Origin of the sequence: Neolewinella marina, from assembly GCF_002631205.1 — a bacterium.
Classification (GTDB): Bacteria; Bacteroidota; Bacteroidia; order Chitinophagales; family Saprospiraceae; genus Neolewinella; species Neolewinella marina.
This window is the reverse complement of the sequence record NZ_PDLO01000001.1, coordinates 344672-402342: the sequence shown is the minus strand read 5'-3', so window position 1 is coordinate 402342 and position 57671 is coordinate 344672. Positions and strand designations below refer to the sequence as shown.

Below are 57671 nucleotides of genomic sequence, written 5' to 3'. Positions count from 1 at the left end.
ACATCCACTCGCGCAACTACCCCTCGGGAGAACTGCGGGGCATCGTGGCACCCGCCGGCAGCGATGTGTACTACGCCAACCTGCTGGGCAGCAACGAGGTGCCCGCCGTCACCACCGCCGCCCAGGGGGCGGTGCTGCTGGTCTATGACGCAGGTGACAATACCCTCACCGTGACGGGCTCCTTCGACAACCTGACCGACACCCTGGCCACCGACCTGGCGGGCGGAGCCCACCTCCACATCGGAAAGCCGGGTCGCAACGGGCCGGTGAGTTTCCCCCTGACCGCTACCCTGGATGCAGACCGCCGCGGGGGCATCTTCCACGGCGCCCACAATACGTTCAGCCCCACCCTTGATGACCTGTTCGCCCTGCGGGAGGGCGACCTCTACGCCAACGTCCACAGTGGGGCCTACCGCTCAGGAGAAATCCGCGGACAGGTACTCCCCCGGGCCGACGTCCTGTTCAGGGCCCACCTGGCGGGGGCGAACGAATGGCCTCCGGTTACCACCGATGCTTCCGGACAGGTGCTCGGCCACCTGGCGGGAAACACCCTGCGGATGATCGGGTCCTTCGCGGGCCTGGAATCCCCGCTGGCGGTAGCCATCGCGGGCGGGGCCCACGTGCACGCCGGCTGGGCGGGGGAGAATGGCGCGGTGCTGTTCCCCCTGGATCCATTGCCCACTACTGATCTCCGCGGGGGCAGCTTCGCCCCCGGTGTCAATGCCTTCACCCTCACCGACGATGAGCGTCAGCGGTTGATCGACCGCGGCATGTACGTGAACATCCATGCTACACTGAATCCTTCCGGTGAGATCCGTGGACAGCTGCTGCCCGAAAGCCAGGCCGTATTCACCGCCTTTCTCAATGGCAACCAGGAGATTCCCGCCGTGACTACCAGCGGTCGGGGCATGGTAAAGGTGGAGTGGTCGGGCCACCGGATGATCGCCACCGGCAGTTTCCAGGGGCTGGGAAGTGACCTGAACACGGCCATCGCGGGCGGTTCCCACCTCCACGCCGGTTACCCCGGACAGAGCGGACCAGTCGTTTACCCCCTCACCGCGACCCAGGACGACGGTATGACCCGTGGGCGTTACCTGCCGGGCGATAATCATTTTGCCCTGACCGGCGGGCGGACCGATTCCCTGACCGATCGCTTCTTCTACGTCAATGTCCATTCCCTGGACTACCCCGGCGGCGAAATCCGGGGCAGTGTGCTGGCCGAAGCGGAATCCTACTTTCTCGCCCCGCTCTCCGGCGCCAGTGAACCCCAGGGCGTGCCTACTTCCGCAACGGGCATGGTGGCCCTGGAGGTGAGGGACAGCTCGGTGGTAGCCGTGGGCTCCTTTCAGAATCTGGATAGCGATTACGCCGCCAACATCGGCGGTGGCATGCACCTCCACCAGGCCCTGGCCGGCAGCAACGGTGGCATCGTCTCCGGGCTCAACACGGAGATTGCCGACGGTGACCGCGCGGGTACCATAGAGGCCGACAGCAACCGCATTCAGCTGACGGCGGCTCAGTACGCGGCCCTCCGCGACCGCCGGGTGTACGCCAACGTGCATACCGCGGACCACCCCGGCGGGGCCATCCGCGGGCAACTTCTGCCCCTGGCCCAGAATTACTTCCACACTACTTTCTCAGGCCTCAATGAAGCGGTCTACGTTGCCTCCACGGCCCAGGGCGGGCTTAAGCTGGAACTGGTAGACAGCACCCTGCGGCTCTCCGGCAGCGTAACGAACCTCGACGGCGATTTCGACGCCTCCATCGGGGGCGGGGCCCACCTCCACCTGGGGGGCGCCGGCCAGAACGGGGGAGTGGTCATCCCCATCAACGCTACGGCGGCCGATGACCTGAAGGGAGCAACCTTCACCGTAGCCGACAATACCTTCCAGCTGACGGAGGGGCAGGTGGAACAACTGCGGCACGGCCGGTGGTACGCCAACATCCACACCACCGAGGTGCCGAGTGGAGAGGCCCGGGGCCAAATCCTGGCGGAACTCAACCGTCCCCCTGCGGCTTCCAACATCATGGAACCCGCTGACGGGGCCGACGTTGAGCTCTCCGGTGCCGCCAACCAGGAGTTTCGCGTTACCTACGCCACCACCACCGATCCCGACAGGGATACCGTAGTGTATATCTGGCAGGTATCTACCAACCCGGCTTTTGACAACATCATTTTCGCGGAGAATACCGGGCGCGACACTTTTTTCACCACCGATTTCGCCACCGTGGATACCCTGTTGGCCGCCAATGGAGTAGCGGTGGGCAATTCCGTCACCATCTATCACCGGGTGCTGGCCAGCGACGGCAGCAACCACCGCGCGGGGCCGGGGGCTTCCGTTACCCTGACCCGGGGAGACCTGGTGGGGATTAGGGAGTACCTGCCGGCCGGATTTGCCGCCCGTACCTTCCCCAATCCGGTAACCGCAGGTCAGGCCCTCACGGTAGAGTTGGTTACCCGGGAAGCCTTCGCGGCGGAACTGACCATTCACAATACCCTTGGACACGTCAGCGGCCGACGGAAGCTGGAAATGGCGGCGGGCAGTCAGCGCCTGTCGCTGCCCACGGAAGCGCTTCCCGCGGGCACCTACTTCCTTACGTTACGGCACGGGAGCGGTGCACTGATCTTCGTTGAACGGCTGCTGGTACACTAGGAAATGCGGGCGGGGCCGCGGGGTGCCGTGTCCGCCCATAAAGGTCCGTTCGGTCGCCAGGTAACCTCCCCGAAGATATTGTTTCCCGTTTCGGAACACCGTGTTTTCGGGGAGGGTTATGCTACGCATGATTACTACCATGCAGGCGCCCCTGGGCGCCACCCTAACCGACCAGGCCGTGCACTTCAGTGTGTGGGCCCCTAACGCCAAATCGGTCGCGGTGACCGGTGATTTCAATAAATGGGATGAGGAAGGATTTCCCCTTTTCCCCGCCGAGGACGGATCCGGGAACTGGTCCGCCACCGTGCCCAAGGCCGGTGCCGGATCGGAATACCAGTTCGTGATCGTGGGGGCCGACGGCGAGCGCCGGCAGCGGATCGACCCCCGGGCGCGGCGGGTGACCAATTCGGTCGGTAACGCCATCGTGTACGCCGACGACTTCGACTGGGAGGACGATGATTTTACGATGCCCGCCTGGAACGAACTGGTGATCTACGAACTCCACGTAGGTACCTTCAACGTCAAGAAAAAGGGGGAACCCGGCACCTTCGACTCGGTCATCGAGCGACTCGATTACCTGGTGGACCTGGGCGTGAATTGCATCCACGTGATGCCGGTCTGCGAATTCGCGGGTGACTTCAGCTGGGGGTACAACCCGGCCCACCCCTTTGCGGTGGAGGAAGCCTACGGCGGTCCGGATGGTCTGAAGCGACTGGTGCGCGCCGCCCACCGGGAAGGCATTGCCGTGGTGCTCGACGTAGTCTACAACCACTTCGGACCGAGCGACCTGTCGCTCTGGCAATTCGACGGTTGGTACGAAAACGACAAGGGCGGAATTTACTTCTACAACGACTGGCGCAGCAGCACCCCCTGGGGAGACACCCGCCCCGACTACGGCCGCGAGGAAGTGCGGCAGTACATCCACGACAACGCCATGATGTGGTTGGAAGAATTCCGCTGCGACGGATTGCGGATGGACATGATCCCCTACATGCGCCACGTGAGCGGGGGGGAGAGCGACGACGACCGACTGGAGGAAGGCTACAGCCTGCTGCGGTGGATCAACTCTTCCATCGCCGAAAAGTACCCCCACAAGATTACCGTCGCCGAAGACCTCCACGGCAACGCCTTCGTTACAGATCCCCCGGAAATGGGGGGCTGCGGCTTCGGCACCCAGTGGGACGGAGACTTTGTCCATCCCGTCCGCGAGGCCATCATTACCCCGGAGGATTCCCACCGCAGCATCCCCTCCCTGGTGAACGCCCTGCTGCGCCGCTACTCCCTGGACGCCTTCAACCGCACGGTATATACCGAAAGCCACGATGAGGTAGCCAACGGCAGCGCCCGGGTGGTGGAGGAGATCGCCGCCGAAACCGGCGCGGTGGACAACTACTACTCCTTCAAGCGTGCGGCCCTGGGCGCGGCCATGACGATGACGTCGCCCGGCATTCCGATGCTCTTTCAGGGACAGGCCCTGCTGGAGGACAAATGGTTCAGCGACCAGGACCCCCTGGACTGGACCCGCCTCGAGCGGTTCAGCGGAGTGAGAAACCTCTTCCGGGACCTGGTCCGCAAGCGCCGTAACCTGGAGGGCAATACCCGGGGCCTGCAGGGGCAGCACACCCAGGTGATCGCCGCCAACGACAACGACAAGATCCTGGCCTACCTGCGGTGGTACGACGATCCAGCCAGCGACGGCGTGCTCGTGGTCCTGAACTTCAGCAACGACAGCTTTGACGGCTACGCCCTGGGGCTCGACTTCTCGGCCCGGTGGCAGCTGGTCTTCAACAGCGACTGGAAAGGCTACAGCGAGCACAATGTAGACGTACCCACCTACCCGCTGGTGGAAACCGAAGCCGTGGAACAGGACGGCCGTCCCCACCGGGTGCTGGTGAATACCGGGCCCTACGGCGCCCACATCTTCGCCCTGGCCCCCCAGGAGTAAACGAGTGGCCCGGGAATCTCCCGGGCCATTTTTCATTTGGGTAGACCGGCGGCGGCAGGGTTTGGCCGGAAAGCTGACAAAATGGCAACTCGCCGCCGGTGGCATCTGCCAAAGTACCCGGCACCGGCGGTCAGCGCTCCAATTGCGGCCGAAATAAAGGCAGATGACAACCTCCGGCACGGCTGGCACGGTGGTTGCATGGTAAGGGGCGACAGTTTTGTCGACGGAAAATTTACAAAAGCAATCGTATGAGCAAGATTATTGGAATTGACTTAGGTACGACCAACTCATGCGTGGCAGTAATGGAGGGCAACGAGCCCACCGTGATCTACAACGATGAGGGGCGCAACACCACCCCCTCCATCGTGGCGTTCCTGGACGCCGGTGAGCGTAAGATCGGTGAGCCCGCCAAGCGTCAGGCCATTACCAACCCCACGCGGACGGTCGCATCCATCAAGCGCTACATGGGTCAGCGCTTCGACGAGGTGAAGAATGAAGTAGACCGCAGCGCCTACAAGGTGGTGAAGGGAGACAACGGCCTGGCCCAGGTGGAGATCGACGGACGTAAGTACACGCCCCAGGAGATCAGCGCCATGGTACTCCAGAAAATGAAGAAGATCGCTGAAGACTTCCTCGGACAGGAAGTGACCGAAGCCGTAGTAACGGTACCGGCCTACTTCAACGACTCCCAGCGGCAGGCCACCAAGGAGGCCGGTGAAGTCGCCGGTCTGACCGTGCGCCGGATCATCAACGAGCCCACCGCCGCCGCCCTGGCCTACGGCCTGGACAAGCGGAGCAAGGACATGACCATCGCCGTATACGACCTCGGTGGCGGTACCTTCGATATCTCCATCCTCGACCTGGGTGAAGGCGTCTTCGAAGTGAAGTCCACCAACGGTGACACCCACCTGGGTGGTGACGACTTCGACCGCGTACTGATCGACTTCCTCGCCGACGAGTTCAAGAAGCAGGAAAACATCGACCTGAAGAAGGACCCCATGGCCCTGCAGCGCCTGAAGGAAGCCGCCGAGAAAGCAAAGATCGAGCTTTCCAGCTCCATGGAGACGGAGGTCAACCTGCCCTACATCACCGCCGTAGACGGCGTGCCCAAGCACCTGGTGGTCAAGATCAGCCGCGCCAAGTTCGAGCAACTCGCCGACGAGTTGGTTCAGCGTACCCTGAAGCCCTGTGAGCAGGCCATGAAGGACGCCGGCATCAGCAAAAGTGAGATCGACGAGGTCATCCTGGTCGGTGGTTCCACCCGGATCCCCGCCATCCAGGAAGCCGTCGAGAAGTTCTTCGGCAAGAAGGCCAACAAGAGTGTGAACCCCGACGAAGTAGTGGCCGTAGGTGCCGCCATCCAGGGTGGCGTACTCAGCGGCGACGTGCAGGATGTACTCCTCCTCGACGTAACCCCCCTCAGCCTCGGTATCGAGACCATGGGCGGCGTATTTGACACCGTGATCGAGTCGAACAGCACGATCCCCGTCAAGAAGTCGAAGGTATACTCCACCGCCAGCGACAACCAGCCCTCGGTAGAGATCCACGTCCTCCAGGGTGCCCGCCAGATGGCGAAGGACAACCGTCCCATCGGTCGCTTCGTCCTCGGTGACATCCCCCCCGCCCCCCGCGGCGTACCCCAGATCGAAGTGACCTTCGACATGGACGCCAACGGTATCCTGAGCGTAACGGCCAAGGACAAGGGCACCGGTAAGGAGCAGTCGATCAAGATCGAAGCCGGTACCGGACTGAACAAGGAGGACATCGAGCGTATGAAGGCCGAAGCCGCCGCCAACGAGGAGGCTGACAAGGCCGCCCGCGAGCGGGTAGAAAAACTCAACGGAGCCGACCAGCTGGTCTTCCAGACCGAGAAGCAGCTGAAGGAATTCGGTGAGAAGATTCCCGCCGAAAAGAAGACGGCCATCGAAAGCAGCCTCAATGACCTGCGGGAAGCCCACAAGGCCGAGGATATCGCCAAGATCGACGCCGCCACCGAAGCCCTGACGGCCGCCTGGAACGCCGCCAGCCAGGACATGTACCAGGCCCAGCAGGAGGCTGGAGCCACCGCCGACACCGGCAACGGTTCCGCCGAAGGCGCCGGCAGCGCGGGTACCGGAGGTGCCGACGACGTACAGGACGTAGAATTCGAAGAAGTGGAGGGCAAGTAAACCCTTCCCCCTCGCTTGAATACCAAGCCCGCCGGTCATTTGACCGGCGGGCTTTTCTTTTTGTGGTCAATGCCTCCACGCCGCAGTTTTCCGTGGGGCTACTTCCCCGATTCGCCAAATTTATTGCAGGTTATTGCTGTGTCTGGCCAATGGTTTGAATTGTGGCTGCTATTTTAGCCCAATAACCCAATCGATTGCATGCACATTGACCAAGACCTGAGCCTCGCGGACCTCCGGGAGCAGATGGACACCTTTTGGAAGTACTCCGGACGCAAGATCCGCTCCATCCAGGACCACTACGACGAATCACAGGGCACCCCGGTATTCACCGCCGCCGGAAAGTATACGACCCGGGGCTGGACCGAGTGGACCCAGGGGTTCCAATACGGTTCCGCCATCCTGCAGTACGAGGCCACCAACGACGAACACTTCCTGGAATACGGGCGGCGGGGCACCGTGGACCGGATGGCGAGCCACGTGGGCCACTTCGGTGTACATGACCACGGCTTCAACAACGTGAGTACCTATGGTAACCTGCTGCGGTTGCTGAAGGACGGGCGGTTGCCCCAGAACCAGTGGGAACGGGATTTTTACGAGATCGCCCTTAAACTCAGCGGGGCGGTTCAGGCCCGCCGGTGGACGCCAATCCACGACGGGGGCGGCTATTTGTACTCCTTTAACGGGCCCCATTCCCTCTTCGTGGATACCATCCGCACTGTGCGGGCCCTGGTGGTCAGCCACGAACTTGGACATTCCCTGCTGGGGGACAACGACGTGAGCGTAAGCCTGCTCGACCGCGCCATTCAACACGGTATGGCTACGGCCCGCTACGCCATCTACTACGGGGAGGGGCGCGACAGCTACGATACCTGGGGCCGCACCGCCCACGAAAGCGTCTTCAATACCAACGACGGACGCTACCGCTGTCCAAACGCCCAGCAAGGTTTCTCGGGCTTCACCACCTGGACGCGCGGGCTGGCCTGGGCCATGCTCGGGTTCGCCGAACAACTGGAATACCTGGCGCAGGTGGATGCCCAGCAACTGGAAGCCCACGGTGGCTTTGCGGAAGTTGAAGCCATCTTCCTCCAGGCCGCCCGCGCCACCTGCGATTTCTATCTGGAGCATACCGCCAGCGACGGCATCCCTTACTGGGACACCGGAGCTCCCCAATTGCACCGTCTGGGCGACTACACCACCCGACCGGCGGACCCCTACAACGATTTCGAACCCGTCGACAGTTCTGCCGCGGCCATCGGCTGCCAGGGGTTGATGCGCCTGGGCCGTTACCTGGAATCCCGCGACCCCGACTCCTCCCGCCGCTACTTCCAGGGAGGGTTGACCGTGCTTTCCACCTTGCTCGGCGAGCCCTACCTGAGCACCGACGACGGCCACCAGGGCCTGCTGCTTCACTCCATTTATCACCGTCCGAACGGTTGGGATTACGTCCCGGAAGGGAGCAAGATCCCTTACGGGGAATCGAGCATGTGGGGGGATTACCACATCCGCGAGGCGGTACTCTACGCCGGCAAGCTGCTGGCCGGCAACGACTATCACTTTTACGACTGCGTTCGCTAAGCCGCTTCCGATATGCCTACGGATCTTTCCCGGCTGTGCATCCACAGCATCACGACCAAACCCTGGCCCCTGGACGTGGCCATCGACAAATTCTCCGCCGCGGGAATCGGTGGCATCAGCGTCTGGCAGGACGCCGCCGAGGCTATTGGCTTCCAGCGCGCCCGACAACTGCTTGAGGCTTCCCCCCTGGAAGTGGTCAGCTACGTCCGGGGGGGATTCTTTCCCCACCACAGCCGCGAAGCCCGGCAGCGGGCCCTGGACGACAACCGCCGGTTGCTGGACGAGGCCGCTTCCCTGGGCGCACCCCTCCTCGTACTGGTCTGTGGCGCCGAGCCCCGGCAGTCCCTGACCGAAAGCCGCCACCAGATCCAGGCCGGCATTGAATCACTCATCGACCACGCCGCCGGTTGCGGGGTGAAGATGGCCATTGAGCCCTTACACCCGATGTACGCCGATACCCGCTCGGCCATCAATACCCTGGGGCAGGCCAACCGCGTGGCCGAAGCCATCGGTCACGAACAGGTCGGCATCGCCGTGGACGTCTACCACCTCTGGTGGGACGACCAGCTGGAGGAGGAAATCCGCCGCTGCGGCGCGAACGACAACCTGTATGCCTTCCACATCTGCGACTGGAAAGTGCCTACCTCGGACATGCTCCTCGATCGCGGGCTGATGGGCGAGGGGTGCATTGACGTGCCCCGGATTCGCGGCTGGGTGGAGGACACCGGCTTCACCGGCCTCCACGAAGTGGAAATATTCTCCAACGCGTACTGGGCTTCGGACCAGGATGAATTCCTCCAACGCATTCTGGCGGCCTATCGCCAGCACAGTTAATCGACACATTACCCAAAATCTACCCTTGTGAACCAATCTTCACCCGTAATCTCCGCCCCGGCGCAACCGGACAACCGCCGCACCGTCGGCATCATCATGAACGGCGTCACCGGCCGCATGGGCACCAACCAGCACCTGCTCCGCTCCATCGTCGCCATCCGGGAGCAGGGGGGCGTCCCCCTGGCCGACGGCGGCTACATCTATCCGGAACCCATCCTGGTAGGACGCAACCCCGAGAAGCTGCGCGCCCTGTGCGAGCGCACGGGCATCGAGCGGATGACCACCTCCCTGGATGAGGTGCTGCAGGATGACTTCTACGAAATTTACTTCGACGCCCAGATTACCGGGCGCCGCTACGCCGCCGTGAAGCGGGCCATTGCCGCCGGGAAGCACGTCTACTGCGAGAAGCCCACGGGCACGACCACCGAGGAAGCCCTCGAGCTATACCGTCTGGCCCGGGAGGCGGGCGTGAAGCACGGAGTAGTGCAGGACAAACTGTGGCTGCCCGGCATGCGCAAGCTGAAGCGGCTCATGGAATCCGGCTTTTTCGGGGAGATCCTGAGCGTCCGGGGAGACTTCGGTTACTGGGTATTCGAAGGAACCTCCATCCCCGCCCAGCGCCCGAGCTGGAATTACCGCAAGGAGGACGACGGCGGCATCATGGTAGATATGCTCTGCCACTGGCGTTACGTGCTGGATAACCTCTTCGGCAAGGTAGAAAGCGTCTTCTGCCTGGGCGCGACCCACATCCCCGAGCGCATCGACGAAATGGGGAAACCCTACGCGGCGACCGCCGACGATGCCGCCTACGCCATCTTCGAACTCGAGGGTGGGGTGGTGGCCCAGTTCAACTCCAGCTGGGTCACCCGCGTGCGCCGCGACGACCTGCTGACCATCCAGGTTGATGGTTCCCGGGGCTCCGCGGTGGCCGGACTGCGCGAATGCCACATCCAGCATTACGGCAATACCCCCAAGCCGGTCTGGAACCCCGACGTGCCCCAACCCATCGACTTCTACGACGACTGGTCCCAGGTGCCGGCCCAGGAAGAGTACCAGAACGCCTTCAAGGTGCAGTGGGAACTGTTCCTGCGCCACGTGGTGGAAGACCTGCCCTTCCCCAATGACCTGCTGGAGGGGGCCAAGGGGGTGCAGCTGGCCGAACTGGGACTGAAAAGCTGGGAAGAGCGGTGCATGCTCAAGGTGGAAAAGCTGTCGGTATGAGCGTTGAGACAACGGTAAAAACCGCCTTCGTCACCGGTGGCAGCCGGGGCATTGGCCTTGGCATCGCCCGCCAACTCGCCACCGAGGGCTACGCCGTCGCCATCAACGGGGTACGGCCTGAGTCGGAAGTGGGGGAGGTGCTCGCCGAACTCCGCGCCCTGACGCCGCAGGAAGTTTGCTACCTGCCGGGCAACATCGGTGACGCCGGCCACCGGCAGCGCATCGTGGACGAACTTTACCGCAGGTTTGGCCACCTCAACGTCCTCGTCAACAACGCCGGCGTGGCCCCACGCCAGCGCAGCGACCTGCTGGAGATGACGGAGGAGAGCTACGACCGGGTGATGGACATCAACCTGAAAGGGCCGTTCTTTCTCAGCCAGGCCATTGCGGCCCGCATGGTGGACCGGCGGCAGGATGACCCGGATTATGCGGCCTGCATCATCAACGTTGGCTCGGTATCGGCTACCCTGGTCAGTGAACAGCGCGGCGAATACTGCATCTCAAAGTCCGGCATGGGAATGATGACCCAGTTGTTTGCCACCCGCCTGGCGCGGGAGGGCATCGTGGTCTACGAGCTACGCCCGGGCATAATCCAGACCGATATGACGAGTGCCGTAAGCGAAAAGTATGACCGCCTGATTGCCGGCGGGCTCACCCTACAGCCCCGGTGGGGAACCGCCGAGGATGTGGGCCGGGCCGTCGCGGCGCTGGTGCGGGGCGACTTTCCCTATTCCCCGGGACAGGTGATCATGATCGACGGGGGGCTCACCGTCCCCAGACTTTAACCCTCACAAAAATTTCATCTCATGCATTCCCGAAAACGCAGACTGTACTGGCGCCTGTGCTGTAGCCTGGCCACCATCCTGATGATTCTGGCCTTCACACCGGTCTTCTTGCCGACCGCCACCCTCGGTCCGTCGCTTTTCGGTCTTCCCTACACCCTTTGGGCGGGCATTCTGCTCTGCCTGGTGATGGTCATCCTGACCTACCTGGCCACCCTGGTCCACCCCGGACGGGAAGGAGAATGGAAGGACAATCACCCCCAAGTCGATTAACCCATGCTGCAGGCCCTGATCATTGTAGGAACCATATACGTCATCCTTCTGGTAGGCGTGTCATTGTGGCAGCGCCGCGGGCCGACGGACAGCAAATCCTACCTGCTGGCGGGCGGAAGTCTCGGGAGTATCCTGGGATTGTTCACCTTCGCCGCCACCCTCTTCAGCACCTTCACCCTGCTGGGTATGCCGGACTTCTTCCGGGTGCACGGGGTAGGGGCGTGGACCTTTCTGGCCGTCAGTGACATGGCCCTCATTTTCGGGGTGATCTGGATCGGTTACCACTTCCGCAGGGTAGCCCTGCGGGAGGGATACTGGGGCATGGCCGGGTTCCTGAACCGCCGCTACGGGAACCGTCTGGCGGGGGGCGTGGCCTTTTTCGGTGTCTTCGTTTTTCTGATCCCCTACGTGGCGATACAGATTAAAGGTGTATCGGACTTTGTTGCCCAGGCGTTTCCCGACCTCATGCCGATCTGGGGGTGGTCGGTGATGCTGGTGGCCATCATGCTGCTGTACAGTGAGTTGGGCGGACTTAAGGCGATCGTGTACAATGACGCCATGCAGGGTTTGGTCCTCCTCGTCGTCATCTGGATTGTGGGACTGAGCTGCCTGAGTGAGGTAGGCGGGCTGGAGGCCGGTTACGCCCAGCTGCAAGAACAGGATTCGGCCCTGCTGACGGTGCCGGGGCCCCGGGGGCTGTTCACCCCCCAGTTCCTGATCGGGTCGGCGGTGGCCATCCTGATGATTCCGTTCACCCAGCCGCAGGTGAGCATTCGCCTGGCCATCATGAAGGACGACCGGTCGATGTACCGCATGGCGGTTGGGGTAGGCACCTTTGCCATACTGGTAATCTTGCCTACGGCCTTCATCGGCCTGTACGGGTCGTTGCGCTACCCCGAACTGAGTGCCTTTGAATTTCTCGGGCAGGCCCTGATCCGCGACCAGCCGGCTACGCTGGCCGCCTTCGTGATTATCGGCTTGCTGGCGGCGGCGATTTCCACGGCCGACTCCCAGATATTTGCCCTGGGCACCGAATTGCGGTCCATCCTGACGATTGAGGACGACGAGCGATTGCTGCGGATCACCAAGATCGGCATCGGCGCCTTCGCCCTGTTGGCCCTGGGTTTCAGCATCGTGAGCAGCGACCAGCTGGCGTTGCTGGCCCGCACCAGCTTCGCCGGAACTTCCTTGCTGGCGCCCCTCATCTTCACGGCCATTTTCGCGTCACCGGGAACCGGCGGCCGCGCCCTGCCCCTGATCACCCTGGCGGGTATCCTGCTGTTCATCGCTTCCTTGCTGGGGTGGGTGCCGGAAACCGTTGGCCCATTGCGGCTGGACCTCCTGTTGCTCCTTTCCCTCGGAATTGCCGCAATCATCATCGTGCTGCTGGGCCGAACGGGTGGGGAGCGGGAACCCGCACACAGCTGATTAAAAGAACCGTCGAACGTCCACCTCAGCGGGCAGGGGGGCACCGTGGTCAAGGTGATCGGCGAGCCAGGCGCTGACCAGGGGAGCAAGGGAGGCACCCTTGGTGCCCAGTCCGTTGAAGAGGTAGAAGGAAGGAATGGCAGGGTGAGCCCCGATCATGGGCCGCCGGTCGCGAACCGTGGGGCGCACCGCCGCGCGGTGATCTACGACCTCGAAGGGAACGGTCATTACTTCCCGCAGCCGGTCCTCGAGGTAGGTCCGGTTCGCGGGGGTCGGCCGGTCATCGGGAAAGGAGTTGCTGCTGGTAGCGCCTACCCAGTAAGTGCCGTCGCCGAGGGGTACCAGGAACACCCGGTGCTTGAACAGTCGGTCCAGGGGAGGGGAGTCCAGTCTTACGATGAGTACCTCACCCTTCGTGCCGCCGTGGGGCAGTTGGCCGAACCATGGGTTGAACCGGGCGCGCCAGCCCTCGCAAAAAATGACCCGGTCGAAACTACGGGCTACGGATCCTCCGGGCAGGGTTACCCGCGGGGGGGTATCCGGTTCCGGGCTAATGGCGGAATAGTCCAGGGGGGCGGCGATCAGTTGTCTGGTCGCCAGTCGTTGGCGGCGGAAGGCACCTACCATTCCAGCCAGGTTGACCCTCGCGCTGTGTCCGACCCCGGCGTAGGCGTAGGCCGGTCGGGTAATTTGGGGGATACTACCAAGGTCGGGCTGATCGATCAGGTAATCGGCGTACGCCGGATCCCCCCCGCGGGCGAGCCAGTCGTTCTCGTCGCCACGGTTGAAGAGGGTACGGACCAGGGGAATCTCCTGCCAGATCGGTGTATCCAGTTGCCGTTCGAGATCGCGATACAGTTGGCGGGCGGCGGGCAGCAACTCATCGATGCGCCAGCTTTTCACGAAGCGGCGGCCGGTGATCGGATTGACGATGCCGGCGGCCACGCTGCTGGCGGCCGTTTGCTCCGGGGCGTCGACGTAGGTGACCCGGTGGCCGGATTGCTCGAGGCGGTAACCGATGAGGGTGCCGGCCAGTCCCTGACCGACGATGAGGTAGTCGATGGCGATGTGATTGTATAAACGAAGCAGCCCCCGCCGGAAGAACCGGCGGGGGCTGCGTAAAGGTATTCCAACGGGTGGACTAGAAGATCAGCTTGATCGTAAAGTCGGCCGTGGTGGTGCTGTTTCCGGTTACGGCAATGCCCGCGAGGTCGAGGTTGGTCAGGGTGGAGAGCTCGAAGGTGCCCCGCATTTCTACCTCGCCGTCGTTGTCGGTGTCCTTGTAGGAAGCGGCTACCAGCTCGTACTGTCCTTCTTCGAGGAAGGCCAGGGTGTACTCCATGTTGCCGTTGACGGTGGTGCTGCTTACGGCGTTGAGGAAGAGCTCATCGTCGCTGCTGCCCTGGGCCTCGCTGTCGGAGTAGGTGCCTTTGGCGTAAGCGTAGACGACGATCTCACCGTTCTGGTTGCTCTCGTCGTTGATGGTACCGGTGATGGTACCGCTGCGGTCCTTGGTCACGAAGCGCAGGGAGTTTTCCAGGCGGCTTTCGGCGGCGAAGCGGTAGGGCTTGGCCTCGTTGTCGGTACGGACCAGGGCCTTGCGCAGGTCGAAGTCGACCACGGCGGCGACCGAACCGCTCTCACTCAGGGTGAAGTCGGAGTTCTGTACGGTAAGTACGCCATCGTTGGCTACTTCCAGGGCAATCTTCTCGTTGTCCTGGTTGAGGACGTAGCAGCCGGGGCCACCGTTCACGGCGTTGGCGCCGTCTTCCAGTACGATTTCCAGTTTGGAGTAGGAGTCAGCGGCGAGTTGTCCGTCGTAAAGGGTCTCGGTATTGCCGTTGGTCAGGGCAGAGATTTCCACGGTGGTGCTGTTGAAGCCCTCCACGGATTGTCCGTCGACGCGAATGTCGGAAACGGTTACGAAGACCGCTTTCACCTGGGCGTCATCGATGGGGGCATCGGTCATCTCTACGGAGAAGTCACCGTTGCCTTCGCCGGCGGGGGTAGCGGGGTCGTCTTCGGAGCAGCTGAAAGCAAAGAACATGAGGGTTAAAGCCACCAGCAAGCGGGTGGAAACAAGAGAGAATTTCATAAGGTAATGTTTTAGTCGAACGCTCCCACGCAAGGGTGAGGAACGCCGAAATGAAACGGGGTAATGGGTTAGGTCGATCTGCTATATAGGAACAGTAATTGCGTGTTGAGGGGGGCAAAGCTTCGCCAAACGGAAGGCTTTGACTGGGTTTCGGAGGGGCGACGGGTGCAACGGGCCGGCCGAAACGGGTTGGTTTGTTTCCCTACTAACGGGCCGCCCGGGCCGGTAGTATGTGAAGCTGAAATTTATGACGGCAACCGGGAAGGTCGCTTTACCCTACCTTCGCCGGCCACAATCTCCCCCTGCCATGCATACCATTACCCTTCACAAAGGGCGCGAAGGCGCCCTCCAACGTTATAGCCCCTGGGTGTTCTCCGGTGCCATCGCCCGCCAGGATGAAGGATTGGAGGAAGGCGATCTCGTTCGGGTGGCCGACCACGGTGGGGCCGTACTGGGATATGGTCACTACCAAGCCGGTAGCATTCGCGTCCGCATGCTGCAGTTCGGGGCGGAGGATTACGCCGAGGACCTAATCGACCGCAAGCTGGCCGCAGCTCTGGCCCTGAGGACCCAACTTGGTTTGGCGGGCGATAGCCTAACCAACGCCTACCGCCTGATCCACGCCGCCGGCGACGGACTGCCGGGCCTGATCGTGGACCGCTACGGGTCGGTGGCCGTGGTACAGTGCCACAGCATCGGCATGCACCGGCAGCGCGACCGGATCGCCGAGGCGCTGCTGACCGTGGAGGGCATCGATTCGGTCTACGATAAAAGTTCCGCCGTCCTGCCCGAACGCTACGGACGTGAAACAAAGGACGGAACCCTCGCCGGTGCATCCATCGACCGCCTGATCGCGCTGGAGAACGGGCGCCGCTTTGAGGTGGACATCGCCGAAGGACAAAAGACAGGGTTCTTCCTGGACCAGCGCGATAACCGGTGGTTGTTGGGCAGCTACGCCCGCGACCAACGGGTACTGAACACCTTCGCCTACACCGGCGGGTTTTCCGTTTACGCCCTGCTGGGCGGCGCGGCGCGGGTGGACAGTGTGGACCTGAGTGCCCGCGCCAATGAGCTGACCACGGCCAACGTGGCCCACAACGGCGAGTTCAGTGATCGCCACGCCGTACATACGGCCGACGTGCTGGAGTACCTGAAAACGGTTCCGGCCGGATCCTACGATATCGTGGTCGTCGATCCGCCCGCCTACGCCAAGAACAAACACCGGCGCCACAAGGCCGTGCAGGCCTACAAGCGCCTCAATGCCCGGGCCATGGCCGCCCTGCGCCCCGGAGGCCTGCTGTTCACCTTTAGCTGCAGCCGGGTGGTGGACCGCCAGCTGTTCCAGGATACCATCGTGGCCGCCGGACTGGAATCCGGTCGTACCGCAAGGGTTCTCCACCGGCTCGCCCAAGGGGCCGACCATCCCGTCAGCCTCTTTCACCCCGAAGGGGACTACCTGAAAGGGCTGGTGGTGCAGGTCGACTAGTCCGCTGACCATAGGATAATTATGGTGGGCTTTTGGAGGTAAAATGCCGGAAAAACAGCATTTTCAATTGGAACGAACACCCATTTTGACCAGCCGTTAAGCTATCAATACGACTGGATCAAGTATACCCCAATTGGCTGCAAGCATCGGTAAAAAAATAGGACGTTTCATATTCTGGCTGGTAGCATCGGTGCTCGGACTGCTGGTGCTGGTTTTTCTCCTTATTCAGCTGCCGTTTGTGCAAAGCCGCATTACGCAGGAGGTGGAAAAAATCGCCCGGTCGACCCTGGGCTCGGATGTGGGTATCGGCGACCTCTCGCTGGAATTTCCCAACCGACTGGAAGTCGAACGGGTCTACGTCAACAACCCCGAAGGGGATACTATCGCCCGGCTGGGCTACCTGGGTGTCGGGCTGGACATGTGGGCCCTGATCCGCTCCACCGTCGACATCAATGAAATCCGGATCGACGACGTCTACGCCAACATCGTTACGACCGATTCCACCTCTAACATTCAGTTCCTGCTCGATGCTTTCCTGCCCCAGGTGGATACCCTGGCCCTGGAGAACAGTCCGCAGGCCGACTCCGTCGCCGCTACCTCCGGCGGCTGGCTGATCGACCTGAACGGTGCCGACCTCAGCCTGACCAACGCCGACATCTATTACCAGGACGACCCCATGGGTATCCTGGCGGACGTGACCGCCCGGAGGCTGGAAGGGGAGATCGCCGAAGCGGACCTTAATACCATGGAGTTCGCCCTGGATTACCTGGAACTGGAAGGAGCCGACGCCGCCATTACCATGGGGGAGAGCACCACCCCCGTAGATACCACCGCTACCGAAACGGCACCCATGGCCCTGCAGGCCGGTAGAATTACGGTTTCGGAAAGTGCCTTCCGGTTCGGGATGGATAGTCTGGACCTGGCCACGGATTTACCCTACGTTAACCTGGAGGGTGCGGACCTGATGGTCGGGGACTCCATCGCATTCCGCGGGGAGTTATTCCAAATCCGCGATTTCTCCCTCACTATGGATACACCGTTACCGGAATTGGAGGGGCCGGGGATCGACTACAATCACCTGGCCCTGACCGAGGTGGAAGCGGAGGCCACCGACATCAGCTATATCGTGGATTCATTGCACCTGCGCTTGCGCCAACTGCAGGGCAGGGAAAAGAGCGGTCTGGAACTGCAGCGTACCGAAGGGACGATCGTGTATTCTCCGACCTTCCTGGGGCTGACCGACTTCCTGTTGCGCACGGCACACAGTGAGCTGCGCAGCGAGGACACCGCCATCGATTACGATTTTGCCGCTGCTGACCTCGAAGAACTGGTCGCCCGCTCCCGGGTCGAAGGACACCTGGGGCTGCGCGATATCGCCCTGCTGGCCCCGGAATTGGCGAGTGAATCGGTGATTCGAGGAAACCTTGGGCAAGACTTGACCTTCAGCCTGCAAGCCACTGGTACCGTAGCCAGTATGAACATTGGCCAGATCCAGTTGGATGGTCCCGGCATCAGGGTGCGCGCCAGCGGGCGGGCTACGAACATCCTGGACCCCCAACGTGCCGGCGGAGAACTGCTGCTGCGGGAATTCAGCCTGGTGCCGGGTCCACTGCTGCCGCTGTTGCCTCAGGGAACTTTGCCCCCGGGCATCGACTGGCCCCAGCGCATCGTGGCTGAAGGCCGGGCCAGCTACGCAAATGAGCGATTGGAACTGGACCTCTATGCCTTGGAAAACCGCGTATTCGGCAGCGGGCTGAACAGCCGCGTACGTACCAGTGGCGTGATCAACGGGGTAACCACCTACCCGCGTACCCGGCTCAACGTGCGCCTCGACACCCTGCTGGCTACCCGGGCCACCATCCTGGCCTACGTACCCCCGGGCACGATACCGGCGGACTACACCTTGCCCAACTACGTACGGGGCAGCGGGTCAGTGTCCGGCCCCCTGGAAAACCTTGACGTCAACCTGCGCCTGAACCTGCCCGGCGACAGCACCTATGCCCGCATCAACGGCAACATCCGCAACGCCACCGACCCTGACAACCTGGCCCTTAACCTGGAAGTAAGCGACCTCGGCATCAATATCGCAGACGTTCGGACCATACTTCCGGACAGCCTCCTGCCGGCCAACCTCAACCTGCCTAGCCTGCGTGTCCGCAACGCCAGCATCTCCGGTTCGCTCACGGACCTGACCTTCGACGTGCCACTGGAAACCTCGAACGGCGACTGGAACCTGCGGGGACGCTACAACCCCGAAAACCTGAACGTCCAGGCCAATCTGACCAACGTCAACATTCCGGACCTCTTCACCGGCCCGCTGAGGGATACCCTGCTTACGCTTGGGCTGGGGCCTCTGGACGTGCAGGCCGAAGTAGTCGGACAACTGGAGCCCTCCATGAACCTGGCCATCGACGCCTATGTAGCCCAGAACGGTGGAGACTCCTTGCTGGACCTGACCGCCCTGGTGACCGACAGCCGCTACTCGGCAGAGTTTGACCTCCTTCACCCCGACTTTATGGCGGGCGGCAGTGCGCGTTACATCATCAATGCCGACAGCACCGTGTTCGCGGAGGCCATCGTGGACGTGGAAAGGATTGAATTGCAGAAGTGGGACCTGACCGAGGTCCCCCTGGAAGTGTCCGGCCAACTGGTGGCCCGTACGGAAGGCATTGATCCCTATGACCTGGACGCCTTTGTCCGGCTGGATGACTTTGTCCTGCGGGGAGAAGACGGCAGCAGCTTCGTAGACAGCTTCCTGCTGACCGCGGCCATGCACGACTGGGACAACCAGATTTACGTCCGTTCCGACGTAATGGATGCGGAGGTGCTCGGCTACTTCGATCCGCTGAAGACCCCTGAGAAGATGGTGCAGTTTATCCTCGCTTACTGGGACGAAAGCCTGCGGCAACCCGATCCGGTGGAGGATGGCAACCGGGTGGACGTAGCCTTCCAACTGAAGCGTCCGCAGGTACTTACTAGCGGACTGGTGCCGGGGCTTACCCAGCTTTCTCCCGTCAAGCTTTCTCTGTTGTACCGGGACGCATCTCCCGAACTCCTGTTTAACCTCGACGTGGCGGAAATCGAGTACGCCGGTCTGGAGGCCCGCAGCCTCCACATGAAGGCCATCGGCGATACCGCTTCCATGAACTTCAACGCCGACTGGGCCGACATCAACGTGAACGGCAACCTGGAACTGGGCCGCACCGTAATCAGCGGGGAAACCGTCGACAACCGCCTGCTCGTCGAGCTGAAACTCTATACGGCGGAAGACAGCCTGCGGCACTACCTGGGCACCTATATCGATCAGTCCGGCGATACCCTCATGGTAAGCCTGGAGGAGGAACAGATCCTCAACTTCGAGACGTGGACGGTACCGTCTGATAACGAGATCGTACTCTACGATACGGTGCTGCTGGTCAACAACCTGGCCCTGCGCCACGGGAGGCAGTCCCTGAGGGCGCAAACGCAGGAGCCAAATGACGTCGTAATTACCTTCAACGACTTTAACCTGCGTACGCCGAGCCGGCTGATCTTCTCCGAAGAGGAGACCGCCGCCGGAACCCTGAACGGTACCGTGGGCCTGGACAACGCCCTGACGAATCTGGGTATACGTACCGACCTGACCATCGACAGCCTGGCCTGGACCGGCACGTTGCTGGGCGACGTGACCGCCGAAGTGACTTCCACGAACGAACAGGTCTATAACCTGGACATTGGCCTGACCGATGCAGGCAACGACCTCGAAGTAACGGGTACCTACGAACTGAACGGGCCGATGAACCTCCTGATGGACGTGAATGCCCTGCAACTGAAGAGCGCCGAGCCCTTCAGCCTGGGCTATCTCCAGGATACGGAAGGCTACCTGGAAGGACAGTTGGCGCTCACCGGCACCCTGGAGAACCCCGTCATGGACGGCCGCTTCTCCTTTGAGGAGGCGAGTTTGATCATCAGCCTCCTCGGGGAGCGCTTCCGCCTCGGGGATAACCCCATCATCTTTGAAGACCAGCGCATCACCTTCTCCAACGGGCTGAACATCTACGACAGCAACGGGAACGATGCGGAGCTCAACGGTAACATTACCGTCAATGGCTTCGACGACATCCGCCTGAATATGCTGGTCACCGCAGAGGACTTTACGGCCATCAATTCCACCAAGGATGATAATCCGGACTACTACGGCTTCATGTCGGTGGACGCCCGGGTAAAGATCGGGGGAACGGCCACCCTGCCCGTCATTGAAGTCGACGCCACTACCAATGAAGGTTCGGACATCACCTACGTCTACACCGTGGCCAGCCAGGGACTGGTCGACGTGGAAGGGATCGTAGAATTCGAGGAGGAATACCAGTGGTCGGACATCCTGCGCCGCGATACCCTCGTGCTGAACGACAGCATCGCGGTAGCCCGCACCGGCCTGGATATGACCCTCAACCTGGACGTCCAGCCCAACCTCCGCGTGACGGTGGTGGTCGACCCCGTCACCGGACAGACCTTTACCGGGCGGGCAGACGGTAACCTGACGCTGAAGATCTTCCCCGACGGCAGCCAGGAGGCCACCGGGCGGGTAGAACTCGTGCAGGGAACCTACGACTTCGTCTACCAGGTCATCAACAAGAAGTTCACCATCGTACCGGGAAGCAACGTCGTATTCAACGGGCCAATCGAGAACCCCATTCTCGACCTGACCATCCGCCATGAGGTACAGACCACCCCCCAGCCCCTGGTGGAAGCGATGAGCGGTACGACTTCGGACGTGGCCTCCTTGCGGCGCAAGCAGACCTTCTACGTGGTCATCGGGCTGACGGGGGATATGCAGTCCAGCAACCTGACCACCGACGTGGTCTACCCCGAAGATGCCTACGGCAACCTGGGGCTGAGCTCGGTGGAAGATGCTCTGTCGACCCTGCGGCAGGACGACAGCCGGCTCACCACTACTGCCTTCCAGCTGCTCGCCTTCGGCGGCTTCAACATCCCCCTGATCGACCAGGGTGGGGGAGACGGCACCAGCCTGGCCAATACTACCCTGAACAGCGCCCTGGGGGGCTACCTGAATAACCTGGCGGATCAGTATGTAGGCTTCGTCGACCTCGATTTCGGGCTCGACAGCTACCAGGATACCGATGGCACCACCAACACCAACCTGCGGGTGAGCCTGCGCAAAACCCTCTTCGACGACCGGGTGGTGATCAGCGTGGACGGTGTGGCGGGCAATGACGCCGACGAACTGGCCGGCACCTCCCAGACCTATCTCGACAACATCACCGCGGAATACCTGATCGACGCCGACGGCACCTTCCGGCTGAAGTTCTTCAACGATCGCGACCGTGACGTACTCATCGGCGGCAACGTACTGCGCTACGGTGGCCGGCTCACCTTCAGCAAGGAGTTCGACCGCTGGTTCTGGAAACCGGAAAAAAACAACCAATAAGATGGGCCGACTTGTCCTCCTACTGATCGTCATTACGGCAACGGGTTGCAACGTGACCCGCTTCCTGCCCCCCGGAGAATATCTCTACCGCGGCGCTTCCGTGGAAGTGGTGGCCCCCGACACCGTCGACGTGACCCAACTGGAAACCGAACTGGTCGCCACCCTGAACCAGAACACGAACCAGAAAATTCCCCTGATCGGTTATCGTAACATCTGGCGGTACTACAAATTCGAGGAGAAGAAGCGGAAAAAGCCTGAGAAGTACGCCGATGATCCCGATGAGATCAAGGGGGAAGAACCCATTTTCTACGACGAAAATGTCGCGGAAGAACTCACCAACCTGCTGCAGAACCGCGCGGCCAATAACGGCTACTTTGAGCACGACGCCAGTTTCACCGTCGATACGATTGCCGACAAGCGGGAGGTCGTGGTTGACTATCGCGTAACCGTGGGAGCCCCCTATACCCTGGATACGGTACAGCGTTATTGGAGCGATACCAGCGTAGCCCGGGTGCTCGACGGGATGGAGGAGGGTAGCCTGTTGACGCCAGGCGACCGCTACGACCTGGATGTGATCAAGGCGGAAAGGCAGCGGTGGCAGGAAGCGCTGAAGAAAGAGGGCTACTTCTACGCCAATGCCAATGACTTCCTTTTCCTGGCGGATACCGTACAGGGCGACCGCCAGGTGAAGATGCTGGCCAAGCTCAAAAGCGACGTGCCGGCGGAACACCTGAAGCCGCAGCGGATCGTCGACGTCAATGTTTACCCGAACATCGGCTTATCCGATTCCACCCGGCGCGACCGGCTGCCGGTGTACCAGGAAGGTGGCCTCACGATCCGCTGTGCCGACTGTCCGCTGCGGCCGAAAATCCTGGATGAGGGCTTTGCGGTGGAAGAAGGATTGCTGTACGACCCCGAGCGCCACCGCAAGACGCTGCGCCGCCTGGCCAGTTACAATACCTTCCGCTACATCAGCCTCGATTACGAGGAGGTGCCCGGCTCGGATTCTACCCTGATCCTGAACGCCTACATGGAACCCCTGCCCCGGCGGCGGATCGAGGGGGAATTCGGACTCACCTACAACAGTGCCCGCTACATCGGACCAAACGTGCGCCTGGCCTATACCAACCGCAACCTGCTCCGGGGCGCCGAGTTGCTCAAGATCGAGGGCGACTTCAGCTACGTCGTCTTCCTCGGCAATACCGAGGACATCCGCGTTCCCCGCTCCGGGATTTACGGACTGTCGGCCACGCTGAACGTGCCCCGGCTGTGGCTGCCCAAACGCCGCAAACTGCTGCCCCGCGTTATGACCAGCGGCACCATCATCTCCCTCGGCGCCAAGATGGAACGACTCCAGCTGATGCTCGGTAGATTCTCCCAGGAGATCGCGGATTTCAACCTTTTTGACCTCCAGCAACTGGTGGAGGCCGACCCCGAAGCCTCGGAGAGCGTTAGCCTCCTGCAGATTCGCGCCCAGTACGGCTATACCTGGCAGCGCCGCATCAAGAAGACCCATGTGCTATACCCCCTGTCGGTCCGTCTCCAGGACCCCGTGGTGAGCAATGAGGGAGTGCTTCGCCTGGCCAACAACCTGGGCCTCAACAGCACCGACAACAGCGGGGCTACCTCGGCCAGCCGCTTTGACCGGATGATCGTGTTCTCACCGAACTACACCTTCACCTACGATACCCGCCTTGACGGCGAGGACCGCCACAACTTCTTCTGGCGGCAGTACCTGTCCATGAACCTGAACAACATCTTCCCCCTGGGCGAAGACCTGCTGCGGGGAGACCCCATCCAGAGCCTCTATCCTCAGGTGGAGTCGGACCTGCGCTACTATCACTACCTCACGCCGAATTCACAACTGGCCATGCGGTTGCACGGGGGCGTGGCGTACCCGATCTCCGACCGGGCCATCGTACCCTACTTCGACCTCTACACCATCGGCGGGCCGAACAGCCTGAGGGGTTTCGCGCCCCGCCAGCTGGGGCCGGGCCGCACCGCCCCGAAGAACAACAACCTGCTGACCCTGGGGGGCTACGGCAACCTGCTCCTGGAAACCAGCCTGGAGTACCGCCACCGCGTCACTCCACTGATCGAATTGGCCGCCTTCGTGGATGCGGGAAACATTTGGACTTACAAAACGGAGGCTGAACCCCTGGACACCGATTTCCGTCAGGAAGCTTTCCTGAAGGAGCTGGCCATGAACTACGGCATCGGGTTCCGTTTCGACCTGACCTTCCTCATCTTCCGGCTTGACCTGGCCAAGCCCTTCCAGGTTCCTTACGAGGATACGGTGGCGGAATTCCAAATCCCCCAGGAGTTCGTGGGCGATCCCGTCGACCGCAGTCTGCGGCTGGTAGTGGCCTTCGGCTATCCTTTCTAGGCAGCAGTAGTTTTGGGGTGTGGGGTTGTAGCCAAGTATAGTTTTGCTAACAAGGCTTGCAGCCGAACCAGTGGAGGGATCGCGGTGCTTTAGTAGGAAACTTACCCAATGAGAGCATTGACCTATCACGGGCAGGGTGACGTGCGCGTTGACACCCACCCGGACCCCCGTATCGAGCAGCCCACCGACGCCATCATCCGCGTCACCTCTACCGCCATCTGCGGCTCGGACCTCCACCTCTTTGACGGCTTCATTGCCATGATGAAGGCCGGTGACATCATCGGCCACGAACCGATGGGGATCGTGGAGGAAGTCGGGTCGGCCGTCAAGAACATCAAGAAGGGAGACCGCGTGGTGGTGTCCTTTACCATCTCCTGTGGCCACTGCTGGTTCTGCGAACAGGAACTGTATTCGATGTGCGACAACTCGAATCCCAAGCCGGAGAACGCCATCAAGGCCATGGGCCATTCCCCGGCCGGGGTGTATGGCTATTCCCACCTGCTGGGGGGCATCCCCGGCGGTCAGGCCGAATACCTGAGGGTACCCTACGCCGATTTGGGCACCATCAAGATTGAAAGTGACCTGCCGGACGAAAAGGTGCTGTTCCTCTCCGACATTTTCCCCACCGGCTACATGGCCGCCGAGCACGCCCAGATCGAAAAGGGGGATACGGTAGCCATCTGGGGCTGTGGGCCCGTGGGGCTGTTCACTATGAAGAGCGCGTGGATGATGGGGGCCGGCCGCGTGATCGCCATCGACCAGGTGCCCGAGCGGCTGCAGATGGCCCGCGATCACTGCAAGGTGGAGACCATCGACTTTTCGGAAGTGGACGACGTGGTGGAACTCCTCAATGAAATGACGGGCGGACGGGGCCCCGACCGCTGCATCGATGCCGTAGGCGCGGAGTCCCACGCCAGCAACATGGTCACCGCGGCGGCCGACAGCCTCAAGCAGACGGCCCACCTGCAATCCGACCGCCCCTACGTCCTGCAGCAGGCCATCATGGCCTGTCGCAAGGGCGGTACCCTGTCCATCCCGGGCGTCTACGGATCAATGGCCACCATCCCTATGGGGCCGGCCATGAACAAGGGACTGACGTTCAAGATGGGGCAAACCCACGTACAGCGCTATATGCAACCCCTGCTCAACAAAATTCAGCGCGGAGAAATCGACCCGAGTTTCCTGATCACCCACACCGAGCCCCTGGAAAACGCGCCGGAGATGTACAAGAAATTCCGGGACAAGGAGGACGGCTGCATAAAGGTCATCCTGAAACCCTGACCTAGTTTCCGGAAAGTGAAACAGCCCCCACGGACTCCGTGGGGGCTGTTTTCTTTGGTGGCCATGGCGTGGTTACTTCACGGTGAGGGGCGTCTCCGCCGTTTCCCCGTTGGCTTCCACGACGAGGGTGTAGCTGCCCGGTCGGAGGTAGTACACGCCGTTGTCCGCGGCTTTTACCTGGGCGGGCTTCTGCTCTTCCTTGCGGTCGGCATTTAGCATGTCCTCCAGGTCGGAGGCGCGGTCAGCGTCAAAGCTGAGGTCGTAAGTCAGTCTGTTGAAGCCCCGATCCAGGGTAACGGACTTGCGGGTTAACACCAGGCCATCCTTGGCTTTAATGGTGATCGTGGCACCCGCGTCCGCGCCCGGACTGTACACCTGCAGGTTTACTTCTGGCGTGGTGTCGTCGGTGAACCAGCTGGCGGAGCCGTAGCGGGGAGAGTAGCGCTGGTCTTCCACCGCCGCCAGGGTGAGGGTGGGGGAGGCCTGACCGGCGATCTGCTGCAGCAGGGCCACGCTGCCGCGGTAGAGGCTGCGACCGTGGGTGCCGACGATGAGGTCCTTGGCCTGGGTTTGTACGACGACGTCGTGGACGGCAACCGCCGGGAGGTGGGGAGCGGCGGTGAAGGTCTGTCCGGTGTCCATACTGACGTAAAGGCCGTGGTCGGTGCCGACGTACAGCAGGGCGGGATTCAGGGGGTCTTCCTTGATGACGTTAACGGGTTCCGCGGGCAGGTCGGTGCCGATGCGGGTCCAGTTGTTGCCGTAGTCCGTGCTGCGGTACACGTAGCTGTTGAAGTTGTCGTCACGGTAGCCATTGAGGCCCAGGTAGACCACGGCTTCGTCGGCGTGGGAAGCATCCACCCTGGCGACCCAGAGGCTGTCGGCGAATCCATTCAGCCGTTCCCAGTTCTGGCCGCCGTCCATGCTGCGGTGCACCAGCCCGTCGTCGCTGCCCACGTAGAGAAGGCCGAAGCGTAAGGGCGACTCATCAATGGTGGTCAGCGTTCCGTAGACCACGTCACCGGCCCGCCCGCCGCGGGTGAGGTCGGGACCCAGGGTGGTGAAGTTGTCCCCCCGGTCAAAACTGCGGTGGAAGTGGTTGGAGCCCATGTAGAAGATATCGGGCTGGTGGGGGCTGATCAGAATGGGCGTTTGCCAGTTCCAGCGGTAGGGGCGCTGCCCCAGCTCATGCTTGGGGGTGATGTAGGTGCGGGTACCAGCCTTGGGGTTGATGCGGTAGTAGTTGCCGAACTGGAAGCCAACGTAGGCCGTCTCGTTGTCGCGGGGGTCTACCTCAACCTGCATGCCATCGCCGCCGAAGAGGGCTTCGTAGGGGTACTTGCCGTCCTGGTGCCAGTCGGTGCTCGCCTCGTAGTCGTGAGGTCCGCGCCAGGTGCCGTTGTCCTGAAGGCCACCGTAGACGCGGTAGCCGTCGGGGTGGTTGTCGACGGCCACGGCGTAGTACTGCCCCACGGGCGGTACGTTGGCCTTCAGCCAGGTTTTACCGCCGTTGTAGCTGATGTTGACGCCGCCGTCGTTGCCGTTGATGAGGTGGTCGGGCTGGCTCGGGTTGATCCAGAGCACGTGGTGGTCGGCGTGGACGTTGTCGCCGTTGGCTCCGGCCCAGGTTTTACCCCCGTCGGTGGATTTGATGATTGGTACGCCCATGGCGTAGACGGTTTGGGGATCTTCGGGGTGCACGGCCAGGGCGCCGAAGTAGTAACCGTAACTATAGTAAACGTCGTCGAGGTAGTCTTCGTGGGTCCGTTCCCAGCGTTTGCCGTCCGTGGTGGTTCGGTAGAGCTCGAATCCCTTCACCGGCGTGTCGAAAAGGGTACTGTTGGCGTCTTCCAGGTACTGCACGAGCTGGAGGGGAGACAGGTCCCCCTTTTCAACCTTTTCCCGCACGGCTTTGGCGTCCAGCTCCCGCGGGAAGCCATTGCTGCGCAGGAAATCCTCCAGCAGGTAGGTTTCCAGCCGCAGGAGATCCTCCTTCGGCATGTTGCGCAGTTGGTTCTTGGTCAGAGTGGTAGAATCCGGGGCTTCCGCTTCGCGGAGGAAGTAGTTGTCGAGGCTGGCGTAGATGTGGCGGCGGCCGTTGCGGTCGTAGCTCACGGCCAGCCCGATGCGGCCTACCCCCTGACCGGTGGGGAAGCCGGCACCGTCCGGAGTGATGGACGACCAGGTCTTGCCCCCATCCTTGCTGAAGTGGATGCCGGAGCCCGGACCGCTTTCCACGAAGTCCCAGGCCTTGCGGTCCCGTTGCCAGGATGCGGCGAAGAGGTGATTCGGTTTCCGCGGATCACGTACCAGGTCGACCACGCCGGTGCTGTCGTTCACGAAAAGGGTGTGTTCCCAACTGCGTCCGCCGTTTTGGGTCAGATAGACGCCCCGCTCGGGGTTCGGGCCGTACAGGTGACCGAGGGCGGCTACCCACAGGCGATCGGGGTTTTGCTGGTCTACGATCACGCGACCGATGTGGTGGCTCTCGTCCAGTCCCAGGTGGGTCCAGGTCTTTCCCCCGTCGCGCGAGCGGTAGACGCCATTGCCGGCGTAGGAACTGCGGCTGCTGTTGACTTCCCCCGTGCCCACGTAGAGGGTTCCGGAGGGCCAGTGAACGTCGATGTCGCCGATGGTCATCACGGCCTCCTGCTGGAAGAGGGGCTCAAAGGTGCTGCCGTTGTCGTGGGTCTCCCAGAGGCCGCCGCTGGCGTAGGCTACGTAGAAGTGGGTGGGGTCCTGGGGATCCACCGCCAGGTCAGTCACCCGCCCGCTCATGATCGAGGGGCCGATGTTGGTGAAGGGCAGGCCGCCGAGGGGCGATCCTTCCTGCAGGGTAAGGCGCTGCTCGTAGCCTTCCTGTCGTTCCGCGGCCGGGGTAGGGGTCTGGGCGCGTACGCAGGTGCCAAGGAACAGTAAAAAAAGGCAGAGTAATAGTGGTGGGCGTGGGCGCATTGGGCGGATTTTGTGAATCCCCCAAGGTAAGCGCAGTGCGGGCAATGGTCAAAAAAGCGGAACGGAACCCCCGCACCCAATTTTTCCGGGGATAAAACTTCCTGCGCGACGGAAAATGTTCACGGCGTCTCTCTCATGCCTAAAAAGTCAAAGCAGGCAGTCCCTCGAAAATAAGCGCAAAGGCCCGTTCCTTAGATCGTCCCGCCGCCGGGGCGGGTCGCGTGTATCTTGTTATAGACCAGTACTTTACTATAATGGTGTTTGACCGTGCAATTGTTTGGTCCCGGGACTGATAAAAATGAAAAAGTGGCGGCCATCCGGGGATGACCGCCACTTCTCAAAGTAGTCGGAGGGGTTACTGACGGGGGGTCAGTACTCCGTCGATTACGTGAATGAGGCCGTTGCTGGCTTCAATATCGGTATCGGTAATGGTGGCGAACTCGCCGTTGCCGTCGGTCAGAATCACGTTGCCTTCGGCGTTGACCGAAGCGATCAGGCTACCTCCGCCCATGGTCTGGATACGGAAGAACCCTTTCTTCTTCTCGATGGCCTTCTTCAGGTCGGCGGCGGTCAGCTTGGAAGCCACAACGTGGTAGGTCAGTACCTGCTGCAGATGCTGCTTGTTGCTCTCCTGCATCAACGAAGAGGAAACGCTGTCGGGCAGGGCGGAAAAGGCATCGTTGGTGGGGGCAAACACGGTGAACTCACCGTTGCTGCTGAGGATGTCCACCAGTTCGGCGGATTTCAGGGCGCTTACGAGGCTGCTGAAATTGTTGTTGCCTTTAGCTACGTCGACGATCGTACCGTCGGCCATGCTACCGGTATTGGCGGTAACGCGGGTGTTGGCGGAGGTGGTAACGCCGCTGTTGTAGTCGGGCTTGCGGTCCCGCATATCGGCGGCCATTTCGTCATTGTTGGCTTTCATGTCCTCCTTCATTTCTTTCATGTCGGCGGCCATTTCGTCCTTGTGAGCTTTCATTTCCTCTTTCATGTTGTTCATGTCAGAAGCCATGGCGTCCTTCTTGGCCTGCATGTCCTCCTTCATTTCGCCCATGTCGGAACGCATGGCGTCCTGCTGGTCCTGCACCATTCCCATGGCACTGTTACCGGCCAGGGCCATCACGTCTACGTTGGCGGGTACCAGTACGTGGTCGATAATGTGAACGACGCCGTTGCTGGCCATGATGTCAGCTTGCTGTACGGTGGCGGTGTTGCCGGTAGCGTCCTTGATGACGACAGATCCTCCTTCGGAGGTAACGGTAAGGTCACCGTTCATGGTGGTGGCGGAGAGGCTCGCGTCAGCGGAACCTTCAATACCGTCCATGATGTCGGTGGAGGCCATCTGGTTGCTGGCGACGTGGAATTTCAGGATGTTGACCAGTGCGTCCTTGTTTTCAGGGCGAAGCAGGGCTTCGAGTACACCGGCGGGCAGTTGCTCAAAAGCGGCGTTAGTGGGGGCGAAAACGGTCAAGGTTCCTTCACCACTCAGGGCGGAGGTCAGTTCGGCGGCCTCAATGGCGGCCAGCAGGGTGCTGAGGTCCTGGTTTTCGGTAACGAGGGCGGCTACGGTGTTCTCGGTCATCTCGGCCGATTCACCCATATCCGTTTGTTCGGGAGTCGTCTGGGCGCTCAGGTTGGCGGGCGTGAAGGCCAGCACCATAAGCAGCGCCAGTACGCTGGAAATTAGTGATTTCATCTTGAAGGTTTTTTGTCAAAAAATAAAAAGCGTGCTTGGGGTAATGCACTGTGTTGGTATGCATAGAACAGGGTCCGAAGTGCGATGTTCGGGATCGGTTTGGGGGCCCAGCCCGGTTCTTTCGTTTCCAGGCGCACAATTCGGGGGGCAAGCCGTATCTATGCCTGGACCAAAAATCAAGCTTCGCCATGCTCAGTACCCTCAACCCCACCGCAACCCTCAGTTGGAAAGAACTCGAGATGCACGCCCACGAAATGCAGCAGCGGCACATGAAGGACCTCTTCGCCCAGGATCCGGACCGTTTCCAGCAATTCAGCCAGCGGGTGGAGGATATTCTGGTGGACTACTCCAAGAACATCATCACCCGGGAAACCCTGGACCTGCTGCTGCGGCTGGCCGAAGAATGCGGGGTGAAGGAAGCCACCGAAAAGATGTTTACCGGGGAGGTCATCAACGGGACGGAGGAGCGGGCCGTGCTGCACGTAGCCCTGCGCAACCGCGATCAGCGGGCCATCCTGGTCGATGGGGAGGACGTCATGCCCCAGGTGAACGAGGTACTGCAGCGCATGAAGGCCTTCGCCGGCCGCATCCACCGTGGCGAGCACCTCGGCTACTCCGGCAATCCCCTGACCACCGTGGTCAACATCGGTATCGGAGGGTCGGACCTGGGGCCGGTGATGGTCACCGAAGCCCTCAAACCCTACTGGATCGAGGGGCGGGAAGTCTACTTCGTCTCTAATATCGACGGCACCCACCTCTCCGAGGTCCTCAAGCAGGTGGACCCGGAAACCACCCTCTTCCTGGTGGCCTCCAAAACCTTTACTACCCAGGAAACCATGACCAACGCCCGCAGCGCGCGGCAGTGGTTCCTCGACAATGGCGGCAAGCAGGAGGACGTAGCCAAGCATTTCGTGGCCCTGAGCACCAATGCGGAGGGGGTGCGGGAGTTCGGCATCGACGAAGCCAATATGTTCGGCTTCTGGGACTGGGTAGGGGGGAGGTACAGCCTCTCGAGCAGCATCGGCATGAGCATCGCCCTCACCGTGGGCTTCGACAACTTCGAGCGGCTGCTGGACGGCCTCCACGCGATGGACGAGCACTTCCGTCACGCCCCCCTGGAGGAAAACCTCCCGGCCAAGTTGGCCCTAATTGGGATTTGGTACACCAACTTCTGGGATGCGGAAACCGAGGCCATCCTGCCCTACGATCAGTACCTCCACCGCTTTCCGGCCTACTTCCAGCAGGGTAATATGGAGAGCAACGGTAAGAGTGTCGACCGCGACGGCAACCCCATCGAGGACTACAACACCGGGCCCATCATCTGGGGTGAGCCCGGCACCAACGGACAGCACGCCTTCTACCAGCTCATCCACCAGGGCACGCGGCTCATTCCCTGCGACTTCATTGCCCCCGCGGTATCCCACAATCCCCTGGGCGACCACCACGCCATTCTGCTGAGCAACTTCTTCGCCCAGACCGAAGCCCTGATGAACGGCAAGAGCGCCGCGGAAGTGGAAGCGGAGCTGCGGGCCGACGGAAAGTCGGACGAAGAGATCGCCCGCCTCGTGCCCTTCAAGGTCTTCGATGGCAACCAGCCCACGAACAGCATCCTGGTTAAGGAGATCAACCCCTACACCCTCGGACAATTGATCGCCCTCTACGAGCACAAGATCTTCGTCCAGGGCGTGATCTGGAACATCTACAGCTTCGACCAGTGGGGGGTGGAGCTGGGCAAGCAACTGGCCAAGGCCATCCTTCCCGAACTGAAGGAAGACGGCCCGGTAAATAGCCACGACAGCTCCACCAACGGGCTCATCAACGCCTACAAGGAATGGCGGTAAACCAGCGTTTTTGTTTCGGGCCGCAGGGTAGGATATCCCTGTAGGGCGACTACTTTTGCGACCTCATGGACCGGGGGGAGGGCACAAGCCATCCCCCCGGAACCACCAACCCTCTTCCGCATGAAGGATCGCAGTCTGGCCGGCACCCTCCTGTTTCTGTTTTTCGAACTCAGCATTCTGATCGGCGGGATTTACCTCATCCAGTTCGATGAGGACCTGCGCTGGCTGGAGGGGCGCCCCGAGTTCTGGCGGGTGCTGCTGTACTTCGTGATGACCATCGCGGTGCTGAACGTGGTGACCCGCTTCATCAAGTGGCTGTACCAGCAACAGAACTACGCCAAACGGCGCGGCGCCAAGAACTTCATTTACGGGGTGGAGAACATCCGCAAGCTGCTCATCGGCGGAGTGGTCATCTTCACGATATTCAGTTTGATCGGGATCGACTTCCGCACCCTGTTCACCTCCCTGAGTATCGTGGCGGCGGCCATCGCCATCGTCAGCAAGGACTTCGTCAACGACCTCATCGTGGGCATCTACTATAGTTTTACCGACGTCTTCGAAGTCGGCGACTACGTCAGGTTCTATACCTACCGGGGGCGGGTGGCGGATATCGGCTTGCTGAAGGTCAAACTGATGAACGACAACGACGACGTGGTTATCCTGCCCAACGGCAAGGTCTACTCCAATGAGATTATCAACTATACGCGCCGCGACGTACGGCTGCTGAGCATCGACTTCGAAATGGACATCCGGGCCATCCAGAACGTTGACGTGCTGGAAAAAGAGCTCACTGAAAGTATCGCCGAGTACGCCGAAGTGATCGAGGAGGAATCCTACCTGCTTAAAATCGTCGAGGTCAAGAAAGACTATATGGAACTCAAGTTCCAGTTCCGCCTCAAGAGCCTGGACCGCAGCCGGCAACGGGAGATCAAACGTAGGGTGGTGCGCCAGGTTTTCAGCTACGTGAGCTCCCACAAGCCGAAATAGACTGTTAAGGAGGTTACATATAGGAATTTCGTCAATGGTTCCGGGGTTGTTAATATTGACCCTTCAGTAAACCTTTGTGATGACCTTACGTTCCCTCGCCCTTGGCGTTTCCTTGCACCTGCTTTTTTTCTCTTGTCAAGCCGATTCCGACCCGATAGTAGCCCCGGCAGCAGCGCTGGATGTGTTGCTGAATGAGCACGGCGGACCCGACGCTTTCCGGTTGCCCGCCGCCGACGACCTGGAGGCGCTGCCGCAGGATCCGCGCAACCCCCTTTCGCCCGCCAAGGTCGCGCTGGGACAACTGCTCTTCCACGAAACGGCCATCGCCACCAACGGCAAGACGGAAGAGGGTATCGGCACCTTCAGCTGTGCCTCCTGTCACTTTGCGGGGGCGGGCTTTCAGGCCGGCCGCTTCCAGGGCATTGGCGACGGAGGCCTCGGCTTCGGGGTCAACGGAGAGGGGCGGCGCCCCCACGAAGCGGTTCCCTTCGCCGACTTTGACGTGCAACCCATCCGTTCTCCTTCGGCCCTCAACACCGCCTACCAAGAGGTGATGCTCTGGAATGGACAGTTCGGAGCCACCGGAGTGAACGCCGGTACGGAAGACCGCTGGACGCCCGGCACTCCCAAGGAAACAAACACCCTGGGATATGAAGGACTCGAAACCCAGGCCATCGCCGGACTGACCGTCCACCGGATGGCCCTGGACGCGCGCCACGCCGAGGAATTGGGGTACCGTGACCTGTTCCAGGCGGCCTTCCCGGGCATTGAGGACACAAAACTGTTCACTCCGGAATATGCCGGTCTGGCCATCGCCGCGTACGAGCGAACCCTCGTGGCCGATCAGGCCCCCTGGCAACGCTACCTGAGGGGTGAGGAGGAAGCCCTCAATCCGGATGCGCTGCAGGGAGCCATCCTGTTCCTCGGCAAAGCCGGTTGTGTATCCTGCCATACGGGACCCGCCCTGAGCAGCAATACCTTCCACGCACTGGGAATGGACGATCTGGTGGACTGCGAGGAACCGACCATTGGAACCAGGGTGGACAACGCGGAGAACCTGGGCCGCGGCGGCTTTACCGGAAAGGCGGACGACAATTACCGCTTCAAGGTCCCACAGCTCTATAACCTGAAATCTTCTCCCTTTTACGGACACGGTTCCAGCTTCCGGACCGTCCGTGACGTAATCGCCTACAAAAACCGGGCAGAACCACAGAATGCCCGGGTACCCGCCGGCAGTCTCTCCGATGAATTTCAGCCCCTTGGCCTGACGGAGGAAGAAATTGACCAGCTGGCGGCCTTCGTACGCGATGGATTGTACGATCCCAACCTCGAGCGCTACGCCCCGCTGAGCCTGCCCTCCGGGCAGTGCTTCCCCAACAACGACGACCGGTCGCGGAAGGACCTGGACTGCTACTAGCACGCCAATTCGTTCGGTTGGGGTACCTTAGGCAACTCCAACCGAACGAATGATGACGCGCCTCCTTGCCCTTTTATGTTGCCTCGGACTGTCCACCGCCGCCCTGCGCGCCGAGGACGGCTACCGCCTCTGGCTCCGCTACGACCTTATCCAGGACGCTGACCTGCGGACCGCCTACCAACAACAACTCGGCCAACTTCACGTCGGCACCAACGTGGATACCACCCGCGAAATGATGGCCGTTTCTTTGCGGGAGTTACGCAATGGATTGCGCGGGCTTTTGGGGATTCACCTGGCACCCGCTGCTGGAGCCCCCGGAAAGGGTAGTGGCCTGGCCCTGCGACGTCTTGCCGCCGGCGAAATCGGTCCGGAAGGGTACCGCCTGCGGCAGCAGGGGAACCGGCTGGAACTGGCCGCGAGCGACGACCGGGGATTTCTCTACGGTACCTTCCACCTGCTGCGGATGCTGCAGATGGGGGAGTCACTGCGGGGATTGGACGTGGAGGAGGTGCCCGCCAAGGACATCCGTATCCTGAACCATTGGGACAATCTCGACGGCACCGTGGAGCGGGGGTACGCCGGCTTCTCCATCTTCAACTGGCATACGCTGCCTGACGTACTGGACCCCCGGTACACGGACTACGCCCGGGCCTGCGCCTCCGTGGGCATCAACGGCAGCGTGGTAACCAACGTCAACGCCAACGCCCTCATCTTCCGCGACGATTACCTGGAGAAGGCGGCCGCCCTGGCGGACGTTTTCCGACCCTACGGTGTTAAAATCTACCTGACCGCCCGCTTCAGCGCCCCCATGGAACTCGGAGGATTGTCCACCGCCGACCCCCTGGATCCGGAGGTGAAGGAGTGGTGGGCCGCCAAGGCCAAAGCGATCTACTCACGTATCCCGGACTTCGGCGGCTTCGTCGTCAAGGCCAATAGCGAAGGGCAACCCGGTCCACGGGAATACGGCCGCAGTCACGCCCAGGGGGCTAACCTGCTGGCCGATGCCCTGGCTCCCTACGGGGGCATCGTGATGTGGCGGGCTTTCGTCTACAACAGTGATCCGGAAGCGGACCGGGCCGCCCAGGCCTACGAAGAGTTCGTCCCCCTGGACGGGCAGTTCCGCGACAACGTGGTTGTCCAGGTGAAGAATGGCCCCATCGACTTTCAACCCCGCGAACCCTTCAGTCCCCTCTTCGGTGCCACTCCGGAGACGCCCCTGCTGCTGGAACTGCAGATTACCAAGGAATACCTCGGACAGGGCACCCACCTGGTGGGGCTGGCCCCCCTCTTTGCGGAGGTGCTGCAGGCCGATACCCACCAGGGCGGGGCGGGTACCACCGTGGCCTCGACCGTAACCGGACTGGCTGGCGTGAGCAATGTGGGAACGGCCCGCAACTGGACTGGCCACCCCTTCGGACAGGCCGACTGGTACGCCTTCGGACGGCTGGCCTGGGAGCCCGCCCTGGATCCCACTGCCATCTATGACGAGTGGGCGGCCCTGACCTACGGCGCCGACGAAGCGGTAAGGAAGACCATCTCCCGGATGCTGGTGGACTCCTGGGAAATCTGCGTCAACTACATGACCCCGCTGGGCCTCCACCACCTGATGGCCACCGGCCACCACTACGGACCGGGCCCCTGGGTCGACGAGCTGTCGCGGCCGGAATGGAACCCCGCCTACTACCACCGGGCCGACAGCGCCGGCATCGGCTTCGACCGCACCCTTACGGGCAGCAATGCCGTGGCCCAGTACGCTCCCGCAGTAAGGGAAAAGTTCGCCGACCCCCGCACCTGTCCCCCGGAATACCTGCTCTGGTTCCACCACCTGCCGTGGGACTGGCGGATGGACAACGGCAAGACCCTCTGGGAAGAACTCTGCCTACGTTACCAGGCCGGCGTGGAGGGTACGGAGTGGCTGGCCGCTGAATGGGCCTCCCTGGAGGGACAGGTCGACGCCGAACGTCACCGGGAGGTGAGCCAGTACCTCACCATCCAGCAACGGGAAGCCGAGTGGTGGAAAAATGCCTGCCTGGCGTATTTCCAGACCCATTCGCGGCGGCCCTTCCCTGAGGGGGTAGAAGCCCCGCCCCACGACGTGGAGCATTACCAGTCGCTGGACTACCCCTACGCCCCGGGCATCCGGCCGCGGTAGTGATCAGATCTTGCGCCGCTTGACCATGCCGCCGTGTACGTCGTTGATGCTGTTCATGGTGATGAAGGCCTGGTCGTCGATGTTGCGCACCACCTTCAGCAAGCGGTAGATCTCCAGACGGGTGACCACCACGTAGAGAATCTGTCGGTCCGGGGCGCCCTCCGGCAATCCGTAGCCGCCCTGGCCGCGCAGCTGGGTCACCCCGCAGCCGATTTTCTCAAGGAGGGCGTGACGGATCGCGTCGTTCTCCGGACTGATGATGAAGATGCCCGTATACTCTTCCACCCCGTCGATGATGAAGTCCAGCGCCTTGGAGGCCACGAAGTAGGTCAGCACACTGTACAGGGCCTGCTCAACCGACAGCAGGGCCGCGGCGGTGAGGAAGATGAGGACGTTGATCAGGATTACCCAGTCGCTCACCTTGGCGCCAATGCGGCGGCTCAGGTAAATGGCCAGTACTTCCGTGCCGTCCAGCACGCTGCCCCCCCGCATCGAAAGGCCGATGCCCGTGCCGAGAAAGAAACCGCCGAAGACCGAAACCAGCAAGGTGTCGTGCGTCAGTTCCGGGAAGTGGACGAAGTAGACCACCAGGGCCAGCAAGAGAATAGCCAGGGCCGTCTTGATGGCGAACTTGCGGCCGATCACCTGCCGGGCCAGATAGAGGAAGGGCAGGTTGATCAGGACAAGCAGGAAGGCCAGCGGTATGCCGGTCGTCTGGGATACCAGCAGACAGATGCCCGTCACCCCACCGTCGATGAATTCATTGGGCAGCAAAAATCCTTCCAGGCCAAAGGCGGCCAGGAATACCCCCAGGACAATGAGGGCTATGTCGACGTAGGGTACGCGCTTCAAACGGGCCATAGGCGGGCTAATTGGGGTAAACATCCGGCACTATAAGGCAGTATGACCGGTAGTTGTGGTAACTTCAAGGATACAATATGCTGAAATACACCCTCGCCGGCTTAATGTTGGCTTCCTGTTCCGACGGGCCGCCCCACACTCCGGAAACCCGCCCCGTAGAACACCCCAACGCCGGCAATACCGCCATCTATGACGTCGACGCCGACGACCCCTACGAGATGGGCGACAGCAGTTTCCTGGACCTCTATCCGGGTATGCCCTTGCCCGCCACCGATGCCCTGGCACCGGCGGGCGAAGTGTCCGTTCAGGAAACCACCTTCGACCGGTACTGGCTGATGGGAGAACGCGAGGATACCCTGGCTTACGTGTTGGTCGACCGACCTAACCGGACGATTTCTTCCATTCACGTCGTTTCCCCCGATGTAGCCACCCGAGCCGGACTGAGGGTGAGCAACAGCTTCGACGAAATCCGCCAACGCACCGGGGCCACGAAAGTGGTCAAAGACCCGGAGGGGCAGCCCCTGCTGCGCGGGGACGGCTGGATTCATTACCGGCTGACCTACTCCACGGGCAACGAAGCCGATACAATTCCCTCTGAGTCCACCGTCTCGGAGATCATCCTCCGTCACCGCTGATATGCTGACCGCCATCGTCATTCTTGCGGCCGGTGAGGGCCGTCGTATGGGTAGCATCAAGCAACTGCTGCCCTGGGGGCAGACCACCCTGCTGGCGCACACGGTCCGGCAAGCGGTGGCCTGCCCCGAATCGTACACCTACGTGGTACTGGGGGCCAACAAAGAGCTGCTGGAAAAGGAGTTGGAAGGGTTGAACGTTAACCTTATATACAATGCGGATTATCCTGAAGGATTAGGGTCCAGCATCCGGGCGGCGGCGCGTCACATATTGACCGAGGAAACCATACCCTTCACCCACCTGCTCGTCATGCTGGCCGACCAGCCGGCGGTCAACACCTCCTTTTTATCTTTGCTGTTGTTGACGGCCAAGGACCATCCCGGGGCGGTTGCGACCGACTACGGGGACCACGCCGGGGTGCCCGCCATCTTTCCCGCCGCCTCCTTTGCTGCACTAGAACAATTGGGCGGGGACGCGGGTGCCGGGCGGTTGCTGAATGCCGCCGAGACGGGTACCCTGCGCCTGACCCCTCCCTTTGCCATGTTTGATATCGACACTCCGGAAGACTACCGCCGCCATGAAGGAAATTCGTAACATCATCAGCCTCTACGATGAGTTCCGGAGCTCGGGGACGGCCTGTGCCCTGGCTACGGTGGTCAGCGTGGAGGGATCCTCCTACCGCCGCATCGGTGCCCGCCTGCTCGTGGGGGCCGACGGGCGCTATACCGGGGGAATCAGCGGGGGGTGCCTGGAAGGGGATGCCCTGCGGCGGGCGCAACGGGCCATCCACGAGGCGCGCCCCTCCAAACGGGTGTACGATACCCTGGAAGGGGAGGACCGCGAGATCGGTATCGGGCTGGGCTGCAACGGCCGCATCGAGGTGCTCTTCGTTCCCCTCGATTTTGCCGACACCCACAATCAGGTAGAAGTGCTGCGCGCCCGGGTTGATATCCGCGAGCCACGGATCCTGGTACAGACGGTGGAAGCGCCTCCGGGAGAACCGCTGGATGGAGTGCTGAGTGAAGTCCCCCCGGGCGCGGTGGACCTGCCGGATAGCCGGTCGCGGGTGATCGATTACACCGACGCAGCCGGCCGGCCGGGAAAGCGGCTCTACGAACGCCTGCGCCCCGAACTCCACCTCATCGTGATCGGCGATAATTACGACATTTTACCCCTGGTAACCACCGTCCGCCACCTGGGTTGGCGGTGCAGCGTGGTGGGGACGCGACGCAAATTCAATACGGCCCTCTCCGCCGCGGCCGACGGCCTGTATGACTACGGGCAGGCGGGAGCGTTGGCCGTGGACGACTATACGGCGGTAGCCTGTATGTCGCACGATTTCAATCGCGACAAGGAGATGGTTGAGGTATTTCTACCCAAGGCTCCTCCCTATCTGGGTCTCCTCGGCCCCCGAAAGCGGACGCTCAAGATGGATGCGGAACTCAGAAGCGAATCCGGATTGGACTTACTGGGGTACGATCACCTGTACTCGCCCATCGGGCTCGACATCGGTGCAGAAACGCCGGAGGAGATTTCCGTATCAGTCGTAGCCGAGATCATCCGGGTGTTCCGGGAGCGGCCGGGCACCTCCTTGCGGGAGAAGCCAGGGGCCATTCACGCCCGCTACTGATCGTCGAGCTCCATTTGCTCGGCCACCAGCGTCCGTTTGATCATGTGGTAGGTTTCTTCCTGGCTGCGGATGGACAGGTCGCTGCCCCCCCGGTAGTAGGTATTGCCCTGCTGGTCGCTCAGCAGGCGGGCCTTCACGTTGTCGGCGAGCTGGATGTCTAGGATCTCCAGAATCTTGTCCTTCAGTTCCTCATCGTAGATGGGAAAGGTAGTCTCGACGCGGTGACTCAGGTTCCGCGTCATGAAGTCCGCCGAGGACATGTAAACCAGTTCCTCCCCGGCGTGGTGGAAGTGAAAGATGCGGGCGTGCTCCAGGTAGCGGTCCACGATGCTGATGCCGTGGATGTTGTCGCTGTACCCTTTGCGGCCGGGCACCAGGCAGCAGATGCCGCGGACGATCAGGTTGATCATCACTCCGGCCTGGCTGGCCCGGTAGAGGAGCTCGATCATGGCCTTGTCTTGCAGGCTGTTCATCTTCAGCGTCATGGCGGCGGAGCGGCCGGCCTTGGCCTCCTTGATCTCGAATTCGATCAGTTTCTCCAGGCCACTGCGCAGGTTGAACTGTCCGACCAGCAGGTGCTGGAAGGGCTGGTCGGGAATCATCACGTTCTCTAAAAAGCTGAAGATGCGCGATACCTCGCTCGTGATCCGTTCGTCGGCGGTGAAGAGGCCGAAATCGCTGTACACCTTGGCGGTATCTTCGTGGAAGTTACCGGTAGACAAGTAGTTGTAAATCTGTTCCTTGCCGTTCTCTACCCGACGCACCAGTGCAAGCTTGGAATGCACCTTCACCCCGGGGAAACTGTAGTGGACGTGAACGCCGGCCTGCTCGAGTTTTTCCCCCCAGCGGAGGTTGGCCTCCTCGTCGAAGCGGGCCTTCACCTCGATGAATACGCTGACCTGCTTGCCCAGGGTCACCGCCCGCATCAGCGCCTGCATGATCCGCGACTTGCGGGCCACCCGGTACTGGACGATCTTGATGTGGCTTACCGCCGGATCCTCGGCCGCCCGCTCGAAGAAGCGCACCACCGACTCGTAGCTGTGGTAAGGGTAGTGGAGCAGGTGATCAGACTCCCGTACCGAAGCCCAGAAGTCCTCGGATTCCTCCAGGGCGGGGTAGGCCAGGGGCGGTTGGGGCGGGTAGAGCAGCTTGGTCATCCCGAAATTGGGGAAGCTGAAGAAGTCGAAGTTGTTGTGATAGCGCCCCTCGGCGAGGATGTCGTAGCGGTCCAGCTCGAAGGTGTCCTCCAGGTACTCCCGCAGCTGGGTGGGCATGGTGCGGTCGTAGACGAAGCGGCTGGCGGGGCCCACGTGGCGGCGGTTCAGGCTGGTCTTGATCTTGGCCAGCAGGTCGCCGGTGAATTCATCGTCGATGTACAGCTCGGCATCTCGGGTCAGCTTGATGCTGAAGGTGTCCTCGATTTCGTAACCCGGGAACATCCAGGAAACGGAGTGGCGCACGATGTCGTCGAGCATGATGATGTTGTGCTCGCCATCGGTGCTGGGCAGCTCGATGAAGCGCGGCAGGTGATCGCTAGGGATCTTGACGATGGCGTAGGCCGTTTTACCCTTCGCCTTGTCCTTCATCAGGATGGAGAGGTACAGCTGGGCGTTGTTCAGGAAGGGGCGCACCATGTCCTTGATCAGGAGTACGGGCTGTACGTAGGGCAGCATGTACTCCTTGAAGTAGTTCTGTACGAACTCCTGGTCTTCCTCCGACATGTCGAGGCGCCGCTTTAGGTGGATGCCGTGCTTGGCCAGTTGGGGGATGATCTTCTTCTCGAAAATGCGGCTGAACTCCTCCTGCTGGCGGTTGACGATGCGTTGGATGGTGCGTACCGTCTGCTTCGGGCTGATGTCGAGCTCGCGTTTCGTCTTTTTGTTGACGCGCAGCAGGTTGCGGTGGTTGGCCATGCGGACGCGGAAGAACTCGTCGAGGTTGGAGCTGTAGATGGCCAGGAACTTGAGCCGCTCGAAGAGGGGCAGGCTCTCGTCCTTGGCTTCCTGCAACACCCGGTGGTTGAAGGAAAGCCAACTGATGTCTCGGGGTATGGCCGGGTATTCTTTTTTCATCGGTAGGTCAAGTAAGGCTAAAAGAGGCTCATCTGCTCCGGGCCCTGCACGGAAGCGGGGCCCCGGGTTTCGGCGAAGTCCTGGGCAGCAAGGTGACCGGCCAACCAGGCGGCCGCATCGGGCGCCAGCACGTTGTCCGGTTCGTGGGGAAAGATAAACGTTTCCGGTAGATTCCACTCCCGCAGCTTCCGGGCCCAGTCCGCCAGGCGGGTGAAGTCGCTTTCGATCAGCCCGTTGCCCACGAAACGGATCATGGTACGGGGGGCGGTCACGTAGCCATGGAGTACGTCCCGTCGGCCGGCCACGTCGGTAATCACGGCCGCGGCGGCGTGGCGGGCCAGGGTGTCCATCAGGGCTTCGGTGGCGAAGGGGTCGCTGAACCAGCTTTCGTGGCGCACCTCCACCGCCAGCGGCAGCACCCGCGGCCACCGCCCCAGAAAGGCATCCAGGATGGGAAGTCGGTCAACCCCGAAGTAGGGGGGCAATTGGATGAAGGCGCAGCCCAGCTTTTCCCGCAGCCCGTCCAGGGCACCGACGAACTTCTGCAGGCCCCCGTCGCCCGCCCCGAGCTGTCCGGAGTGGCTGATGAACTGCGGCACCTTGGGGCAAAAACGGAAATCTTCCGGGACGCTGTCGTACCATTTCTTCACCATTTCCGCCGTGGGGATGCGGTAGTGGGTGGTGTTCATCTCGATGGTGTTGAACTGCTCGCCGTAGCGCTGCAGGTAGTCGGCGGGGCGCGTGCCCTCGGGGTACCACTTGCCTACCCATTCTTTCATGCTCCAGCCGGTAGCGCCGATGTAGATGCGCGGCCGCCCTTCTCCGGCGCCCAGCTCATAGCGGTCCAGCCGCGCGCGGTTCGCCAGAGGCTCCACGGGGAGGTGGTATTCAAGGGCGGTGGGGTCGGGAACTTTACCAAATTTCATTATCGACGTTGCCGAGCATTAAGGAATGGACTATCACCCAATAATCATATTAGATAATAGTTTAGAGTATATGTGCTTTTGCATTTTCCCCTGGATGATGCCTTGTGGTAATTCATCCGCATATCCTGTACCATGCTATTCCGCTTGCTGAGATTTCTTCCAGCGCTCCTTTTTTCTACCCTGATCTTTGCCCAGGATTACGGAGACGTCAAATTTGGTAAACTCAGTGCGGAAGACCTTGCCGCTACGCCCGGGGGAGCAGATTCCGCCGCCGCGGCCTATATCCTGTACGACCGGCTGGACCTAAAGTTCGTATACCTGCGCGATAAGGGACCCAGTACGGTTGAGGAGTTCCATACTCGGATGAAACTGATTACGCCGGCTTCCTTCGACCGCGCGAACGTATCCCTGCGGTACAATCGGGAATTTGAGGACATTTCCGGGTTAAAGGCCATGATCTACCTGCCCGACGGGGAAAAGATAAAGCTGTCCGGCAAGGATTTCGTCCGCGAACGCGACGGAGATTACAACACCGTGAAATTTACTTTTCCTCAGGTGACGCCCGGGGCCGTCATCGAATACACCTTTTCCCACCGTTCCGAGCATATCGTTATACCCACCCGCTTTGCCTTTCAGCGCGACGTACCGGTACGCTGGGCGGAATACACCGCCCTGATTCCCGACTATTACCGCTATGTCAGTCTGGGCATTGCCGGCAATTACGTCGTGAACGAAGTCGAAACCACCCGTCATCCCTGGGGACCGGTATTCCGTAAGGCACCCACCGCCCACGAACACGTGCCCCACAAGAACATTCGTTGGGCCATGCAGGACGTGCCGGCCTTCGAGCACCAGCCCTACACCAATAACGCAACCGACTATCTGCCCCGCGTGAGGTTGCAACTGCAGTCGGTTAACTATCCTGGTGAACTGATCCAGCCGGTCTTCAGCGACTGGAATGAAACGGTAAATAATCTCACCGAGCGGCGGGATTTCGGCCTTGCCTACCTGAACCGGACGAACTACAAGCACCTCTGGAATGCGGCTGAGGCGGAAATCAACCAGGCAAAAGATACCAGGGCCCGAATTGACGCGGCCTACCACTACGTTTGCCGGAACCTGCGCTGGAACGGATCCACCAGCATCTTCGGAACCGACAGCCCCAACAACATCCTGGAAAATGGAGAGGGCAACAGCGCGGACCTGAACCTGGCACTTCTTGCCCTCCTGCACGAAGCTGGTATTCCGGCTTACCCCCTTCTGGTTTCCCTGCGGGACCAGGGGAGTCCCATGGAAATCTATCCCATCCTGACCCAGTTCGACCACCTCCTGGTGTACACCGAGGTAGACGGGAAACCCTACCTCCTCGACGCCAACGGCCCGGGACGCCCCCCGGGGCTGCCCCGGGAAAAGGCCCTGAATCACCGTGGCTGGGTAGCCGATCCGCAGCAACCCCGGTGGGTTGACGTAGAAGTACCGCAAGCCAAACAGGTATTCCTGGCAACGATCAATGTCGACGAAACAGGCGCTTCCCGGGTTGCGATTCAGACTAAATCAGACAGCTATTACGCCCTGGATGGTCGGCAGGTACTCTCGCGCATGGAGACGCCCGCCGAGGGACCGATCGCGCGACAGATTATTGAGAAATTTCCGGAGGCGCTGGTGCGTTCCCAGAAGGTGACCCTCGGTGCCGATGACCCCGCCGGCCCCCTGGGCATCACCGTGGAGCTCGACGTTCCCGCCGGATTGCTTTCAGACGATTTTCTCTACCTGCAGCCGGTGATCATTCCGGTACTGAACGACGAACTCGACGACGTAGAGCAACGCCTCTATCCCATTGATTTTCCCTACCCCTGGCAGCTCCAGTACATCGCCAACGTAAAGGTGCCAGAAGGATACGTCGTCGAAGAACTGCCGCCCTCCATCCGCCTGGTCAGTCAGGACGGAGGCATGCAGGCTACCTTTTCGGCTTCGGAAGGCCTCGGCGGGGAGATCTCGATCGTGTTTCGGGTTCACCTGGACCAGACGGTCTACCCGGCCACGGCGTATCCTGTACTACGGGATATGTACCGCCGGATTATTGAGCTGCAGGAAACTACCATTGTCTGTCGCCGCGCCAAATAATCTGCGATAGTATTATTTGACCCAGTAGTACCTTGATTGACCCGGAGCGTTCCGGCACCCCCCCCTTACACACTATGTTGCGATTCCCTTGTCTGCTGGTATTCCTGTTATCGGGTATCCAGCTTATTGCCCAGACTGGACCCGACGTCACTTTCGGGCCGGTTAGCGACGAAGACCGTGCTCTCCGGGAAGCCCCCGGCGACCCCACGGCCGAAGCCTACGTGCTGTTTGATCGACTCAGCCTTGATTTCGAATTCAACGATACGGACGGGCCCTCGCTCACCGAGCGCCACCACCGGCGGGTAAAACTGCTCAAGCCGTCCTCCTTCGACCGGGCAAACATCACCCTGGAATACAACCGGGAATACGCCGAGATCAGCGAAGTGGAAGCTTTTATTCACCTCCCCACTGGCGGTACGCTGCCGGTGCCGTCCGACCAGATCCGCCTCGAGAAACTAAACGGTACCCGCGAGGCCTTCAAATTCACCTTTCCCCAGGTAAGCGAGGGAGCCATCCTGGAGTACCGCTACCTGGAACGCAGGAAGAACATCCTTATCCCGTCTCCCTACTACTTCCAGGAAGATATTCCGGTGCGTTGGGCCCAGTACGACGCCATGATTCCGCCGTATTACCGCTACGTTTCACTTTCCGCACCACGGCTCGACGTCAACGAGACCAAGCTTACGGCCCGGGCCTGGGGGCCCCGTTTCAACGTAAGCCCCTACAACGGCGGTGAGCAAAAGATCGATCATTGGGACATCTTGTGGGCCATGCGCGACCTGCCGTCTTTTCGCGATCAACCGTACAGCAACAACGTGAGCGACTACCTGCCCAGCGTCCGCCTGCAGTTACAGGCTGTGCAGTACCCAGGGCGCCCCGAGCAATCTATCTTCGGCGACTGGAAGGAGACCGTGAAGGAGCTGCAGGACCGCCTGGATTTTGGCCGCTACTACCGCAACAAGGTTAACTACAGCACCCTGTGGAAGGATGCGGCTCCGTCGATTACCGGCCAGGGTTCGGAGCGGGAAATAATCGAAGCCGCTTATGCCTTTATTAACCAGCACATCAGCTGGAATGGCGACTATGGTATGCTGGCCTCCCGCACGCCCGACCAGGTGTACCAGTCCCGAACCGGCACCTCCGCCGACCTGAACATCGCCCTGCTCAGTCTGCTGAACGAGGCCGGGGTGGAGGCCCACCCCCTACTGGTTTCCCTGCGGAATACCGGCGCGCCCATCGAGCAGTACCCCCTGCTGCATCAGTTCAACCACCTGATAGTCTACACCGAGGTGGACGGACAATCGCTGCTCCTGGATGCGGGCTCGGCCGACCGCCCGGCGGGATTGCCCCGCGAGCGGGCCCTCAACCACCGGGGGTGGGTGGCCGAGAAGGGCAACCCACGGTGGATCTCCCTGGAGGTACCCCCTTCCCGGCAGATTACGATGCTTGACGTGAACGTGGCGGAGTCCGGGCTGGCAGAGGTCGTCATCAAGTCGCGGATGCAGGACTATTTCGCCTTCAACGGCCGCAGTGCCCTGAAGCAACGCGAAAGCGACGCCGAAGCTCCGCTCGTCCCCGACCTGCTGAAGGTAATGCCGGAAGCACGGGTGACATCCTTTGCGGAAGAAGTGGTGGACGACGCGCCCCTCAACCAGTTCACCTATACCCTACAGGCTACGGCCCCCGTGGGGCAGCCGGTCGACCAGCTCCTGTACCTCCAGCCGATCCTGCTGCCTTTGGTAGACGGGGAGTTGGCGGATGTCGAAGCCCGGAATTTTCCCATCGATTTTCCTTACCCCTGGCAGCAGCGCTACATTGCCAATCTGCGACTGCCGGCCGGTTACGCCCTCGAGGAGGCTCCGGACGCCTTGCGCCTGCGCGCCGCCGACGGCAGTATGACGGCCACCTACCGCGTCGAAGAGGTGGCACCCGGCCACGTGTCGGTGGTGTATTCCGTCATCCTCGACCGCACCCTCTACGCATCGAGTGAGTATCCGGCCCTCCGCGAAATGTTCCGCCGCATCACTGAACTGCAAACTTCCCCCCTGGTCTTTAAAAAGGTACCATGATATGTCTTCCCTTAATGGTCTTACTGATTGTCTGGGCGGGTACGCAGGTGCGGGGTCAGGCCGAAATGCCGGCCGCACTCGCACTGCCCGATAGCCTGCGAGAGAACGCCAACTCCGTAGTACTTTCCTATGACCTCGACTACCACGTCACCTCCCTCCGTACAGCGACCATCCGGGAACGCAGGACCATCACCCTCCTGAACGGAAAGCACGACCGTGAGAATGTGGTTGCGGCCTACTACGACGGGGAGTCGAAAATCACCACCTTCGACGTATTGGCCACCGATCTTTTTGGCGGGGAGATATTCCGTGCCCGCAAGAGCGACATCACCGATGAGCGCATCACGGCCGAGGGGTCGTTCGTGGACGACCGCTGGGTGCGCTATACCAAGGTGCCCTGTACAAAGTACCCCTGTACCATCACCACCGAGGTAGAGCGGAAGGTCACCGACTTTGCGGCTATGGCCTTCCCCCATTGGAACCCCGTACACCGGGATCAGTCGCTGGTGACCGCCACCTTCACCGCCCGGGTGCCGGCGGAGATTCCACTGCTGTACACCGGTTATCTGGTACCCGAGCCCCAAACCACCGGTGAAGGGCAGGACCGGGTTTACCGCTGGAAACTTCAGAACATACCCGCCCAACCCAGCGAAGCCTTGTCTCCTCAGCCCACCGAGACGCTGCCCTTCGTACGGGTGTCACTTGGCGACTTTGAGATCGACGGCTATCGGGGCAGTTTCGGCGACTGGGAGCGCTTCGGCTCCTTCATTGGTACCATCATGGCCGGACGGGATGAATTGCCCGCTCGGCTCTCCGCCGAGGTACACGCTGAAGTGGAAGGAGCGACCTCCGACCGGGAAAAGATCGACCGCCTCTACCGCTTTATGCAGGACCGCTGCCGCTACGTAAGTGTACAACTGGGCATCGGGGGGTGGCAGCCTTTCAGTGCGGCCTACGTAGAGGAGAACCGCTACGGCGACTGCAAGGCATTGAGCAACTATATGGGCGCGATGCTCAAGGAGGTTGGAATCGCCTCCTATCCGGTGCTCATTCACAGTTCCGAAGTTCCTTACTACGCCATCCGGGAGGATTTTGCCACTTCGGCCTTTAACCATATGGTGCTTTACGTGCCTTCGGAAGACATGTATCTGGAATGCACCAGTAAGCACGCACCCACGGGTTATCTCAGCGAGTCTACCCTCGACCGGGGGGTGCTGTGGATCACCCCCGAGGGTGGGGTAATGGCCCGCACCCCCGCGCTAGTTCCGGCGGAGCACGGTCACCTGCGCTCCGTTACCCAGGTGTTGAAGGAGGATAACAATGTCGATTTCGTCCTCAACGCTACCTACTTCGGGGCGGAGCAGGAGCTCTTCCGGGGGCTGGCCGCCTACTTTGGCAGCCCGCAGGACCGGTTGGATTGGCTGCATAAGAACAGCTTCCTGCCCGATGTTTCCGGCAGCGACTTTCAGTATACCGTAGCGGGGGAGGCCCCCGAAGTATCGATGTCCTACACTACCCGGCTGAACAACCGACTCCGGAAAATGGGCAGCCGCCGCTTCCTTATGCTGAATCCCCAGCCCTATAACTGGATCCCCGAAGTCCAGGAAGAGCGGTCCTTGCCGGTGGACTTTCGCACCACACGCTTCCTGGTGGATACCGTTCGGGTGAATTACGAAGAGAACCTGGAGATTGAATCCGGACTCATTCGGGAACCTCTCGTTTTTGAACACCAAGTGGGAAAATACCGGGCTGAGATGCGGCGGACCGAGGAGGGGCTACTGTGGATTCGCACGCTCTTGCTCCGGCCGGTTCGCCTGCCGGCGGAAGACTATGGAAGCTTTCGACAGTTTTTCGTAGATGTAGCCAAGGCAGAATCATTGCAGTTGGTTCTGCGTGAACGCCGAACGAAATAGCTTATGGGGAGGGTGGGGGAGCATAATATTTAATGCTAATATGTCACGCAATATTAGCGGTGGATTAGAGGTTTAAACGGCGGCAATAATGCCCCCTCCGGAATGAATCATTTCCTATGGTTTATTCCCCACCTTCCACCCGCATATGATTCAACGACTACCTGCAATTGTATTGGTCTTCCTGTTTGCCGCTACGCTGTCCGCCCAGAACAGCACTACTCCGGGACATGGCCCTTCACCGGTCGAGCCCGTTCCCGTCGTTGCTCCGGTCGATCGACTCCCGGACCCAATTGTGCTGCCCGTAGCCACCACTGTGGCCCCAGCTACTCCCGAGGGGCAGTCGGATTTCCCGGCCGTGCGGAATATGTTTGCGGACCTGTCGGCCCTGTTGGAAGAGCACCCAGCCTTCACCCGGTCCATCTGACCGGAAACGGATAAATAAAACAGGGGTGCCGGCAATCGCCGGCACCCCTGTTGTGTGTAGTAGGCGGGTGAGGTCCTAGTAGCGGTAGTGCTCCGGCTTAAAGGGACCATCTTGCTCTACGCCGATGTACTTGGCCTGGGCCTCGCTGAGGTCTTCCAGTTCCACGCCGATCTTCTCGAGGTGGAGGCGGGCTACCTGCTCGTCGAGGTGCTTGGGCAGCATGTACACCTTGTTCTCGTACTGGTCGCGATGGTTCCAGAGTTCGATCTGGGCCAGCACCTGGTTGGTGAAGCTGTTGGACATTACGAAGCTGGGGTGACCCGTTCCGCAGCCGAGGTTCACCAGGCGGCCTTCGGCCAGGATGATGACGTCGTTGCCTTCGATGTTGTAGAGGTCGACCTGGGCCTTGATGTTGTCCTTGGTGTGGCCGTAGTTCTTGTTGAGCCACGCCATGTCGATCTCGTTGTCGAAGTGGCCGATGTTGCAGACGATGGTCTTGTCCTTCATGGCGCGGAAGTGGCGCTCGGTGAGGATGTTGAAGTTTCCGGTAGCGGTGACAATGATGTCGGCCCGGGGCACGGCGTTGTCCATGCGCTTCACTTCGAATCCGTCCATCGCGGCCTGGAGGGCGCAGATGGGATCGATCTCGGTGACGATCACGCGGCAGCCGGCACCGCGCAGGCTGGCGGCGGTACCCTTGCCAACGTCGCCGTAGCCGGCTACGACGGCTACTTTGCCGGCCATCATCACGTCGGTGGCCCGGCGGATGGCGTCGACGGCCGATTCCTTACAGCCGTACTTGTTGTCGAACTTCGACTTCGTTACCGAGTCGTTCACGTTGATGGCGGGCATCACCAGGGTGCCGTTCTTCATGCGCTCGTAGAGGCGGTGGACACCAGTGGTGGTTTCCTCCGAAAGGCCGCGGATACCGTCTACCAGCTCGGGGTGCTCGTCGAAGACCATGTTGGTCAGGTCACCACCGTCGTCGAGGATCATGTTCAGGGGCTGACCGTCGGGGAAGGCGTAGAGCGTCTGCTCGATGGCCCAATTGAATTCCTCCTCCGTCATGCCCTTCCAGGCGTAAACGGGAACACCGGCGGCGGCAATGGCGGCGGCGGCGTGGTCCTGGGTGGAGAAGATGTTGCAGCTCGACCAGGTCACCTGGGCGCCGAGCTCGACCAGCGTCTCAATGAGTACGGCAGTCTGGATGGTCATGTGGAGGCAGCCGGCAATGCGGGCTCCTTTAAGGGGCTTGCTCTCGCCGTACTGCTCGCGCAGGGCGATGAGGCCGGGCATTTCGGCCTCGGCGAGGCGGATCTCCTTGCGACCCCAGTCGGCGAGGTTGATGTCTTTAACCTTGTAGTTCGGGCGGGTGTCCGTAGTAGGCATAGTTATCGATTTTAGCGCGCAAAGGTAGGGTTTTTTTCGCGGGTGGGCCTGGTCAGACATCGGATGTTGGTAGGGTGTCAATTTGTCATACATCGGATGTCGATTGGTCAATATCGGTCAGTTTTTCAGGCGAATGATTGCTATGTCGTATGAACGTATAACAAATCCTAGTGCTGACAACCTGTCAGACATCCGATGTCTGACAAGCTGTCAGGCGGACAACATCCGATGTCTGCCGCCCAATGAACATTGCCCCCCCGCCCCCGGTAAAGCATTGCTACCTTAACCCCCGCGATGACTATAAGAATACTGCGTATTACCCTCTGCTGCGCCGTCCTGCTGGCGGTGCTCTTTCCCGCCAACCCCGCCGGAAGCTATCCCATCGACGGCTATGAAAAGACGGGCATCGAGCGACTGGTGCGCCTGGCCCGCATGGACAGCGCGGCCCTGGTGCGTGCCCTGCCATACGGTGCACGCCACAGCCTGGAATACGTCCGACTGAACCTGATGGCCAATCCACTGGACAGCCTGCCCGCGGTCAGCCCGGAACTGCAGAAGGAGATCAGTAGCATCTTCCCCAACATGCATCCATCGTATTCCGTGGCCGTCTTCGACATGACACCGGGCCGCCCCCACCGCTACGCCGAGCGCAACCCCAACTCCGGCTACCAGCCCGGCAGCGTGGGCAAGCTGGCCGTCGCTACTGCCTTTTTCTGTGAATTGCAGAATCTCTACCCCGACAGCATCCAGCAGCGTTGGGACCTGATGCGCAAGAAAGTCGTCAAGGCCGGCCCCTTCGGCGTCTATGACCACCATACCATCCCCATCTACGACCCGGAAACCGAGCGCTACTCCCGCAAGCGGGTAGACCCCTCCGACGAGTTCAACCTCTACCAGTGGCTCGACCATATGCTCTCGGTCAGCAACAACGGAGCCGCCAGCATCGTGTGGCGGGAAGCCCTGCTGATGCGGGTGTTCGGCGATCGCTACCCCGACCTCACCTACGAGGAGATGATGGACTACTTCAAGACCACCCCCCGGTCCGAACTCCGCGACCTCGGCGAAGACATCGTCAACGGTCCCCTGCGCGATATGGGTATCGACGGTGATGCCTGGCGCCTGGGCACCATGTTCACCCGGGGCGCCAGCGGTATCGTGCCCCCCAAGGGAGGAAGCATCGGTACGGTGCGCGGACTGATGCAGTGGCTCACCGCCCTTGAGTCGGGCAGGGTAGTCGACGCTCCCTCGAGCCTGGAGATCAAACGGCTGATGTACATGACCGACCGCCGGATCCGCTACGCCCACGCGCCCGCCCTGGACTCCGCCGCCGTCTACTTCAAGTCCGGCTCCCTCTACGGCTGCCTGGCCGGCACAAGCTGCGCCAAGTACAAGGGCAACCGCATGAACTACATGAACTCGGTGGCCATCGTCGAGCAGCCCGACGGCACCCGCTACCTCGTCGCCCTCATGTCGAACGTCCTGAGCCGCAACTCCGCCTACGACCACCAGGTATTGGCCACCCGGATCGACAAAGTGATTCGCCGCACCCAGGCGGCCGACCCCAGCGAGAACATTGGTACGGGAGAAGACCCGCGAGAGAGCGGGAACTAGCTGAGCCGACCCATCACGAAAAAGGCCTCCCATCCAGCATGGACGGGAGGCCTTTTTCGTGGTTGTAAAACCTGGCTTACTTCGATTTCGGGAAGGAGGGCCGCACCTCAACCTTGCTCGGCAGGGTACGGGCGGGCATCCGGAGAAGGTCAATCACCATCTGGCCGAGGTCTTCGATCTGGATCTTCCAGGCGTCGCTTTCGTCCGGTTCGTTGCCGTTGAAGTGGGTGGCCACGGAGCCGGGCATGATGGTTGAGACCTTGACGCCGTGATTGCGTACGTCGAGCATTACGGCTTGGGTAAAGCCGACGACGCCGAATTTGCTGGCGTTGTAGGCGGCTCCGCCCGCGAAGAAGTTGGTACCCGCCAGGCTGGCAATGGTGAACAGGTAGCCCTGGCTCTTCATCAGGGCGTCCATGCTGGCCTTCACCGTATTGAAGGTGCCGGTGAGGTTGATGTCGATGGTTTCATTCCACTGCTCGGGGGTGAGTTCGTGCACCGGACCAAAGTGGCCCACCCCGGCGTTGGCCACGACGATATCAAGTCCGCCGTAGGTGTCAATGCCGAGTTGCACTGCCCGCTGCTGGCTTTCGAGGTCGCGGACGTCGGCTTCGGTACCGGTGCACTTCCCGGGGTGGCCCAGGTCATTCAGCCGGTCGGCCGCTTCGGTCGCCGAGGATTGGCTGCGGCTGGTGATGACCACGTTGACGCCATTTTCCATGAGTTTTTCGGCGATTCCGTAACCAATTCCCTTACTGCCGCCGGTTACGTAAGCGGTCTTGTTCTTCAGATCGTTCATGCCCCTTGCAACGCAAACTGCCTTTAAAGGTTGGGCGCTGAACCCGGGCCCACTGCCGCTTGTCTGATAGTCTAGATGGACAAACTTACCATTGGGATAACGCTTTCGGGCGGCGGCGCGCGGGGTGCCGCGCACATCGGGGCACTGCGCGCGCTGACGGAGGCGGGCATCGAGCCCCAAAAGGTCGTAGGCGTCAGTGCCGGTGCGCTGGTGGGGGCCATGTACGCCGCCGGCGTAAGCGCCGACGACATGATGGCTTTCGCGTTGCAGTCGTCCATCTTCCGCTTCTACAAACTGGGCATGCCCCTGACCGGTCTTACGAGCAGCGATTACCTCCAGGAACGGTTGGCTACGGTCATCCCTCAGAACAGCTTCGAGGGGCTCAAAAAGCACTTCTACGTAGGAGTAACCAACCTGAATACCGGGCAGCTGGAATGCCACGACAGTGGTCCCCTGCACGAACTCGTGGCCGCCAGCTGCGGCATCCCCTTTCTGTTCCGGCCGGTGGTGATCAACGGCGCCCAGTACGTGGACGGCGGCGTGATCGAGAACATGCCGGTCAAGCCGTTGCTGAACCAGGCCGACTTCATCATCGGCAGCAACCTCATGCCCTACGAGAGCCTCAAGCCCGCCGACGTAAAGACCGTGATCGGCATCGTCTGGCGTTGTTTTGACCTTTCCATCATGGCAAATACCCTGCCTTCGGCCGAACTTTGCGACGTGGTGCTCGAGCCCAGCAACCTGAACGACTACCACATCTTTAACCTGAACCGCCTGACGGACCTGCACGATCTGGGGTACGAGCATACCCGGAAGCGCTTGCCCTACATTATGCGTTTGCTGGAAAGCAAGCGCGAGTTGCTCGAGATACTATGACGCTACGCCTCCGCCAAGTCAATTACTTTCGCGGCCCAATTCCGTCGCCATGCTGAGCATCGTCAATACGCTGTTCAAGACCTACCTGAGTCGCTACCGCCGCGAGCTGCAGGCCCATTACGACCGCCCGCATGAATTGCAGCGGGAAGTCCTCCTCCATTTACTGCGCACCAACCGGCAGACGGCCTTCGGACGCGAGCACCAGTTTGACCGCCTGCTGGCCGACCCCCGGCAGTTCGCCTCTTCTGTTCCCGTGCGCAACTACGAGGCCCACCGGCCCTACATCGACCGTATCCTGGCTGGTGAGGAGCGCGTCCTGACCCAGGATCCCCCGGCGTGGATCGCCACCACCAGCGGCACGACGGGGGCGGTGAAGTACTTGCCCATACCCCAGTCGGCCATCGGGTCCATCCACCTCAAGGGCAGCTGGCTCAGCCTGGCCGCCCTCTACGAAAAGAACGAGGCGCTGGAAGTCTTCAGCCACAAGAACCTCCTCATCGGCGGGGCCTACCAGGGCATTCACGAGCCTTCGGGGCTCCCGAAAGCGGACATCAGCGCGGCCATCATCCTCAGCATTCCACGCATCATGCGGCCGCTCTATATTCCCGACGTGCAGCTGGCCACGGCGGCCAATTACGAGGAAAAGATCGAGAAGATCGCCCAGCAGGTGGCCTTCGAGCCCGGCATTACCATCCTGGGCGGTGTCCCTACCTGGAACCTGCCGCTCTACCGCCGCATCCTGGAAATCCACGGTGGAGATACGATGCTGGACGTGTGGCCCGATGCCTCGGTGTTCAAGCACGGTGGGGTAAATTTCGAGCCCTACCGCGCCCAGTTTGAGCGGCTGTTCCCCAAACCGGGCTTCATCTTCCAGGAAATCTACAACGCCACCGAAGGCTTCTTCGCGGTGCAGGACCGCGACGACCTGCGGACCATGCTGTTGCTGCTTTCCACGGGGATTTACTACGAATTCATTCCCTGGAACGACTACCAACAGGGTAGCATGGAGGCCGTCCCCCTGGAAGGGGTGCGGAGGGATGAGATCTACGTCATGCTCATTACCACTGCGGCCGGCCTGTACCGTTACCCGATGGGCGACCTCATCCGGTTCGCGGAAACCGATCCCTACCGCATCACCATCGTCGGCCGTACCCAGGAATTCATCAATGCCTTTGGGGAAGACCTGCTGCGTTCGGAAGCCGAAGGGGCACTGATTGAGGCGTGTGATGCTTCGGGGGCGGTGGTCCGGGAATTTACCGTGGCCCCCCGCTACATCGAAGTGGACCGCAAGGGCAGCCACCAATGGATGATCGAGTTTGATCAGGCCCCGGCGGACCTTGAGCGGTTCAATCGGACGCTGGACGAGGCGTTGCAGGAGAAGAATGCGAACTACCGCACCAAACGGACCAATGATTTCGCCATCGAGCGGCATACCCTCACCGTGTTACCGAGCGGGTTTTTCCGCCAGTGGCTGGCCGACCGCGGCAAGCTCGGAGGGCAGCACAAGGTGCCCCGCCTGGTCAACCACCGCGGGGTAGTGGACGAGCTGCTGCAGCGTCTGGCGTCCACTTCCGATTGAGGGGAGGGTGGCCCAGGCTGAAAAACACCGCGTGCAGCGCCTGGGTCAGCCGGTTGTCGCCCCGGATCTCTACGGCACCGGGCAGGTACTGCCGGTACCGCTGGTGGATCTTCATTCGATCCCGGGCATCGGGGTGCTCGCGCAGCGGGTCATAGCTCCAGGGTAAATCGGGGCGGCAGAGCAAGGTAAGGTCGTAAGTACGTTGACGGGCGGCACTCAGGACCACCGGGTCGCAGTAGCCATACTTCACTTCGGACCAGACGCGGATCACTTCCGGCCCCGTGTCACAAACCAAAAAGGAAGCCCCTGTAGCAAGGGCTTCCTCCTCGGCCCGCCGTTGGCGGCGCCAGATTCGGGGCAGGTCTTCGGCGGTATAGGGCCGTGGCAGTTCCTGCAGGTAGTGGCGGGCCTGTTCGGCGACGAAGATGCCGTCGAGGGCCCAGGCGAGTTGGCGGGACAGGGTTGATTTGCCCGAAGATTCGGGTCCGGTAACGAGAATCCTCAACTATCGCTCGAGCTTGATTTTCTGCCGTTTCTTCTCGGCTTTCAGTTTCTCGCTCTGCTCGCGCATTTCCTCACCCATCTGCTGGCTGGCCACGAAACTGGCGGTCATGTTGGCCAGCATATCGGAGCCGGCGGTGGGGGCGTTGGGCAGCATGATGAGGTTGGAGTTCACGTTCTCGCCCATGCTCTGCAGGGTGTCGTAGTGCTGGGTAACCACGATCAGGGCGGAGGCTTCCTGGCTGTTGATGCCGACACTGTTGAGGATGTCGACCGACTCTTCCAAACCTTTGGCGATCTCGCGGCGCTGGTCGGCGATACCCTGGCCCTGCAGTCGCTTGGATTCGGCTTCGGCGCGGGCCTTGGCCACGATGCGGATGCGGTCGGCTTCGCCTTCGTATTCCGCGGCCAGCTTCTCGCGCTCGGCGGCGTTGATGCGGTTCATGGCCACCTTTACCGTGGCGTCGGGGTCAATGTCGGTCACCAGGGCCTTGACGATGTTGTAGCCGTAGCTGGTCATCGCCTCCTGCAGTTCGGTCTTGATGGCGTTGGCGATGTCGTCCTTGCGCTCGAAGACGTCGTCGAGTTTCATTTTCGGCACCTCGGCGCGGACCACGTCGAAGATGTAGCTGTTGATCTGCTCGTAGGGGTTGTCGAGCTTGTAGAAGGCATCGTAGACGCTCTCCGGGCCGACGGCGAACTGGACGCCCACCTTAAGTTTGACGAATACGTTGTCCTTGGTCTTGGTTTCCACGTTGACGTCGAGCTGCTGCACCTTCAGGCTCACCTTGCCCGCGACGCGGTCGATGAAGGGGGCCTTGAAGTGAAAGCCCGGCCCGCGGATGGAATGGAAGCGGCCGAGCCGTTCCAGAATGGCGGCGCTCTGCTGGCGGACGGTAAAGAAGCTTCCGGTAATCACCAACAGGGCGAAGACCAGGATAACGATGAGTGCGATGGACATGATCGGAGATTTATGGTAAGATAACATTCCCCGGGGAATGCAGTTGCGCCCCAGCGATACCGTTGAGCGGCGGGGGAGGGGCGTTGGTCGAGAATACGGGAACCCGCGCACCGCCGCCCGATCGCGAAAGGGGTGGACTACCGCGGGATTTTCCGTATCTTCGCACCACAAGCGCGCTCACGGGAGCCGCCAGACCCTGGTAATGCCTTAAATGGCACTACCGGGTTTTCTTTTACTAAGCCAAAGTTTCCGCACGATATGTACGAACTGAACGATACCTACAAAGCCCACCTAGACGCCATCGCCGACGCGATCCAGGCCAGCCCCATCCTGGCCCAGTACCTGGAGGAGGAAGAGGATGAATACTACGAGGCCCTCAAGGCGGAATTCGAACCCCAGATCGAGGCCGCCCATGAGCAGATCAACCACTATTCCCCCTTCGAGATCGAGAGCTTTGAGCGCTACCTGCTGGACGACCGCTTCGAGGGATTGTTCCTGCCCCGCGTGCTGGGCTACAGCGTGCTGCGGCCCCAGATCAACGAGCACTACTACTACACCCGCCAGAACGACCACTTCGGACAGGTGCTGAACTACATCGCCGGAAACATGAACTTCGACCAGCTCCGCAGCCGCATCGGGCAGGCGGTGCAGGTGGGCTTTGCGCTGAGCAGCGACATCTACGTCACCGGACTGGTGGAC

Annotated in this window: 39 protein-coding genes (2 of these 39 running past the window's edge); 28 read left to right on the top strand and 11 right to left on the bottom strand. The window is 61.2% G+C overall.

Going from position 1 to position 57671, the window contains the following annotated elements; translation table 11 throughout:
• The 9 genes from CGL56_RS01570 to CGL56_RS01530 all read left to right on the top strand — a co-directional run.
• Positions 1 to 2654, top strand: partial view of a CHRD domain-containing protein gene (locus CGL56_RS01570; RefSeq protein WP_099104744.1) — the 3' portion only. The gene continues 418 nt to the left of window position 1, outside the view; the window shows 2654 of its 3072 coding nt (coding positions 419–3072); the start codon falls outside the window, past its left edge; it ends in the stop codon at positions 2652 to 2654.
• Between the two features lie 127 nt (positions 2655 to 2781).
• The gene (locus CGL56_RS01565; protein WP_099104743.1) at positions 2782 to 4599 is read left to right on the top strand and encodes an alpha-amylase family glycosyl hydrolase; all 1818 of its coding nucleotides are present in this window, start codon (positions 2782 to 2784) and stop codon (positions 4597 to 4599) included.
• Positions 4600 to 4847: 248 nt separating this feature from the next.
• Positions 4848 to 6767: a molecular chaperone DnaK gene (gene dnaK / locus CGL56_RS01560; protein ID WP_099104742.1), complete on the top strand. Its 1920-nt coding sequence runs from the start codon at positions 4848 to 4850 to the stop codon at positions 6765 to 6767.
• A gap of 198 nt (positions 6768 to 6965) precedes the next feature.
• The gene (locus tag CGL56_RS01555; RefSeq protein WP_099104741.1) at positions 6966 to 8342 is read left to right on the top strand and encodes a glycoside hydrolase family 88 protein; all 1377 of its coding nucleotides are present in this window, start codon (positions 6966 to 6968) and stop codon (positions 8340 to 8342) included.
• A 12-nt stretch (positions 8343 to 8354) separates the two neighbouring features.
• On the top strand, positions 8355 to 9176 hold the full coding sequence (locus CGL56_RS01550; protein ID WP_099104740.1) for a sugar phosphate isomerase/epimerase family protein: 822 nt from the start codon (positions 8355 to 8357) through the stop codon (positions 9174 to 9176).
• A gap of 96 nt (positions 9177 to 9272) precedes the next feature.
• A complete protein-coding gene (locus CGL56_RS01545; protein WP_099105493.1) occupies positions 9273 to 10397 on the top strand; it encodes a Gfo/Idh/MocA family protein in 1125 nt (374 codons plus the stop codon).
• Positions 10394 to 11182, top strand: coding sequence for a 3-ketoacyl-ACP reductase (locus CGL56_RS01540; RefSeq protein ID WP_099104739.1), 789 nt, complete (start codon positions 10394 to 10396; stop codon positions 11180 to 11182). Before CGL56_RS01545 ends, CGL56_RS01540 begins: the two co-directional genes overlap by 4 nt.
• A gap of 21 nt (positions 11183 to 11203) precedes the next feature.
• Positions 11204 to 11452 carry a hypothetical protein gene (locus CGL56_RS01535; RefSeq protein ID WP_099104738.1) on the top strand — a complete coding sequence of 83 codons (249 nt, stop codon included), beginning with the start codon at positions 11204 to 11206 and terminating at the stop codon, positions 11450 to 11452.
• 3 nt (positions 11453 to 11455) lie between these two features.
• Positions 11456 to 12880: a sodium:solute symporter family protein gene (locus CGL56_RS01530; protein WP_099104737.1), complete on the top strand. Its 1425-nt coding sequence runs from the start codon at positions 11456 to 11458 to the stop codon at positions 12878 to 12880.
• Here CGL56_RS01530 and CGL56_RS01525 read toward each other — a convergent pair whose 3' ends face one another.
• Positions 12881 to 13900, bottom strand: coding sequence for an NAD(P)/FAD-dependent oxidoreductase (locus tag CGL56_RS01525; protein ID WP_245851916.1), 1020 nt, complete (start codon positions 13898 to 13900; stop codon positions 12881 to 12883). It lies immediately after the preceding gene.
• Between the two features lie 121 nt (positions 13901 to 14021).
• Entirely contained in the window at positions 14022 to 14975 is a 954-nt protein-coding gene (locus CGL56_RS01520) for a DUF4382 domain-containing protein (RefSeq protein ID WP_099104735.1), read from the bottom strand.
• A gap of 307 nt (positions 14976 to 15282) precedes the next feature.
• Here CGL56_RS01520 and CGL56_RS01515 point away from each other — a divergent pair, with 307 nt between their 5' ends.
• From CGL56_RS01515 to CGL56_RS01500, 4 genes are all read left to right on the top strand, one after another.
• The gene (locus CGL56_RS01515) at positions 15283 to 16461 is read left to right on the top strand and encodes a class I SAM-dependent rRNA methyltransferase (protein WP_099104734.1); all 1179 of its coding nucleotides are present in this window, start codon (positions 15283 to 15285) and stop codon (positions 16459 to 16461) included.
• Positions 16462 to 16699: 238 nt separating this feature from the next.
• Entirely contained in the window at positions 16700 to 21889 is a 5190-nt protein-coding gene (locus tag CGL56_RS01510) for a translocation/assembly module TamB domain-containing protein (RefSeq protein WP_143470572.1), read from the top strand.
• Position 21890: 1 nt separating this feature from the next.
• Positions 21891 to 24275, top strand: coding sequence for a BamA/TamA family outer membrane protein (locus CGL56_RS01505; RefSeq protein ID WP_099104732.1), 2385 nt, complete (start codon positions 21891 to 21893; stop codon positions 24273 to 24275).
• 108 nt (positions 24276 to 24383) lie between these two features.
• Entirely contained in the window at positions 24384 to 25556 is a 1173-nt protein-coding gene (locus CGL56_RS01500) for a zinc-dependent alcohol dehydrogenase (protein WP_099104731.1), read from the top strand.
• A gap of 72 nt (positions 25557 to 25628) precedes the next feature.
• On the opposite strand, the gene CGL56_RS01495 is transcribed toward CGL56_RS01500, so the two are convergent.
• Positions 25629 to 28511, bottom strand: a complete 2883-nt coding sequence (locus CGL56_RS01495; RefSeq protein ID WP_099104730.1) for a WD40/YVTN/BNR-like repeat-containing protein — start codon at positions 28509 to 28511, stop codon at positions 25629 to 25631.
• A gap of 355 nt (positions 28512 to 28866) precedes the next feature.
• Positions 28867 to 30207: a fasciclin domain-containing protein gene (locus tag CGL56_RS01490; RefSeq protein ID WP_099104729.1), complete on the bottom strand. Its 1341-nt coding sequence runs from the start codon at positions 30205 to 30207 to the stop codon at positions 28867 to 28869.
• Between the two features lie 188 nt (positions 30208 to 30395).
• Between CGL56_RS01490 and pgi the strand changes: the two genes are divergently transcribed.
• From pgi to CGL56_RS01470, 4 genes are all read left to right on the top strand, one after another.
• Positions 30396 to 32048: a glucose-6-phosphate isomerase gene (gene pgi, locus CGL56_RS01485; RefSeq protein WP_099104728.1), complete on the top strand. Its 1653-nt coding sequence runs from the start codon at positions 30396 to 30398 to the stop codon at positions 32046 to 32048.
• A 120-nt stretch (positions 32049 to 32168) separates the two neighbouring features.
• Complete coding sequence (locus CGL56_RS01480; protein WP_099104727.1) at positions 32169 to 33035, top strand: mechanosensitive ion channel family protein; 867 nt, start codon at positions 32169 to 32171, stop codon at positions 33033 to 33035.
• A 79-nt stretch (positions 33036 to 33114) separates the two neighbouring features.
• Positions 33115 to 34452, top strand: coding sequence for a cytochrome-c peroxidase (locus CGL56_RS01475; RefSeq protein ID WP_099104726.1), 1338 nt, complete (start codon positions 33115 to 33117; stop codon positions 34450 to 34452).
• Between the two features lie 52 nt (positions 34453 to 34504).
• A complete protein-coding gene (locus CGL56_RS01470; RefSeq protein WP_222837656.1) occupies positions 34505 to 36604 on the top strand; it encodes an alpha-glucuronidase family glycosyl hydrolase in 2100 nt (699 codons plus the stop codon).
• Positions 36605 to 36607: 3 nt separating this feature from the next.
• On the opposite strand, the gene CGL56_RS01465 is transcribed toward CGL56_RS01470, so the two are convergent.
• Positions 36608 to 37465, bottom strand: a complete 858-nt coding sequence (locus CGL56_RS01465; protein ID WP_099104724.1) for a YitT family protein — start codon at positions 37463 to 37465, stop codon at positions 36608 to 36610.
• 77 nt (positions 37466 to 37542) lie between these two features.
• Here CGL56_RS01465 and CGL56_RS01460 point away from each other — a divergent pair, with 77 nt between their 5' ends.
• From CGL56_RS01460 to CGL56_RS01450, 3 genes are read left to right on the top strand one after another with little or no spacing between them, the layout of a single operon-like run.
• Positions 37543 to 38100: a hypothetical protein gene (locus CGL56_RS01460; protein ID WP_099104723.1), complete on the top strand. Its 558-nt coding sequence runs from the start codon at positions 37543 to 37545 to the stop codon at positions 38098 to 38100.
• A 1-nt stretch (position 38101) separates the two neighbouring features.
• Complete coding sequence (locus CGL56_RS01455; RefSeq protein ID WP_099104722.1) at positions 38102 to 38692, top strand: nucleotidyltransferase family protein; 591 nt, start codon at positions 38102 to 38104, stop codon at positions 38690 to 38692.
• Positions 38676 to 39728, top strand: a complete 1053-nt coding sequence (locus CGL56_RS01450; protein WP_099104721.1) for an XdhC family protein — start codon at positions 38676 to 38678, stop codon at positions 39726 to 39728. The genes CGL56_RS01455 and CGL56_RS01450 overlap by 17 nt, the downstream gene beginning before the upstream one ends.
• On the opposite strand, the gene ppk1 is transcribed toward CGL56_RS01450, so the two are convergent.
• Both ppk1 and CGL56_RS01440 read right to left on the bottom strand, forming a co-directional pair.
• Complete coding sequence (gene ppk1 / locus CGL56_RS01445; protein ID WP_099104720.1) at positions 39722 to 41800, bottom strand: polyphosphate kinase 1; 2079 nt, start codon at positions 41798 to 41800, stop codon at positions 39722 to 39724. The genes CGL56_RS01450 and ppk1 overlap by 7 nt on opposite strands.
• Before the next feature lie 17 nt (positions 41801 to 41817).
• Complete coding sequence (locus tag CGL56_RS01440; protein ID WP_099104719.1) at positions 41818 to 42726, bottom strand: DUF72 domain-containing protein; 909 nt, start codon at positions 42724 to 42726, stop codon at positions 41818 to 41820.
• 132 nt (positions 42727 to 42858) lie between these two features.
• Between CGL56_RS01440 and CGL56_RS01435 the strand changes: the two genes are divergently transcribed.
• The 4 genes from CGL56_RS01435 (at position 42859) to CGL56_RS01420 (ending at position 49256) form a co-directional block, all read left to right on the top strand.
• Positions 42859 to 44850 carry a DUF3857 domain-containing protein gene (locus tag CGL56_RS01435; protein ID WP_099104718.1) on the top strand — a complete coding sequence of 664 codons (1992 nt, stop codon included), beginning with the start codon at positions 42859 to 42861 and terminating at the stop codon, positions 44848 to 44850.
• A gap of 74 nt (positions 44851 to 44924) precedes the next feature.
• Positions 44925 to 46919, top strand: a complete 1995-nt coding sequence (locus tag CGL56_RS01430; protein WP_099104717.1) for a DUF3857 domain-containing protein — start codon at positions 44925 to 44927, stop codon at positions 46917 to 46919.
• Positions 46920 to 46933: 14 nt separating this feature from the next.
• Positions 46934 to 48832 carry a transglutaminase-like domain-containing protein gene (locus CGL56_RS01425; RefSeq protein ID WP_167641524.1) on the top strand — a complete coding sequence of 633 codons (1899 nt, stop codon included), beginning with the start codon at positions 46934 to 46936 and terminating at the stop codon, positions 48830 to 48832.
• 145 nt (positions 48833 to 48977) lie between these two features.
• Entirely contained in the window at positions 48978 to 49256 is a 279-nt protein-coding gene (locus CGL56_RS01420; protein ID WP_099104715.1) for a hypothetical protein, read from the top strand.
• Between the two features lie 75 nt (positions 49257 to 49331).
• Here the strand turns inward: CGL56_RS01420 and ahcY are convergent, their stop codons facing one another.
• Positions 49332 to 50645: an adenosylhomocysteinase gene (gene ahcY, locus CGL56_RS01415; protein ID WP_099104714.1), complete on the bottom strand. Its 1314-nt coding sequence runs from the start codon at positions 50643 to 50645 to the stop codon at positions 49332 to 49334.
• Positions 50646 to 50939: 294 nt separating this feature from the next.
• Between ahcY and CGL56_RS01410 the strand changes: the two genes are divergently transcribed.
• The gene (locus CGL56_RS01410; RefSeq protein WP_245183948.1) at positions 50940 to 52256 is read left to right on the top strand and encodes a serine hydrolase; all 1317 of its coding nucleotides are present in this window, start codon (positions 50940 to 50942) and stop codon (positions 52254 to 52256) included.
• A 76-nt stretch (positions 52257 to 52332) separates the two neighbouring features.
• Here CGL56_RS01410 and CGL56_RS01405 read toward each other — a convergent pair whose 3' ends face one another.
• The gene (locus CGL56_RS01405; RefSeq protein WP_187305561.1) at positions 52333 to 53055 is read right to left on the bottom strand and encodes an SDR family oxidoreductase; all 723 of its coding nucleotides are present in this window, start codon (positions 53053 to 53055) and stop codon (positions 52333 to 52335) included.
• A gap of 75 nt (positions 53056 to 53130) precedes the next feature.
• On the opposite strand from CGL56_RS01405, the gene CGL56_RS01400 reads away from it, so the two are divergent.
• Complete coding sequence (locus CGL56_RS01400; RefSeq protein ID WP_099104713.1) at positions 53131 to 53931, top strand: patatin-like phospholipase family protein; 801 nt, start codon at positions 53131 to 53133, stop codon at positions 53929 to 53931.
• A gap of 49 nt (positions 53932 to 53980) precedes the next feature.
• Entirely contained in the window at positions 53981 to 55510 is a 1530-nt protein-coding gene (locus CGL56_RS01395; RefSeq protein WP_099104712.1) for a GH3 auxin-responsive promoter family protein, read from the top strand.
• On the opposite strand, the gene CGL56_RS01390 is transcribed toward CGL56_RS01395, so the two are convergent.
• Positions 55452 to 56015: an AAA family ATPase gene (locus tag CGL56_RS01390; protein ID WP_099104711.1), complete on the bottom strand. Its 564-nt coding sequence runs from the start codon at positions 56013 to 56015 to the stop codon at positions 55452 to 55454. The two genes, CGL56_RS01395 and CGL56_RS01390, sit on opposite strands and share 59 nt — an antisense overlap.
• Entirely contained in the window at positions 56016 to 56972 is a 957-nt protein-coding gene (locus CGL56_RS01385) for an SPFH domain-containing protein (protein ID WP_099104710.1), read from the bottom strand.
• 258 nt (positions 56973 to 57230) lie between these two features.
• On the opposite strand from CGL56_RS01385, the gene CGL56_RS01380 reads away from it, so the two are divergent.
• Positions 57231 to 57671, top strand: partial view of a hypothetical protein gene (locus CGL56_RS01380; RefSeq protein WP_099104709.1) — the start only. The gene runs 963 nt beyond the window's last position; the window shows 441 of its 1404 coding nt (coding positions 1–441); its start codon is at positions 57231 to 57233; its stop codon lies beyond the right edge, outside the window.

What these genes read in the sequence shown, in the direction of transcription:
- CGL56_RS01465 (WP_099104724.1), bottom strand. Translation starts at nt 37,465, where the DNA reads ATGGCCCGTTTGAAGCGCGTACCCTACGTCGACATAGCCCTCATTGTC.
- CGL56_RS01420 (WP_099104715.1), top strand. Translation starts at nt 48,978, where the DNA reads ATGATTCAACGACTACCTGCAATTGTATTGGTCTTCCTGTTTGCCGCT.
- CGL56_RS01530 (WP_099104737.1), top strand. Translation starts at nt 11,456, where the DNA reads ATGCTGCAGGCCCTGATCATTGTAGGAACCATATACGTCATCCTTCTG.
- ppk1 (WP_099104720.1), bottom strand. Translation starts at nt 41,800, where the DNA reads ATGAAAAAAGAATACCCGGCCATACCCCGAGACATCAGTTGGCTTTCC.
- CGL56_RS01405 (WP_187305561.1), bottom strand. Translation starts at nt 53,055, where the DNA reads ATGAACGATCTGAAGAACAAGACCGCTTACGTAACCGGCGGCAGTAAG.
- CGL56_RS01535 (WP_099104738.1), top strand. Translation starts at nt 11,204, where the DNA reads ATGCATTCCCGAAAACGCAGACTGTACTGGCGCCTGTGCTGTAGCCTG.
- CGL56_RS01565 (WP_099104743.1), top strand. Translation starts at nt 2,782, where the DNA reads ATGATTACTACCATGCAGGCGCCCCTGGGCGCCACCCTAACCGACCAG.
- CGL56_RS01480 (WP_099104727.1), top strand. Translation starts at nt 32,169, where the DNA reads ATGAAGGATCGCAGTCTGGCCGGCACCCTCCTGTTTCTGTTTTTCGAA.
- CGL56_RS01395 (WP_099104712.1), top strand. Translation starts at nt 53,981, where the DNA reads ATGCTGAGCATCGTCAATACGCTGTTCAAGACCTACCTGAGTCGCTAC.
- CGL56_RS01450 (WP_099104721.1), top strand. Translation starts at nt 38,676, where the DNA reads ATGAAGGAAATTCGTAACATCATCAGCCTCTACGATGAGTTCCGGAGC.
- CGL56_RS01430 (WP_099104717.1), top strand. Translation starts at nt 44,925, where the DNA reads ATGTTGCGATTCCCTTGTCTGCTGGTATTCCTGTTATCGGGTATCCAG.
- CGL56_RS01550 (WP_099104740.1), top strand. Translation starts at nt 8,355, where the DNA reads ATGCCTACGGATCTTTCCCGGCTGTGCATCCACAGCATCACGACCAAA.
- CGL56_RS01470 (WP_222837656.1), top strand. Translation starts at nt 34,505, where the DNA reads ATGACGCGCCTCCTTGCCCTTTTATGTTGCCTCGGACTGTCCACCGCC.
- CGL56_RS01475 (WP_099104726.1), top strand. Translation starts at nt 33,115, where the DNA reads ATGACCTTACGTTCCCTCGCCCTTGGCGTTTCCTTGCACCTGCTTTTT.
- CGL56_RS01455 (WP_099104722.1), top strand. Translation starts at nt 38,102, where the DNA reads ATGCTGACCGCCATCGTCATTCTTGCGGCCGGTGAGGGCCGTCGTATG.
- CGL56_RS01495 (WP_099104730.1), bottom strand. Translation starts at nt 28,511, where the DNA reads ATGCGCCCACGCCCACCACTATTACTCTGCCTTTTTTTACTGTTCCTT.
- CGL56_RS01540 (WP_099104739.1), top strand. Translation starts at nt 10,394, where the DNA reads ATGAGCGTTGAGACAACGGTAAAAACCGCCTTCGTCACCGGTGGCAGC.
- CGL56_RS01505 (WP_099104732.1), top strand. Translation starts at nt 21,891, where the DNA reads ATGGGCCGACTTGTCCTCCTACTGATCGTCATTACGGCAACGGGTTGC.
- CGL56_RS01490 (WP_099104729.1), bottom strand. Translation starts at nt 30,207, where the DNA reads ATGAAATCACTAATTTCCAGCGTACTGGCGCTGCTTATGGTGCTGGCC.
- CGL56_RS01545 (WP_099105493.1), top strand. Translation starts at nt 9,273, where the DNA reads ATGAACGGCGTCACCGGCCGCATGGGCACCAACCAGCACCTGCTCCGC.
- dnaK (WP_099104742.1), top strand. Translation starts at nt 4,848, where the DNA reads ATGAGCAAGATTATTGGAATTGACTTAGGTACGACCAACTCATGCGTG.
- CGL56_RS01440 (WP_099104719.1), bottom strand. Translation starts at nt 42,726, where the DNA reads ATGAAATTTGGTAAAGTTCCCGACCCCACCGCCCTTGAATACCACCTC.
- CGL56_RS01400 (WP_099104713.1), top strand. Translation starts at nt 53,131, where the DNA reads ATGGACAAACTTACCATTGGGATAACGCTTTCGGGCGGCGGCGCGCGG.
- CGL56_RS01500 (WP_099104731.1), top strand. Translation starts at nt 24,384, where the DNA reads ATGAGAGCATTGACCTATCACGGGCAGGGTGACGTGCGCGTTGACACC.
- CGL56_RS01520 (WP_099104735.1), bottom strand. Translation starts at nt 14,975, where the DNA reads ATGAAATTCTCTCTTGTTTCCACCCGCTTGCTGGTGGCTTTAACCCTC.
- CGL56_RS01410 (WP_245183948.1), top strand. Translation starts at nt 50,940, where the DNA reads ATGACTATAAGAATACTGCGTATTACCCTCTGCTGCGCCGTCCTGCTG.
- CGL56_RS01425 (WP_167641524.1), top strand. Translation starts at nt 46,934, where the DNA reads ATGGTCTTACTGATTGTCTGGGCGGGTACGCAGGTGCGGGGTCAGGCC.
- CGL56_RS01555 (WP_099104741.1), top strand. Translation starts at nt 6,966, where the DNA reads ATGCACATTGACCAAGACCTGAGCCTCGCGGACCTCCGGGAGCAGATG.
- pgi (WP_099104728.1), top strand. Translation starts at nt 30,396, where the DNA reads ATGCTCAGTACCCTCAACCCCACCGCAACCCTCAGTTGGAAAGAACTC.
- CGL56_RS01460 (WP_099104723.1), top strand. Translation starts at nt 37,543, where the DNA reads ATGCTGAAATACACCCTCGCCGGCTTAATGTTGGCTTCCTGTTCCGAC.
- CGL56_RS01515 (WP_099104734.1), top strand. Translation starts at nt 15,283, where the DNA reads ATGCATACCATTACCCTTCACAAAGGGCGCGAAGGCGCCCTCCAACGT.
- CGL56_RS01385 (WP_099104710.1), bottom strand. Translation starts at nt 56,972, where the DNA reads ATGTCCATCGCACTCATCGTTATCCTGGTCTTCGCCCTGTTGGTGATT.
- CGL56_RS01435 (WP_099104718.1), top strand. Translation starts at nt 42,859, where the DNA reads ATGCTATTCCGCTTGCTGAGATTTCTTCCAGCGCTCCTTTTTTCTACC.
- ahcY (WP_099104714.1), bottom strand. Translation starts at nt 50,645, where the DNA reads ATGCCTACTACGGACACCCGCCCGAACTACAAGGTTAAAGACATCAAC.